The organism is Gloeocapsa sp. DLM2.Bin57 (assembly GCA_007693955.1).
Taxonomy (GTDB): domain Bacteria; phylum Cyanobacteriota; class Cyanobacteriia; order Cyanobacteriales; family Gloeocapsaceae; genus Gloeocapsa.
This window is the reverse complement of record RECR01000085.1, coordinates 1-49,330: the sequence shown is the minus strand read 5'-3', so window position 1 is coordinate 49,330 and position 49,330 is coordinate 1. Positions and strand designations below refer to the sequence as shown.

General features: G+C 39.8%; 59 protein-coding genes and 2 pseudogenes. 42 read left to right on the top strand and 19 right to left on the bottom strand.

Annotated features, from left to right (window positions below; all coding sequences use genetic code 11):
• The first annotated feature begins 107 nt into the window (after positions 1-107).
• Positions 108-422 carry a PEP-CTERM sorting domain-containing protein gene (locus EA365_11470; GenBank protein ID TVQ43949.1) on the top strand — a complete coding sequence of 105 codons (315 nt, stop codon included), beginning with the start codon at positions 108-110 and terminating at the stop codon, positions 420-422.
• A 117-nt stretch (positions 423-539) separates the two neighbouring features.
• The gene (locus EA365_11465) at positions 540-1,271 is read left to right on the top strand and encodes a triose-phosphate isomerase (protein ID TVQ43948.1); all 732 of its coding nucleotides are present in this window, start codon (positions 540-542) and stop codon (positions 1,269-1,271) included.
• Between the two features lie 365 nt (positions 1,272-1,636).
• On the opposite strand, the gene EA365_11460 is transcribed toward EA365_11465, so the two are convergent.
• From EA365_11460 to EA365_11430, 7 genes and pseudogenes are all read right to left on the bottom strand, one after another.
• On the bottom strand, positions 1,637-2,320 hold the full coding sequence (locus tag EA365_11460; protein ID TVQ43947.1) for a YdcF family protein: 684 nt from the start codon (positions 2,318-2,320) through the stop codon (positions 1,637-1,639).
• Positions 2,265-3,572 carry a glutamate-1-semialdehyde-2,1-aminomutase gene (gene hemL, locus EA365_11455; protein TVQ43946.1) on the bottom strand — a complete coding sequence of 436 codons (1,308 nt, stop codon included), beginning with the start codon at positions 3,570-3,572 and terminating at the stop codon, positions 2,265-2,267. The genes EA365_11460 and hemL overlap by 56 nt, the downstream gene beginning before the upstream one ends.
• Positions 3,573-3,623: 51 nt before the next feature.
• Entirely contained in the window at positions 3,624-4,052 is a 429-nt protein-coding gene (locus tag EA365_11450) for a hypothetical protein (GenBank protein ID TVQ43945.1), read from the bottom strand.
• Between the two features lie 216 nt (positions 4,053-4,268).
• Positions 4,269-4,676, bottom strand: a complete 408-nt coding sequence (locus EA365_11445; protein TVQ43944.1) for a DUF4332 domain-containing protein — start codon at positions 4,674-4,676, stop codon at positions 4,269-4,271.
• Positions 4,673-5,884 (bottom strand): molybdopterin molybdenumtransferase MoeA, encoded by a 1,212-nt coding sequence (locus EA365_11440; protein TVQ43943.1) that lies wholly within the window; start codon positions 5,882-5,884, stop codon positions 4,673-4,675. The genes EA365_11445 and EA365_11440 overlap by 4 nt, the downstream gene beginning before the upstream one ends.
• A 142-nt stretch (positions 5,885-6,026) precedes the next feature.
• Positions 6,027-6,467 (bottom strand): annotated as a pseudogene (locus EA365_11435) (hypothetical protein).
• A 2-nt stretch (positions 6,468-6,469) separates the two neighbouring features.
• The gene (locus tag EA365_11430; protein TVQ43942.1) at positions 6,470-7,036 is read right to left on the bottom strand and encodes a Uma2 family endonuclease; all 567 of its coding nucleotides are present in this window, start codon (positions 7,034-7,036) and stop codon (positions 6,470-6,472) included.
• A 70-nt stretch (positions 7,037-7,106) separates the two neighbouring features.
• Here EA365_11430 and EA365_11425 point away from each other — a divergent pair, with 70 nt between their 5' ends.
• Genes EA365_11425 through EA365_11415 form a run of 3 tightly spaced genes read left to right on the top strand, consistent with a single transcriptional unit; the run spans position 7,107 to position 9,865 of the window.
• Positions 7,107-8,282, top strand: coding sequence for a DegT/DnrJ/EryC1/StrS family aminotransferase (locus EA365_11425; protein TVQ43941.1), 1,176 nt, complete (start codon positions 7,107-7,109; stop codon positions 8,280-8,282).
• Between the two features lie 21 nt (positions 8,283-8,303).
• On the top strand, positions 8,304-8,762 hold the full coding sequence (gene psbQ, locus EA365_11420) for a photosystem II protein PsbQ (GenBank protein ID TVQ43940.1): 459 nt from the start codon (positions 8,304-8,306) through the stop codon (positions 8,760-8,762).
• Between the two features lie 2 nt (positions 8,763-8,764).
• A complete protein-coding gene (locus EA365_11415; protein ID TVQ43939.1) occupies positions 8,765-9,865 on the top strand; it encodes an FAD-binding oxidoreductase in 1,101 nt (366 codons plus the stop codon).
• 230 nt (positions 9,866-10,095) lie between these two features.
• Here EA365_11415 and EA365_11410 read toward each other — a convergent pair whose 3' ends face one another.
• Positions 10,096-10,803, bottom strand: coding sequence for a hypothetical protein (locus EA365_11410; GenBank protein TVQ43938.1), 708 nt, complete (start codon positions 10,801-10,803; stop codon positions 10,096-10,098).
• Between the two features lie 14 nt (positions 10,804-10,817).
• Here EA365_11410 and EA365_11405 point away from each other — a divergent pair, with 14 nt between their 5' ends.
• Positions 10,818-11,567 carry an MOSC domain-containing protein gene (locus tag EA365_11405; GenBank protein ID TVQ43937.1) on the top strand — a complete coding sequence of 250 codons (750 nt, stop codon included), beginning with the start codon at positions 10,818-10,820 and terminating at the stop codon, positions 11,565-11,567.
• Here the strand turns inward: EA365_11405 and EA365_11400 are convergent.
• The 6 genes from EA365_11400 to priA all read right to left on the bottom strand — a co-directional run bounded on the left by EA365_11400 (position 11,562) and on the right by priA (position 21,241).
• Positions 11,562-13,145 carry an MFS transporter gene (locus tag EA365_11400; protein TVQ43936.1) on the bottom strand — a complete coding sequence of 528 codons (1,584 nt, stop codon included), beginning with the start codon at positions 13,143-13,145 and terminating at the stop codon, positions 11,562-11,564. The two genes, EA365_11405 and EA365_11400, sit on opposite strands and share 6 nt — an antisense overlap.
• Positions 13,142-14,137 (bottom strand): radical SAM/Cys-rich domain protein, encoded by a 996-nt coding sequence (locus EA365_11395; protein TVQ43935.1) that lies wholly within the window; start codon positions 14,135-14,137, stop codon positions 13,142-13,144. The genes EA365_11400 and EA365_11395 overlap by 4 nt, the downstream gene beginning before the upstream one ends.
• A 12-nt stretch (positions 14,138-14,149) precedes the next feature.
• Positions 14,150-15,214 carry a methyltransferase domain-containing protein gene (locus tag EA365_11390; GenBank protein TVQ43934.1) on the bottom strand — a complete coding sequence of 355 codons (1,065 nt, stop codon included), beginning with the start codon at positions 15,212-15,214 and terminating at the stop codon, positions 14,150-14,152.
• Between the two features lie 71 nt (positions 15,215-15,285).
• Positions 15,286-17,133, bottom strand: coding sequence for an ATP-dependent metallopeptidase FtsH/Yme1/Tma family protein (locus tag EA365_11385; GenBank protein TVQ43933.1), 1,848 nt, complete (start codon positions 17,131-17,133; stop codon positions 15,286-15,288).
• Between the two features lie 81 nt (positions 17,134-17,214).
• Positions 17,215-18,750 (bottom strand): adenylyl-sulfate kinase, encoded by a 1,536-nt coding sequence (locus EA365_11380; GenBank protein TVQ43932.1) that lies wholly within the window; start codon positions 18,748-18,750, stop codon positions 17,215-17,217.
• A gap of 10 nt (positions 18,751-18,760) precedes the next feature.
• Positions 18,761-21,241 (bottom strand): primosomal protein N', encoded by a 2,481-nt coding sequence (gene priA / locus EA365_11375; GenBank protein TVQ43950.1) that lies wholly within the window; start codon positions 21,239-21,241, stop codon positions 18,761-18,763.
• Positions 21,242-21,365: 124 nt separating this feature from the next.
• Between priA and EA365_11370 the strand changes: the two genes are divergently transcribed.
• The gene (locus EA365_11370) at positions 21,366-22,421 is read left to right on the top strand and encodes an RNA polymerase sigma factor, RpoD/SigA family (GenBank protein ID TVQ43931.1); all 1,056 of its coding nucleotides are present in this window, start codon (positions 21,366-21,368) and stop codon (positions 22,419-22,421) included.
• Between the two features lie 52 nt (positions 22,422-22,473).
• On the opposite strand, the gene EA365_11365 is transcribed toward EA365_11370, so the two are convergent.
• Entirely contained in the window at positions 22,474-23,295 is an 822-nt protein-coding gene (locus EA365_11365; protein ID TVQ43930.1) for a Uma2 family endonuclease, read from the bottom strand.
• 48 nt (positions 23,296-23,343) lie between these two features.
• Positions 23,344-23,499: pseudogene (locus EA365_11360) on the bottom strand (Uma2 family endonuclease).
• A 514-nt stretch (positions 23,500-24,013) separates the two neighbouring features.
• Here EA365_11360 and EA365_11355 point away from each other — a divergent pair.
• The 33 genes from EA365_11355 to EA365_11195 all read left to right on the top strand — a co-directional run bounded on the left by EA365_11355 (position 24,014) and on the right by EA365_11195 (position 43,000).
• Positions 24,014-24,652: a 50S ribosomal protein L3 gene (locus EA365_11355; protein ID TVQ43929.1), complete on the top strand. Its 639-nt coding sequence runs from the start codon at positions 24,014-24,016 to the stop codon at positions 24,650-24,652.
• Positions 24,653-24,657: 5 nt separating this feature from the next.
• Positions 24,658-25,287, top strand: coding sequence for a 50S ribosomal protein L4 (locus EA365_11350; GenBank protein TVQ43928.1), 630 nt, complete (start codon positions 24,658-24,660; stop codon positions 25,285-25,287).
• Complete coding sequence (locus tag EA365_11345) at positions 25,284-25,586, top strand: 50S ribosomal protein L23 (protein ID TVQ43927.1); 303 nt, start codon at positions 25,284-25,286, stop codon at positions 25,584-25,586. Before EA365_11350 ends, EA365_11345 begins: the two co-directional genes overlap by 4 nt.
• A gap of 20 nt (positions 25,587-25,606) precedes the next feature.
• On the top strand, positions 25,607-26,446 hold the full coding sequence (gene rplB / locus EA365_11340) for a 50S ribosomal protein L2 (protein TVQ43926.1): 840 nt from the start codon (positions 25,607-25,609) through the stop codon (positions 26,444-26,446).
• Between the two features lie 18 nt (positions 26,447-26,464).
• The gene (locus EA365_11335; GenBank protein TVQ43925.1) at positions 26,465-26,746 is read left to right on the top strand and encodes a 30S ribosomal protein S19; all 282 of its coding nucleotides are present in this window, start codon (positions 26,465-26,467) and stop codon (positions 26,744-26,746) included.
• A 7-nt stretch (positions 26,747-26,753) separates the two neighbouring features.
• Positions 26,754-27,119: a 50S ribosomal protein L22 gene (locus EA365_11330; GenBank protein ID TVQ43924.1), complete on the top strand. Its 366-nt coding sequence runs from the start codon at positions 26,754-26,756 to the stop codon at positions 27,117-27,119.
• Positions 27,120-27,144: 25 nt separating this feature from the next.
• Entirely contained in the window at positions 27,145-27,888 is a 744-nt protein-coding gene (rpsC, locus tag EA365_11325; GenBank protein ID TVQ43923.1) for a 30S ribosomal protein S3, read from the top strand.
• Positions 27,889-27,893: 5 nt separating this feature from the next.
• Positions 27,894-28,313 (top strand): 50S ribosomal protein L16, encoded by a 420-nt coding sequence (locus tag EA365_11320; protein ID TVQ43922.1) that lies wholly within the window; start codon positions 27,894-27,896, stop codon positions 28,311-28,313.
• A gap of 3 nt (positions 28,314-28,316) precedes the next feature.
• Complete coding sequence (locus EA365_11315; GenBank protein ID TVQ43921.1) at positions 28,317-28,541, top strand: 50S ribosomal protein L29; 225 nt, start codon at positions 28,317-28,319, stop codon at positions 28,539-28,541.
• 6 nt (positions 28,542-28,547) lie between these two features.
• The gene (locus EA365_11310) at positions 28,548-28,796 is read left to right on the top strand and encodes a 30S ribosomal protein S17 (protein ID TVQ43920.1); all 249 of its coding nucleotides are present in this window, start codon (positions 28,548-28,550) and stop codon (positions 28,794-28,796) included.
• Positions 28,797-28,801: 5 nt separating this feature from the next.
• On the top strand, positions 28,802-29,170 hold the full coding sequence (locus EA365_11305; protein ID TVQ43919.1) for a 50S ribosomal protein L14: 369 nt from the start codon (positions 28,802-28,804) through the stop codon (positions 29,168-29,170).
• The gene (locus EA365_11300; protein TVQ43918.1) at positions 29,170-29,514 is read left to right on the top strand and encodes a 50S ribosomal protein L24; all 345 of its coding nucleotides are present in this window, start codon (positions 29,170-29,172) and stop codon (positions 29,512-29,514) included. The genes EA365_11305 and EA365_11300 overlap by 1 nt, the downstream gene beginning before the upstream one ends.
• Before the next feature lie 38 nt (positions 29,515-29,552).
• Positions 29,553-30,098, top strand: coding sequence for a 50S ribosomal protein L5 (locus tag EA365_11295; GenBank protein TVQ43917.1), 546 nt, complete (start codon positions 29,553-29,555; stop codon positions 30,096-30,098).
• A 31-nt stretch (positions 30,099-30,129) separates the two neighbouring features.
• A complete protein-coding gene (locus EA365_11290) occupies positions 30,130-30,531 on the top strand; it encodes a 30S ribosomal protein S8 (protein ID TVQ43916.1) in 402 nt (133 codons plus the stop codon).
• A gap of 27 nt (positions 30,532-30,558) precedes the next feature.
• Positions 30,559-31,104, top strand: coding sequence for a 50S ribosomal protein L6 (locus tag EA365_11285; GenBank protein ID TVQ43915.1), 546 nt, complete (start codon positions 30,559-30,561; stop codon positions 31,102-31,104).
• A 2-nt stretch (positions 31,105-31,106) separates the two neighbouring features.
• Positions 31,107-31,469, top strand: a complete 363-nt coding sequence (locus EA365_11280; GenBank protein ID TVQ43914.1) for a 50S ribosomal protein L18 — start codon at positions 31,107-31,109, stop codon at positions 31,467-31,469.
• Positions 31,470-31,484: 15 nt separating this feature from the next.
• Positions 31,485-32,006, top strand: a complete 522-nt coding sequence (gene rpsE, locus EA365_11275) for a 30S ribosomal protein S5 (GenBank protein ID TVQ43913.1) — start codon at positions 31,485-31,487, stop codon at positions 32,004-32,006.
• Positions 32,007-32,021: 15 nt separating this feature from the next.
• Positions 32,022-32,522 (top strand): 50S ribosomal protein L15, encoded by a 501-nt coding sequence (locus EA365_11270; GenBank protein ID TVQ43912.1) that lies wholly within the window; start codon positions 32,022-32,024, stop codon positions 32,520-32,522.
• Complete coding sequence (secY, locus tag EA365_11265; protein TVQ43911.1) at positions 32,512-33,828, top strand: preprotein translocase subunit SecY; 1,317 nt, start codon at positions 32,512-32,514, stop codon at positions 33,826-33,828. The genes EA365_11270 and secY overlap by 11 nt, the downstream gene beginning before the upstream one ends.
• Positions 33,829-33,859: 31 nt before the next feature.
• Entirely contained in the window at positions 33,860-34,438 is a 579-nt protein-coding gene (locus EA365_11260) for an adenylate kinase (protein ID TVQ43910.1), read from the top strand.
• 82 nt (positions 34,439-34,520) lie between these two features.
• Positions 34,521-34,745 (top strand): translation initiation factor IF-1, encoded by a 225-nt coding sequence (locus tag EA365_11255; GenBank protein TVQ43909.1) that lies wholly within the window; start codon positions 34,521-34,523, stop codon positions 34,743-34,745.
• 72 nt (positions 34,746-34,817) lie between these two features.
• Complete coding sequence (locus EA365_11250) at positions 34,818-34,931, top strand: 50S ribosomal protein L36 (protein ID TVQ43908.1); 114 nt, start codon at positions 34,818-34,820, stop codon at positions 34,929-34,931.
• A gap of 47 nt (positions 34,932-34,978) precedes the next feature.
• Positions 34,979-35,362, top strand: a complete 384-nt coding sequence (locus EA365_11245) for a 30S ribosomal protein S13 (protein TVQ43907.1) — start codon at positions 34,979-34,981, stop codon at positions 35,360-35,362.
• Positions 35,363-35,410: 48 nt separating this feature from the next.
• Positions 35,411-35,803 carry a 30S ribosomal protein S11 gene (locus EA365_11240; GenBank protein TVQ43906.1) on the top strand — a complete coding sequence of 131 codons (393 nt, stop codon included), beginning with the start codon at positions 35,411-35,413 and terminating at the stop codon, positions 35,801-35,803.
• 137 nt (positions 35,804-35,940) lie between these two features.
• Entirely contained in the window at positions 35,941-36,885 is a 945-nt protein-coding gene (locus tag EA365_11235) for a DNA-directed RNA polymerase subunit alpha (protein ID TVQ43905.1), read from the top strand.
• A gap of 15 nt (positions 36,886-36,900) precedes the next feature.
• The gene (gene rplQ, locus EA365_11230; GenBank protein ID TVQ43904.1) at positions 36,901-37,254 is read left to right on the top strand and encodes a 50S ribosomal protein L17; all 354 of its coding nucleotides are present in this window, start codon (positions 36,901-36,903) and stop codon (positions 37,252-37,254) included.
• On the top strand, positions 37,247-38,068 hold the full coding sequence (gene truA / locus EA365_11225; protein TVQ43903.1) for a tRNA pseudouridine(38-40) synthase TruA: 822 nt from the start codon (positions 37,247-37,249) through the stop codon (positions 38,066-38,068). Before rplQ ends, truA begins: the two co-directional genes overlap by 8 nt.
• 1 nt (position 38,069) lies before the next feature.
• Positions 38,070-38,525: a 50S ribosomal protein L13 gene (locus tag EA365_11220; GenBank protein TVQ43902.1), complete on the top strand. Its 456-nt coding sequence runs from the start codon at positions 38,070-38,072 to the stop codon at positions 38,523-38,525.
• Positions 38,525-38,932 (top strand): 30S ribosomal protein S9, encoded by a 408-nt coding sequence (locus EA365_11215; protein TVQ43901.1) that lies wholly within the window; start codon positions 38,525-38,527, stop codon positions 38,930-38,932. Before EA365_11220 ends, EA365_11215 begins: the two co-directional genes overlap by 1 nt.
• A gap of 18 nt (positions 38,933-38,950) precedes the next feature.
• A complete protein-coding gene (locus EA365_11210) occupies positions 38,951-39,211 on the top strand; it encodes a 50S ribosomal protein L31 (protein TVQ43900.1) in 261 nt (86 codons plus the stop codon).
• A gap of 76 nt (positions 39,212-39,287) precedes the next feature.
• Positions 39,288-40,391 carry a peptide chain release factor 1 gene (gene prfA, locus EA365_11205; protein TVQ43899.1) on the top strand — a complete coding sequence of 368 codons (1,104 nt, stop codon included), beginning with the start codon at positions 39,288-39,290 and terminating at the stop codon, positions 40,389-40,391.
• Between the two features lie 97 nt (positions 40,392-40,488).
• Complete coding sequence (locus EA365_11200; protein ID TVQ43898.1) at positions 40,489-41,421, top strand: PEP-CTERM sorting domain-containing protein; 933 nt, start codon at positions 40,489-40,491, stop codon at positions 41,419-41,421.
• 52 nt (positions 41,422-41,473) lie between these two features.
• The gene (locus tag EA365_11195) at positions 41,474-43,000 is read left to right on the top strand and encodes a PEP-CTERM sorting domain-containing protein (protein ID TVQ43897.1); all 1,527 of its coding nucleotides are present in this window, start codon (positions 41,474-41,476) and stop codon (positions 42,998-43,000) included.
• 126 nt (positions 43,001-43,126) lie between these two features.
• On the opposite strand, the gene EA365_11190 is transcribed toward EA365_11195, so the two are convergent.
• The 3 genes from EA365_11190 to hpnH form a co-directional block, all read right to left on the bottom strand.
• Complete coding sequence (locus EA365_11190; protein TVQ43896.1) at positions 43,127-44,473, bottom strand: WD40 repeat domain-containing protein; 1,347 nt, start codon at positions 44,471-44,473, stop codon at positions 43,127-43,129.
• 9 nt (positions 44,474-44,482) lie between these two features.
• Complete coding sequence (gene mgtE / locus EA365_11185) at positions 44,483-45,862, bottom strand: magnesium transporter (GenBank protein ID TVQ43895.1); 1,380 nt, start codon at positions 45,860-45,862, stop codon at positions 44,483-44,485.
• Between the two features lie 212 nt (positions 45,863-46,074).
• Positions 46,075-47,088, bottom strand: coding sequence for an adenosyl-hopene transferase HpnH (hpnH, locus tag EA365_11180; protein ID TVQ43894.1), 1,014 nt, complete (start codon positions 47,086-47,088; stop codon positions 46,075-46,077).
• Between the two features lie 62 nt (positions 47,089-47,150).
• Between hpnH and EA365_11175 the strand changes: the two genes are divergently transcribed.
• Together EA365_11175 and EA365_11170 are read left to right on the top strand one after the other, a co-directional pair.
• Positions 47,151-48,272: a quinone-dependent dihydroorotate dehydrogenase gene (locus tag EA365_11175; protein ID TVQ43893.1), complete on the top strand. Its 1,122-nt coding sequence runs from the start codon at positions 47,151-47,153 to the stop codon at positions 48,270-48,272.
• A 62-nt stretch (positions 48,273-48,334) separates the two neighbouring features.
• Positions 48,335-49,213: a beta-carotene hydroxylase gene (locus tag EA365_11170; GenBank protein TVQ43892.1), complete on the top strand. Its 879-nt coding sequence runs from the start codon at positions 48,335-48,337 to the stop codon at positions 49,211-49,213.
• Positions 49,214-49,330 lie beyond the last annotated feature (117 nt).

Here is a 49,330-nt window from a genome sequence, read left to right as displayed (position 1 = left end):
TAATTAAAAAAGTGGGGATGGGCATCGCCTCACTCAAAAACGGTCAATCATCTCTGAAGGTGAAAGACAAGAAGCCTACAGCGTAATCTTTGATTCGGTGTAGGAGTATGTCACTTTCGGTTACCTATAGTCAACTTCTAGGTTCTGCAAACGCTCGTAGCCTTGGTATTTCCGTCAATGGTGGTCCTACCTTCCCTACCACTCCTGGTGATTCTGGTACAGTCACAGTTAACTATTCTAATGACAACCTAGTGGGCACTTCCTTTGATTTTTTCGCTCTTAACGATGACGACACCGTTAGATTTAGACTTGTAGATGCTACTTTTGAAGCTATTCCCGAGCCTCTAACTATTTTAGGTACTGGGTTTGCTGTAGCGGCTCTTCCTGCTTTGAAAAAAGCCCATAAAAAAGCCCAAAAATAATCATTAATAATCAGTTCATGTTAGATGGGGTTCTCTTCAGAGGAGAACTTTTTTTATTTTTACTTAGTTAAGCTATAATATTATATTTTATGTCTAAAAGTAAATAGAATAGAAACAGTGCGTAAAATTATCATTGCAGGTAACTGGAAAATGTACAAAACCCAGTCAGAAGCCCTGGAGTTTTGGCAAGTATTTAAATCTAAAATCACAGAGTGTAGCGCCAATAAAGAGGTAGTCTTGTGTGTGCCTTTTACCTGTCTAAGCTTTCTTAGTAAATATGTAGATAACTCAGGGGTGCAAATAGGAGCACAGAATATCCACTGGGAGGATATGGGAGCATATACTGGGGAAATATCAGGAGGAATGCTCAAGGAAATAGGGGTTAAATACGTTATCGTTGGTCACAGCGAGCGTCGTCAATATTTTGCAGATACCAATGAAACGGTTAATTTTCGTCTGTTAGCAGCCCAAAGACATGGTTTAACTCCTATTCTCTGTATTGGAGAAACTAAAGCCCAGCGAGACGCGGGCGAAACAGAAAACATCATTATTAATCAAATCAAAAAAGGTTTAGTCGATACAGATCAAGATAACCTCGTCATAGCTTATGAGCCTATTTGGGCGATTGGTACAGGTGATACCTGTGAAACAGAAGAAGCCAATCGCATTATTGGTTTAATTCGTTCACAGTTAAGTAATAAAGATGTGACTATTCAATATGGTGGATCAGTTAAACCGAGTAACATCGATGAAATCATGGCTCAGTCTGAAATAGACGGTGTTTTAGTTGGTGGTGCTAGTTTAGATCCTGTGGGATTTGCGCGCATAGTTAACTATACTAATCCTTAAAGTAGTCATAGGGAGTGAAATTAAGCTCTGCAATCAGGCTCTGCGTAGCTTCATTCCGATTCTGAGAACCAGCGCCTTAAAAAGGCGCTAGGGAACACCCATCAGCATCAGTGCTCTAGTAAGAAACTACTCTAAACTCCAAATACAACAGATATTTACACGTTTAGGGGTATCTTTGAGTCCCTCTCTGGATTTTCCCCTAATCCTAAGAGTAGGGTGTTCACTGCTTCAATCATTTCTGCTTCCGTCACAACAGGCTGGGCTTCTGTAATTAATCGAGGGTTCGATGGGGTTAAGGTCATGAGATTAGATAAGGAATCTTAATATGATAATGATTCTTATTATCATATATTACCCCAGTTTAGTCAAATTAAATTATGCTTGGTAAAACTTTCACAGACAAAACCTCTAGTTTCCCATCTTTGCCAATCTATAATAGTTAAAGGTGTAACGCGATGGCAGGAAGGTTTAATCACTTGAGATAACAAAGCCCAGACAAGGCTTCTGGTGATATCTAGACTAGTTTTTAACCACGTTTCTTGATTACCGGGAGTACCATAGGTAGGAGCAATATCTAATTCTAGAGCGATTCCTTGGGAATAAAAGAGAATTTTAGCCAACCAGAGAGCGCGAGGTAGATGACTACTAGAGGTGATCAATTTAACCTTATGTACTCCCCAATCTTGTAGAATAGGAATACTAGAGAAAAAATTACCAAAAGTAGAATCAGCGCATCTTTCTAAGACTACATTATTTTTGGGTGCTTGTTTAGCCTCAAAGATTAACCAAATACAAGGATCATCTGAACCAGTAGAGATAAGAATAGGTATTTCTGGTTGAGTTATAGCTAAGTCTGCTACATAGATTTCTCGATAAATACTCCCTCCTAATACCAAGATTCCATCAACAGGATGATTAAGATTGGTAGGTAAGTAAAAAATTAGCTTACTTAACAAACTCAGACAGAGAATACCTAAACCCACCCCTACTAGCTTAAGCAGGAATATCTTTGAGTACTTCTTTAGCAACAGCGATAGTTTGTTTAACATCTTCCTCGGTATGAGCTAAGGAAGTAAAACCAGCTTCAAACTGTGAAGGTGCTAGATAAACCCCTTTTTCTAACATACCTCGATGAAAACGACCGAATTTAGAGGCATCAGAAGTTTTAGCATCTTCGTAGTTATGTACTATTTGATTAGTAAAAAACATCCCAAACATACCGCTAATATTACCACCTGTGACCGCGTGACCTGTTTCTTGCGCTACTGTGAGTAACCCCTCGATTAATTGTTTAGTGATTGCTTCTAAATAAGCATAAGTTCCAGGTTTTTGTAGAAGTTCGAGGGTTTTAATTCCCGCAGTCATAGCTAAAGGATTACCAGAGAGAGTGCCAGCTTGATACATTGGTCCAGCCGGAGATACTAAAGACATAATCTCAGCTTTACCACCGTAGGCACCTACTGGTAAACCACCTCCAATAACTTTACCGAGAGTAGTTAGATCTGGAGTTACGTTAAATTTTTCTTGTGCTCCACCGTAGGCGATCCGAAAACCCGTCATTACCTCATCAAAAACCAATAAAGCACCACTTTCTCTAGTTAGCACTCGTAATCCTTCTAAAAAGCCCGCTTCTGGTGGAATAAAACCAGCATTACCTACTACTGGTTCGAGGATAACTCCCGCTATTTCCCCTGGATTTTGGGCAAAAAGTGCTTTTACCGCTTCTAAATCGTTGTAGGGAGCTGTGAGAGTGTTATTAGTGGTGGTTTTAGGGACACCTGGTGAGTCGGGTAAACCGAGAGTTGCTACTCCTGAGCCTGCTTTGACAAGGAACATATCAGCGTGACCGTGGTAACATCCCTCGAATTTAATGATTTTATCTCTGCCTGTATAAGCTCGCATTAAACGTAAAACCGACATACAAGCTTCTGTACCAGAGTTGACAAAACGTACCATTTCAATACTAGGTACTGCGTCAATCACCATTTCGGCGAGAATATTTTCTTGTACACAAGGTGCACCAAAACTTGTACCTTTGTCTAAAGCTTCTTTAAGGGCGTTAATTACTTCAGGATGAGTATGACCACAGATAGCAGGTCCCCATGTGCCTATATAATCGATATACTGGTTACCATCTATATCCCAGATATAAGCTCCTTTGACGCGATCGAAGACTATGGGTTGTCCTCCTACGGATTTAAAAGCTCTCACTGGAGAGCTTACTCCACCTGGCATTAATTTTTGTGCAGCGGTGAAAATTTCTTCTGATTTAGTGGTGTTGAAGGAGTTTGTTGAAACCAATTGCTTTTCCTCTACTGTACTTTTTTTAGGGTAAGATAATTTCGCAACACTTTAAAAATTTCTTTCGCTAGTTTGATCTAATCGTAACTGATTGAATAGTTGAGATGGGGGTTGTCTGTTACTGTTGTTTAGCCTTTGTTCCTCAGTAACTAGCTGGGTTTGGGGATTAGTTAGACTACTCAGGGTTTTTAAGTTTAATTCTTGTACTTCGCTAGCTAAATTAATACCTTCAACTAAAGCTGGTGTAGCTAGAGATTCTGGGGGTTGTAGGTTTGATTTTAGTTGTACTGGTTTGGTTAAGTTGATACCTAGTAAGCCACTACTAATTATAGTGATGATTAACGAGGCTATCCCCAAAGGTTTTTTGAATATAGCAAGAGCTTGAGTTACTGGTTGCTCTGATATGGTAGTAACAACTTGATGATGCCAGATTTCTATTTCTTCTGAATTGTAACTATTGTCTTGAGGGATAATCGCCATATTTTGCCTTGAAAAACTGTTTTTAGGCGGTTGAGATGGCTTTTGACACTGATATCTGTTTATTTCTGCTTCAATTTCTAGGTCTAGACTACTTAAAGCTATTTTGACCCTGGGATGAATTGGCGATCGCTTGGTCATCAGAAAAATAATTTTAAAACCCTGTTCTTAACGATAGCATAGAAAGGGTTTACACTGAAAGCGCTAGTAATAGTAACCTTAAATGAGGGATTTTGCTTCTATTAACCATTGTTGTACTAATTCTACAGGAGGACATAAATCTTTACGCTGCATAGTTGCCACTTGCATTCTCAGAATTTGTTGACGTAAGCGATTAACTGGTGTTTGACTTAATTGTGAAACAGAAATAATACCACTGTGTAATAATAATCCTGCGTAAGTACATCCTACGCTAGGAATTCGGGCTAAATCGGCTAATGCTATCCATTTGCGTAGATAACGATATTCTATTTTTAATTCCCTAGCTAAAGCTTCTTGATGTTGTTGATTTCTGGTTTTGCTTAATAAGTCTTGGGTTGTTTCGATTCCTTGAGTTTGTAAAAGATTTACTTCTGTTGGTTTTATTCCTGGAATAGTTGCAATTGACCAAAAAGTTGCTTTACTCATTTAGTTATCAAGGTCATAATCTTGTCTCCCTCTACTATAGTATTGTTACCTCTAGGGATAACTGCTATAGCGTTGGTTTGTGCTAGGTTAATTAGGTTACCCGAGTTTTGACTACCTGAAGCTAGTTTAAATTGATAAACTCCCTGATGGATATTTAATCTACCCCAAACATAGGTTTCACGATCGCTTGTACTTTTAAGGGTTTGTAAATTTTCTGCTGCTAACCATTGGGGTATCCAGGGTTGTTGCTTTCCTGAAAGTTTAGCGATCGCCGGTTGGACAAAACGCCAACAACTTACCAAAGCTGAGACGGGATTTCCTGGTATGCCAAAATAGACACAACCTTGAGGAAATTTAGCTACGGTTAGGGGTTTACCTGGTTTAACCGCAACGCTACTGATTGCTATTTTTGCTCCTAATTCTTTGAGGATTTGTTCTACATAATCATAACTCCCTACTGAAACTCCTCCTGTGGATAAGACTATGTCTGCTACTTCAATAGCTTGACTAATTTTATCGCGCAATTCCTCGGGGTTATCTGGTACTATACCTAGGGGTATGGGAATTGCTCCTTGACTCAAGACAAAAGCGTAGAGAGCATATTGATTAGAGTCGATGATTTTTCCTGGTTGTAATGGTTGACTGGGGTTGACTAACTCGTCTCCTGTAGAGAGAATAGCTACTTTAGGACGTCTTTTTACGGGGATGTCTATAACTTGTATTGTTGCTAACACAGCTATTTCGGCTGCAGAAAGAGTTATTCCTTCTTTGAGTAGGGGGTTTCCTGGTTGATAATATTCTCCTTTTTTTCTAACGAAGGCTTGAGGTGCTTTTGGTGCTTTTAGAATTACTAAGCGATCGCCTTGACGTTGAGTATATTCTTGCATTATAATAGTATCTGCTCCTGGTGGAAGCATTCCCCCGGTGTATATTCTAGCTGCTTCTCCTTGAGAGATAGTTTTTTGAGGTACTTTTCCCGCGGGGATTTCTGCAACTATGGTTAAGTTAAGGGGTGGGTTAGTTACGTCTTCGTAACGCACCGCATAACCATCCATCGCTGAGTTATCCCAATAGGGGAAGTCTAGATCACTTTTAATTGCTGTGGCGAGAATTCGCGTAACAGCGTTATGTAAATCTACTGTTTCGGTATCAGTGACGGGTTGAATTAAGTCTAAAATTATTGTTTCGGCTTGATTTACTGAAATCATGTTCTATTATGCTATAATCACGCTCACGGTTTAATTCCTCAACAATTTTAATAATTTCTGTATTATCGGTGGGTTGAATTATTTTAGGTTGGGTTGGCATTGTGGGGTTTTGAACATAGATAGATTCTGCTTTCTTGTCAGGAAAAAGATGCTCAATGAAGAAGTCAACGGTAGTTTGTTTGAGCCAACCTTTTAAAACAGCGATCGCGCCAAATTTTAACCAATGAATCTTTTGTTCTTGTAGAATTATGGCGATTTGTTCTTCAGTTAACAATCTAGCTTCTTTTAAATAATATCCTATAGGCAGCTTTTGAGATTCGCTCATTTGTTCACACCAAGTTTGGGCGAAGAAATCGGCTGTTTCTTGTTTAATCCAACCTCGTAGAGCTAAAATTTCTCCTAAATGTAGATTATATTCTTGTTGGTCTTGTAAAGCTATTTCTATTTGAGCAGATGAGACTAAATCAGCTTCTAGGAGTATTTCTCCTATGCGTTTACGTTTAACAGTGGTGATAGCAAAATGAAAATAATCATCAGGTATAACTATATGGGGTTCGGAAGCTATAATTTCATATTTAGACATTGTCAGAGTATTCCTTCTAAATCTAGGACAAAATCAATTAATAAGTTTTCACCAGATAGCTGACTAGGATAATTTAAAAGTTCAGGAGACTCACCTTGACGGTAAATTTCTACTGTTTTACTAGTAGGATCAATTAACCAACCTAAAACTGCTCCATTATCTTGAGATTCTTTCATTTTATCCCGTAATTCTTTAAGACTATCAGAAGGAGAACGTAACTCTATCACCAAATCAGGACAAATCGGGGGAAAAGTTCGTTTTTGTGCTTCTGATAATAAATTCCAACGGGTTAAACTAATCCAAGCTGCATCAGGTGAACGAAAAGAACCACCAGGAAGCTGAAACATTGTCGAAGAATAAAAAACCACACCTGTACCATTTTGTCTAGCCCAAAGGGTTAATTGAGTGGTCAGCCAACTATTTCTGATACCACTTTCTCCACCTGTCGGTGTCATTACAACCAAGTTTCCTGTAGCAGTAAGTTCTAATTTCAAACTAGGGTTATTGTAACATAATTGCTGAAAATCTTCTGTATTTAATTTAATAGGTCCTAGATTAAGAGTAACCATACTTAGAGATATAATGACTAGAACAATTTATGGGATGATTGACTAAATTAACTAAAACTATAGCTAGATAATGAGTCAAGATCGTATTCCTATATTAGACCTCACCCAACAGTATCAGCAATTGCAGTCAGAAATAGATACAGCGATCGCCAAGGTCTTAGCTTCGGGACAATTTATTCTCGGTCCTGAAGTTAAGGAGTTTGAAACCGAAATCGCCCAATATCTCGGAGTAAAATACGCCATTGGGGTAAATTCGGGAACGGATGCTTTAATGATTGGGATGCGATCCCTAGGAATAGGTCCAGGAGATGAAGTAATTACTACTCCTTTTTCTTTTGTAGCTACTGCAGAATCAATCAGTAACATTGGGGCTAAACCTGTTTTTGTAGATATTAACCCAGAGACATTTAACATCAATCCTCAAGCCATTAAAGAGCAAATTACCCCAAAAACTAAAGCAATTATGCCCGTACATTTGTACGGTCGTCCTGTTGCTATGGCTGAGATTGTGGACTTAGCTAAAGAATATAATTTAAAAATAATCGAAGATTGTGCACAAGCTTTTGGCGCTAGATATCAGGGTAAATGTTTAGAATGTCAACAACAATGTACAACAACAACTAGAGAGCCGCTCGCTGGTCAGTATGTAGGTACAATAGGAGATGTAGGGGCGTTTTCTTTTTTCCCAACTAAAAATCTGGGCGCTTATGGAGATGGAGGGTTAATCGTTACTAATGATCCTGAGGTGGCAGAATTAGCCTCAATGTTACGCACCCATGGTAGCAAACATAGATATCATAACGAACTCTTGGGTTATAACTCTCGACTAGATAGTTTACAAGCAACTATTCTCAGAGTCAAATTACCCCACGTCCAAACCTGGAATCAACAAAGATATCAAGTCGCGCAAACCTATAATAATTTATTACAAGAGATACCAGAGATTATCACTCCTCAATTAATCGATGGTCACGTTTTCCATCAATATACAATTCGCATTACCAACGGAAAAAGAGACCAAGTACAAGCAGAATTAGCAGCGAAAGGGATTAGTTCAGTAGTTTATTATCCCATCCCCCAAAATAGGTTACCAGTTTACGCCGGACAATACCCTGACTATTCTGTGAGTGATTTATCAGCTAGTCAAGTTCTCAGTTTACCAATTTGGCCCGAAATTAGCACAGAAAAGATCGAGACTATCGTTAAAGCGTTATGTGAGATAATCTTGTCAGAAAAACTCAACTGACGGTTAAACAATAAAAGAAAAATGTTCAATAAACGTTCTGTATTAGCTTTAATCTTAGTGGTAGTCACAACTCTGTTAGTGAGTTGCAGTAGTGGTCAAGTCAATACCCCACCACCTACCTATACCCTAGAGAAAATAGAAAGTATCCAAAAATTTGTTACACCGATTGAATCAGCGCGTCAAGATTTGAGTAAATTAAAACGACTCATCGATGAACAAGACTGGATAGACACCAGAAGCTTTATTCATGGACCTTTAGGTCAATTGCGTCGTGATCTGAGTTATTTAAGTCGGGAATTACTCCCCCAAGATCAAAAACAAGCTACTCAGTTAATTAAAGACTTGTTTAGTGATTTTGAAGAATTAGACGCAGAAGCAAAAGCCAAAAATCCTAGTCTCGCTTTACAGAGGTATAATGATGCAGTAGGTCATTTTGACGCTTTCTTGCGCTTAATACCTAAATCTGAACCAATTAGTTAATCATGAGTAGTGTTGCAGTAATTGGATGTGGAGTAATTGGCGCGGCGATCGCCTACGAATTGAGTAAACATGATTATCAAGTTACTCTCATTGACCAAAAACAACCTGGCGCTGGTGCAACTGGTGCCGCTTTGGGTATAATGATGGGGATAATTAGTCATAAGTTCAAGGGTAGAGCTTGGCAATTACGTTACTCCAGTCTGCAACTCTATGATACTTGGATACCAGAATTAGAGTCTCTTACTGGTTTAAAGATTCCCTATCATCGTCAAGGTATTCTTAAACTAACTAGTAATGAGTCAGAGTTAGCTAAATGGCAACAATTAGTCAAAATTAGACAAGAACAGGGTTTAAATCTGGAAATCTGGGATTTAGACCAAATTAAGCGACGTTGTCCTCAAATAGATATAAACAGAAATGAGATACTCGCGTCTCTTTATTCTCCCGACGATCGACAGGTTAACCCCTCTATCCTTACCCAAGCTTTAGTTAACGCTGCAATCTCTCGTGGTGTTCATTGTCTATTTGAGGTTAAAGTAGATGAGTTAATCACTACTAGTCCTTCTCACTGTGGACAGATTCGCACCTCTAGAGGTATTTTAGATGTAGATTGGGTGATTGTGGCTGCGGGAATTGGTTCAACACCTTTGGTTAAATCTCTGACTATTCGTCCAGTGTTAGGACAAGCAATACAACTCAAGTTACCCCACAGTCTAGGAGACTTTGAACCGATTATAACAGGAGATGATGTTCATATCGTTCCCCTAGGAAATGGTGAATATTGGTTAGGGGCTACGGTAGAATTTAGCTTAGGAGAAAATCAAGAAATTATCCCTGATTCTAGTCTCTTAGAGATGGTTAAAAATAAGGCGATCGCCTTTTGTCCTAATTTAGCCCCAGGAGAAATACAAAATATTTGGTATGGATTACGTCCTCGTCCTGAAAATCAACCTGCTCCTGTGATTGAAAACCTTACGGGTTATAATAATGTCTTATTAGCCACAGGACATTATCGTAATGGAGTTATGTTAGCACCGGCTACAGCTAAAGCGGTTTTAGAGAGTTTAGAGAACAAAAATATCCCTCCTCAATTTGAAAAGTAGAGTTCGGTGTTCGGAGTTTAGAGTTATCATGCTACATTTCTTTCCCTCTTCCCTATATAGGGCTTGCTGAATAAATCTCAAACTTTGATTTGCTATGGGTTTAAAGTAGTTTTCTGTTCAAAAAAGTGAAAGATTTTCTAATGTATTATGCCAAAAAAGTTTATTTATGTCTTTTACTTACTTAAGTAGTATAAATATTGGCTTCCTCTTACCTTATCTCATTTTTATTGTCAATGACCTGAAATTGAGGGAAGTTTTGGAAGTTGTTGTACAGTTTTTCTACCCAAGCGCCAATTTTCCACAACACCATTACTAAAAACTAAACGCAGAGTCAGAGTTTGTTCGGGAAGTTGTGCAATTACATCTTTAAATTCAGTTAAATCAAAGCGATTACCACCAAAGCTACACTCAACAGGTGATGGAATAGTAGCGGGAGTAGAAGATTGTTCAAGATAAAAAGGATTAAAAAAAGGATCATCAAAAGGATTATTGAGAAAAGTTGGGATACGTTGGGATGGACTAATTCTGCGGGGATTAGCCAATGTTCTCGCAATTTCGTGGTTTAAAGTCAATAAAACCTCATCACCATCAAGTATAATTAACTCACTTAAATAAGCTTCCTCAGTACCTAAAGTCAGATTAGGTAAACAATAACGTACAATCACCTGTAAGATATTTTGCTCAGGAATATCACCCCAAAGGGTAATCACGCTAAAGTTATTATTACTAGGGAGAAAATCTCTATCTTTGATAAGATAAGCCCTATCGCCATTAATATCTTCTATAGTAAAAATCTCACTAAAAGGAGCATCTCTAATCTCTGTGAGTACAAAAGGGTCTAAAGGTGCTACCTGATCTTGAGTGTTTTGAGCTAAAACTGGTATAGTAATAGGAATTAAGCTAAAAGCTAGTAAGCATAGTTGCTGAAAATTATTCATTAGTAAAATTGTCAATGATTGCGTCAGTTGATCGATTATTAATATATCCCATTAAATCCTTAGATAGCGTTAAGGTTGATAAAGTTAAGGTTTTATCTAGTGGAGCATTAGCAGGCGATCGCCAATTAGCTATTTTTGACCAAGAGGGTAACTTTGTCAATGGGAAACGTCAACCAAAGATTCATCAATTACGTACCAGATTTACTCTCAATAATCAAACTATCTATTTAGGAGAAGAACAATCTTTTCACCTAGATAGAGACAGAGATAAACTAGAATCTTGTTTAAGTGAATACTTTGGGTTTACTGTACAAATAAGAGAAAATCCAGATACAGGTTTCCCCGATGATACCATCTCACCAGGACCAACGATTATCAGTAAGGCTACTTTAGAAACAATAGCTTCATGGTATGAAAATCTTTCTGTAGAAGAAGTCCGCGCTAGATTTCGCGCTAATATTGAAATTACTGGAGTTCCTCCTTTTTGGGAAGATACCCTGATTGGAAAATCATTTCTGATTGGATTGGTAGAAGTAAGTGGAATCAATCCCTGTCAACGTTGTGTTGTGGTTACTAGGGATTCACAGACAGGAGAAGTTTACAGTAATTTTCAGAAGATTTTTACAACCAACAGAAAAAATAATTTACCAGCATACGTAGATACAACACACTTTAACCACTTTTTCCGACTAGCAATCAATACCCGTATAGCAGAGAATCAAGTAAATAAAACCATTGCTTTAGGTGATTTAGTTAAATTATAATATCCTATTTTTTTCCTGTAACTGTAAACGGATTTGATTATGGAAATCTCGAGTAATAGGGTAAAAGCGCGCTAAAATTAAACCGCAAACTAAAAATATTGCAGGTAAAATAGAAACAACTATTCTAATCGCTAATAACGCGCTAGGAGGTTGTATTGGTATATCTCCTCCTGGTGTTTGTTCGATAAATCCCGCTAATTCTAACATTACTCCTACTAAAAATAAGGCTAAAGCTAAACAGACTTTTTGCGTAAGCACCATAAAACTATAATAAATCCCTTCTCGTCTTTTTCCTGTTCTTAATTCGTCTAACTCAATCACGTCTGGTAACATTGACCAAGGTACTAAAGAAGCTACAGATACACCGCAACCAGCGAGAATAGCTAAGATATAGAGTAGGTTATATTGTTCAGGTTGAATTAACCATAACCCCGATTGGGCGATAATCCAGATACTAACTCCTAGATAATAAACCATTTTTTTACCATAGCGATCGCTTACTTGTTTCCAGACAAACAGCATTAATAACGCTGTACCCTGTACTTCTAGTGCAACTCTAGGAAAATCCGCAGAAGGTAACCCCATCCAACTAACCACAAAATAAATCAAAATCGAACCAGTTAACTGTACACTTAACCAAGAAAAAAGATATATTCCGATCACGTATAAAAAAGGTCGATTTTCTAAAACTGTTTTAACTTGTTGAGCAAAACTTAAACTCGCTTCAGTTGTATGTAAAGGGTTATTTTCTAGACGTAAATGAGACTCTAAAGGTGCAAAAATCATCGTTACCCCAAACAGGGTTAATTCTAAGGTAACAATCCCAATGATAAGCATAATTAATCTAGGTTGTTGAGTAATTAAACCAACGGCGATCGCCCCTATTCCCAGTATAATTACACCTATCCCCACTATCTTTTTTTGTTGTTGGTTTAAAATAGGTCTTTTTGCTCTTTCGGGTACTCTTAAACCACACCACAATATAGCTATAATCGAGATTATGCCACAGATTAAGCCCAAGGCTGAATATTGTTGTTGAGGATCATCAGGGTATTGTTGAAAGATTAACCCTGCTAGAATCAGAGAGAATATCCCCCCACCAAGAGAAAAACTCATCCGAAAACTATTAAGACTGGTACGTTCGTTATAATCTCTAGTTAGATCAGGAGTTAATGCGCCATAGGGGAGATTAACTACAGTATAGAAGGTATTAAATAATAAAGCAATAACCACATAGTACCAAAATAACTGCATAATCTTGTCAAAATCAGGTACTATCCAATGGAAAAAAAACATTACCCCAAAAGGAATCGCACCCCCTAATATCCAGGGTAAACGACGTCCCCATCTTGAGGTAGTGCGATCGCTTAAGATACCAATTACAGGATCATTAATAGCATCATAGATTTTCCCAATTGCTAAAATCATCCCCGCTAATCCCGCGGGTATTCCTGCTACATTAGTAAAAAAGAATAACAGAAAAAATATTAATAAATTAGCTGCAATAGCTGGACCAAAATCACCAGCACCAAAGGCTAATTTTGTGGTAAAATATAGCCTTTCTTTAGAGTCATTCATGCAATTAAAGCACCACCACAACTAGATCCACTTCCTGCTGTACAACCATAACAGTATTTAGCGGTTTTGATTTCGTCAATTATATCTAAGTTTCCCGCGGTTAGCAAATCTTTTACTGTTAATTTTTGACCATTTTTACTCACAGCTGGGATATTTTCCATTTGATTAAAATCACAGTCATAAATATTGCCCAAGTAATCTACTGACAACTGATTACGACACATAAGATTACCAACTGTATCCTGGTTATGGTGGGTTTCTAAAAACTGGAGATATTCTTGATAAATTTCTTGTTTTTCTAGTTGTATTTTAACTCTTCCTATTGGTAAATTAGTTATGGTAAATAAGTTATTAAAGCTCAGATTATACTCTTGTTTTAGATAGTTTTGATAATCTTCTTGCAACTTTAATTGATTAGGAGTCAAACTAAAATTATTATCTCTAGGAATTGGGGGATTATAGACTAAATCCAAGATTAAATCTGGTTTGATTCCATAACCTAACTCATTTAAAATAGTTATAGCTTGAATTGATTGTTGATAGACACCTTTACCCCTTTGTTTATCTACATTATCTTCTAAATAACAGGGTAGAGAAGCAATTACTCTTAGTTTATTTGCAGCGAAATAATTAGGTAAATATTCCCATCCCGACTCAAAGAAAATAGTTAAATTAGACCTTACTATTACTTCTTTGTTAGCTTGAACAGCGCTTTCTACTAAGTCATGAAACCCATAGTTGATTTCTGGTGCTCCTCCCGTTAAATCGACAGTTTTAATCTGAGGAAATCTAGTAATTAATTGCTGTAATTCTTGACATATTTCTGGTGATAATTCTTCTGTTCTCAAAGGACTAGATTCTACATGACAATGATTACAAGCAAGGTTACATTTTTTTCCTAAATTGATTTGTAAAGTAGTTATTTTCTTCTTAGTTAAAGGTTGACCTATTTTTTGAACAAAAGGAGTAATATCTGTTGAAAAATTAACCATCATTAAATTTATTTAACCACAACATTGAGACGATTGAACATCAGATACCTTGATGATATTTTGATGATAGGGACTATCGGAATGAGTTAAGGTTTGATAGGTTGCATCAGAAACAGTGATACGTTGTCCTCGTGGTAAAATGTTACCTTGATCATCTTGTACCTGTTGCCACGGTCCAGAATAGATAATAGTATGTTCTTTACTGGAGTTAGTTGCTGTAATTGCTTTAAAAGCACGAATTGTCAGGGATCTAAATTCGATACCTTCGATAACTTGCCAGGGTTCGCTTTGACGTTGTAAAATTTCTAGACCCACAAATCCCGCTGCTTGAAACATTTCTAAAAAAATATCTTCACGAAACGCACCTGCAATACAACCACTCCACAGTTCAGGATCATTGAGAATAGTTGCCGTAGGATCGCGATCGCAGACTATATCAGCAATAACCGCACGTCCACCAGGTTTGAGAATACGAAAAATTTCAGCAAATAACTGCTGTTTATCTTGAGGACGTACCAAATTTAGGACACAATTAGAGACAACCACATTAACGCTAGCTGTAGCAATCAGTGGGTTTTCTTGACGTAAGCGATCGCAAATACTCTCCAATTGGGCTAACTTATCTAGAGAGTCAACAGGGTGATCATTTAACCAATTAGCTACCGCGTTTAAATCTAAACTCAAATCCTGGATTTTACCTTTGACAAACTCGGTATTAGCATATCCTAGCTTATTACTAATCTCAGCTTGGTACTTTCTGGCTAGAGATAACATATCCTCGTTAAAATCCACCCCAATAACTTTACCAGTAGCTCCCACTTTTTGAGCTATGATATAACAGTTTTTACCCGCACCAGATCCTAGATCAACTACTGTTTCACCCGTGTTAACGTAACGAGTCGGATCACCACAACCATAGTCTTTAGCGATAATCTCTTCGGGAATAATGTTAAGATAATCCTGTTGATACTCTGTAGGACAACATAGAGATGGTTGTCTTTCTTGTGCTCCTTGTTGATATCTAGTGAGAACTTCTTGTTCTACGTCGTAGTTAGTTATTGAGTTAATTGATTCCATGGTTATAGTTTGCCAAAAAATAAGCCCTACCTAGATTAGGTGGGCTAAAAACAAATACTTAGATAAGAAAGTTAGGAAATAGTAGCCATTTTCACGTCACTATTAGCGAGTAAATCCTGTAACTCATCAGCGTCAACGGTTTCTTTTTCGATCAGCATTTCAGCTAAGCGATCGAGAATGTGACGGTTGTTAACCAGAACCTCTTTAGCGCGACGATAGGCTTGTTCAACGAGATTACGTACTTCTTCATCAATCGCTGCTGCAGTTTCATCAGAGAAGTCACGGTCTGAGGCTATTTCCCGCCCTAAGAATATATTACCATTTTGACGACCTAAAGCAACAGGTCCAAGACGTTCACTCATACCAAAACGAGTAACCATTTGACGAGCACGGCTAGCTACTTGTTGTAGGTCATTAGATGCCCCAGTGGTGACTTCATCTTCACCGAAAATAATCTCTTCAGCGATACGACCACCTAAAGCTACCGCCATCATATTCTGTAGGTAGGAGCGAGAAAATAGCCCAGATTCGACGCGATCCTCACTAGGAGTGAACCAGGTTAATCCTCCTGCGCGTCCACGGGGAATAATGCTGATTTTCTGTACGGGATCGTAATCGGGCATTAAAGCACCTACTAAAGCGTGACCTGCTTCGTGATAAGCTACTACTGCTTTACGTTTTTCGCTCATAATCCGTTCTTTTTTCTCAGGACCTGCTAAAACGCGATCGATGGCGTCGTTGACTTCGTCCATAGAAATTTCGGTTAAGTTACGACGGGCTGCTAGTATAGCTGCTTCGTTGAGCAGGTTAGAGAGATCAGCTCCTGTAAATCCAGGGGTACGACGAGCGATTTTATCTAAATCTACGTCTTTACCTAGGGTTTTACCGCGAGCGTGAACACGGAGAATTTCTTGACGACCTGCGTAGTCGGGGCGATCTACTACCACTTGACGGTCAAAACGACCGGGTCTGAGTAAAGCTGCATCTAGTACATCAGGACGGTTGGTAGCTGCGATGACGATGATTCCTGTGTTACCTTCAAAACCATCCATCTCTGTGAGTAACTGGTTGAGGGTTTGTTCTCTTTCGTCGTTACCTCCCCCTAATCCTGCTCCACGTTGACGACCTACCGCGTCAATTTCATCAATAAAAACAATACAGGGTGCGTTGGCTTTAGCTTGTTCAAATAAGTCTCTGACTCGGGATGCACCTACACCTACGAACATCTCTACGAATTCTGAACCTGAGATAGAGAAAAAGGGTACTCCAGCTTCTCCTGCTACTGCTCGCGCTAAGAGGGTTTTACCTGTTCCTGGAGGTCCTACTAAGAGTACTCCTTTGGGAATTTTTGCACCTATAGCGGTAAAGCGATCGGCGTTTTTGAGGAAATCTACTACTTCGTTTAGTTCTAATTTGGCTTGTTCGATTCCCGCTACGTCTCCAAAGGTTACCTGTGTTTGAGGTTCCATTTGCACTCTGGCTTTGGATTTACCAAAGTTCATCGCTTGTGATCCTGGTCCATTTTGGGCTCGACGTAAGAGGAAAAATAGACCTACTAGTAACAAAAATGGTAAAAATAGGCTGCTTAATGCTCTTAAAACAAAACTGTCATCTCTTTGGGTATCTACTGAGATATCTACGTTGTTGTTGATTAACAGTTCTAGTAACCCAGGATCGTTGGGTAGATTAACTACTACTTGAGAGCCATCTTGTTCTGTTACTCTGGCTTGAGACCGATCTGGTGTTAGTTGAACTTTTTCAACGCGATTAGCTTGTACCTCTTCAATAAATTGACTATACTTCCAGGTCTCTAGAGCTGGTGGTTGTTGATCCACAAAGATTGTCCCTAGGGCTACTACTACTAGCGCTAATAGTGCGTATAATCCCGCATTGCGCCATCTTTTATTATTTTTGTTCACTCTGTACTCTCCTAGTGAGATGTTGTTTAGCTAGTTTTAACAACTGGATGCTAATTGTTATTTTACTATTATTAACTTATGTTAACCTTTCTCAGGAAATATTGACACCCCCCAATTATTTTGGTTAGTATCGATGACGGTTAGGTAGTGTTTCTCCCTTTCTGTGAATTCTTCTTGACTGGCTAGTTGTTGAGTGAGAAGTTCTGAGGTAGCGTCGGAAATATCTCCTTGACGTTGCTCGATTCTCTCTCTCAAAACTTCCAGTGGTGCTGTACAGTAATAAATCTCTAAGGGTATATTCTCTGTCTTGGCTGCATCCGCTGCGGTTAATCTTCTGTACAAGCGATCGTATTTAGCGTCAAGAATCACCGTAAATCCCTGTTTGGCTAGTTTTATCCCTAATTCTAACAACCTTTGATAAGTTTTGTTACTCATCTCGGCGGTGTATATCTCCTCTCCACCTCTACTGTCTAAAGATATACCCGCTAAGTGTTTACGTACCGCATCGGAACGAATTAAAATGGCTTTAATCAAAGGTGCTATTTTTTGGGCTACGGTAGTTTTTCCTGATCCCGATAATCCTGACATGAGTATGATTTTACCTGGTTGGGGTTGACTATATTGCCACGCTAGTTGATAATATCTTTCTGCTTCTAGTCTCAGACTGTCTCTTTCGGTTGAATCTAGTTGTGGATTGTCTTGAGTTAGAGAGTTTACTTTAGCTCTGACATAAGCTTGACGACTCAGATACAGTGGTAAGATTGCTACTCCTTCCCAATCTCCTGTTTTTTCTAGATAAGTATTTAAAAAGATATTCCCTAAATCAGACGCTTGATTAAAGTCTAAATCCATCATCGTAAAAGCAACGTCATAGATAACATCTACATAACGGAATTCTTCGTTAAATTCAATGCGATCGAATAGTTGGATTTTATCTTGATATAAACAAATATTTTTTAAGTGTAAATCTCCATGACATTCTCTGATTTTTCCTTGTGTTTGTCTTCTTAACAATAAGTCTGTATTGGTCTTAATAAAGTTATCAGTAAATGCTTGAGTTTCTAAGTATTGTTGTTCAGTTTGAATTGAACCTACATATTTAGCTGTATGCTGATAATTTTCCAAAATTGCTTTAGCGATATTTTCGGGAGTACCAAAACTAGTTATATATTCATTAGTTGGAGTATTTTGATGGAATGTTGCTAAGACTTCTCCTAATTCTTGACAATGTTTGGGTAATAAAGTTTGATTTTTAACTAAGTTAATTAACAAGTTTTCTTGAGGAAATTGTCTCATTTTTAAGACGTATTCTTGAACTTCTCCTACTCCAGTTAAGATGGATTGATAATTAATAGGTAAAACCTCTAGATAAATATCGGGTGCTAGGGGTTGATTTAATCTTAATTCTTCTTGAGTAAAATGATGACGTTTAGCAGGAGTAGAAAAGTCCAGAAAACCAAAATCAACAGGTTTTTTCAGTTTATACACATAATCACCAGTTAGGAAAATGTAAGAAATATGAGTTTGAATTAATTCTATGGGAGATTGAACAGGATGTGGATAAAAATCATCCCGTAACATATTCTGAACTAGTAAAGAAAAATTGGTAGAATTCATATTGTTTTTACTAATCTATATCTAAAGGATCAATACTAATAGAGAGATTAACCGAAGTAGGACAAATTTGTTTTAACTGGGCAAAATCAATCAATTGTTCTCGTTGTGGATTAGGAAACTTTAGTAAAATTTGCCAACGATAATTACGCGCTACCCGCATAATATTAGCTGGTGCAGGTCCGAGAATCTCTACTTCTGGGGGTAAAATTTCTCGACAAGTATCACTCATTAATTGTGCTGTTTGTTGGACTTCTATTTGATTGATTCCTGTCAAACGCAACAAGATTAAACTACCATAAGGAGGGTATAATAATTGGGCGCGCTGTTGTAATTCTGTCTCGATAAATTCACCATAGTTATGAGTTTCTACCGCGGTTAAAACGGGATGTTCTGGGGAATAGGTTTGTATAATCACCTTTCCTGGTTCTGTACCACGTCCCGCGCGTCCTGCTACTTGAGTTAAGATTTGAAAAGCTTGTTCTGCAGTACGATAATTAGAACGGTGTAATAAACCATCGGCTGCTACTACTCCTACTAGGGTTACTTGGGCGATATCTATGCCCTTGGTTAACATTTGAGTACCTATTAAAACATCCGCTTCTCCTTGGGCGAAACGTTCGAGTAATTCACGGTGTGCACCTTTAGTACGAGTGGTATCACTATCAAAGCGAATTAGTCTTAAATCAGGTAAGAGACGGTTTAATTCTAAATAGACTTTTTGTGTTCCACTGCCAAAGAATTTGAGATAGGGTGAACCACATTCAGGACAATTAGAGGGGTGTAAACTGGTATGGTTGCAATAGTGACAACGCAATAATTGAGTACCTCCCTCTTGGGTATAGTGATAAGAGAGAGAAACGTCACAATGGGGACATTCAATCACATAACCACAAGAACGACAAGATACAAATGTACTATGACCACGACGGGGAATAAACAGAATGGCTTGTTGTTGTTTTGCTCGCAATTCTGCTAAAGCGTTAGTTAAAGCAGTACTGAAGATGGAACGATTACCCCTTTGTAGTTCTTGTCGCATATCGACTATTGCCACCGAAGGTAACTGACTATCCCTGATTCTCTCAGGTAACTCTAGATAACGATAATTGGGGTTTAAAGGCTGTTGTTTAAATAAATACCAAGTCTCACTAGCAGGAGTCGCAGAGCCTAAAATGAGAGGACATTGGGCTAATTGTGCGCGCCATTGGGCGACTAAACGTGCGTGATAAGTAGGCGATCGCTGACTCTCTTTAAAGCTAGAATCGTGTTCTTCATCTAAAACGAGCAACCCTAAATTGACTAAAGGTAAAAATACCGCTGAACGAGTACCAATGATTACTTGGGGTTCTCCTCTGAGTAGTTGTCTCCAGGTGTCGTAACGCTCTCCATCAGCTAAAGCACTATGATATACATAGACTTTATCCCCAAAACGCGCCCGAAAGCGATCGGTTAGTTGGGGAGTTAAACCAATTTCGGGAACTAAGACTAAGGCTGATTTTCCCTGCTCTAAAAGAGGGGCGATCGCCTGTAGATAGACTTCTGTTTTACCAGATCCTGTGACTCCATGTAATAATACCTCTGCGTATCCCTCTAGGTTATTAATTACTGCTAAAGCTTGTTGTTGAGCTTGATTGAGTTGTTTTACCCTATCTGCAGTGATTTTACCCTCTACTAATAAACGCAAAGTCTCTCTTTTTTCGATCACAACACAGCCTTTTTCGGCTAACCTTTCAATCGTTGCAGTAGTGGTTTGGGCTATTTGTACCAATTCATTGAGCCATAATTCACCCCCCTTGAGATTTAGTACTTCTAAGACTTCTTTCTGTCTTTCGGTTAAATCACTAGGAGGAGTATCTACTACCTTAGTGACTGCTTTTTGCCATTTCGGGGTGATGGGTTTAGGAGGCTCAAGATAACTACTAATCCATCCTTTTTTGCTTAATTCCCTTAATCCTCTTTCTGCTCCCCTAATTTGACGTTGTAGATATCTAACGCTATAGTCTCCTGCTTCTTGTTGCTGTAAGAGGTTTAAAATAGCGATCGCCACTGGACTACAAAAAGCCTCAGCCCCAGGAGGAATGAATTCAGCGTTGAGACGTACACGACGCTGCGATCGCTCCAATAATCCTGGTGGTAAGGCTAAACGCAACACTTTGGCTAATTCTACCCCATAATATTGCGCTACTTTTTCCATTAATTGCCAATAACCCCTAGGAAATAATCCTCTAGCGGTGACCGCGGTTATTGCTTTAATCTGTTGGGGATGTAATCCTTCAGGAAGAGATTCTCGGTAACGAATCACAATCCCTCCCACTAATCTAGCTCCAAAAGGAATGGTTACTACATCTCCTAACTCAATTGTTTGGTTTTCTGGTGCGCGATAAGTAAATAAACCCCCAACCTCGGGACAATCTACTAATACTTCTAACCAAACCGTAGGATTACAAGTAATGTCATAGGATGATGATGGTTCAGCAACTGTATTAATAGTCATTTTGTGATTAGGTAAACAAATAATATTTTTTTTTCTGGTAATCTGATCAAAAACCAACTCATTTTTTCTGAATTTAACCTTTTTTCCTAAACAGAAAAAATGAAAATTTCCTTAAGAATTTTAGATGATCTTAAATTATATGCACAGTGAATCTTTAGTTGAAATTCCCTTCTCTCAATTAGAAAACGAGATAGAAACAGAAAAAACCAAGTCTTCTGCTAAGGTTAAGTTAGACGACACTATCGGTACTTTTTTCCAGGAAATGTCTCGTTATCCTTTATTAAAGAGTGATGAAGAACTGATCCTAGCACATCAAATTAAGTTTTTAGTACAAGTAGAAGAAAAGAGTCGGGAATTAGAAAAACAACTAAAACACACTCCAACTAAAGCAGAATTAGTGACGGCTTTAGGATTAAATGGTATCACACAATTAGATAAATTAATGTATCAAGGTCGCGTCGCTAAACGTAAAATGATTCGTTCTAATTTACGCTTAGTGGTGTCCATTGCTAAACGTTATCTTAATCGTGGTGTACCTTTTTTAGATTTGATTCAAGAAGGTGCAATGGGGTTAAATCGCGCTACCGAAAAATTTGACCCCAATAAAGGTTATAAATTCTCTACCTACGCTTATTGGTGGATACGTCAAGGGATTACTAGGGCGATCGCCAATGACGCGCGGACGATTCGTCTTCCTATTCACGTAGTCGAAAAATTAAATAGACTCAAAAAAGCGCAACGCGTTCTCAAACAAACACTACATCGTACCCCTACTGAACAAGAAGTAGCCACAGAAATGGGTATTTCTCTTGATCAGTTGCGTTATTTATTAGAATTAAAGCGTCAATCCCTCTCCCTTAATCATCGTATCGGTAAAGCTGAAGATACCGAGTTAGTAGATTTAGTCCAAGATACAGACTTACAATTACCCGAAGAAAAAATCAATGAGAATATGTTACGTCAAGAAATCGCTGAAGTCTTAACAGAAGTTTTGACAGAAAGGGAAAGAGACGTAATTAATTTACGCTATGGACTTACCACTAATCAAGCCTATACTTTGGAAGAAGTTGGCGGAATCTTTAATCTCTCTCGTGAGAGAGTCCGTCAAATCCAAACTAAAGCCATGCGCAAACTACGACGTCCTCAAGTAGCGCGTCGTCTCAAAGGTTGGTTAGACTAAGACTATATATGGACCTTACCTAATCAGGTAAGGTTTTAAATATTTTAAATCTTTAGTCTTGGGGTGGAGTTAGAAAAGACTCGATTTCCCCTAAGCTAAGGTTTAATGTACTGGCTATTTGTTCAAGACTTAAACCTAAAGCCTGTAAACGTGGTATCGCTTCTTTAATCCTTTCTTCGGCTTGTTGACGAGCTATTCTCTCCTGTTGAGATTCTAATTCGGCTTGTTGACGAGCTATTCTCTCCTGTTGGGATTCTAACTCGGCTTGTTGACGAGCTAACTCTATTTCTTGATAACTCCTGAGATATTCTCCTGTGCTTGAATCAAAAAAGCGCAGTTTTCCCTTTCTTAAATGTAATTCCAATCCCAATACCTCTGAGACTATTTTATAATCTCTCTCGTCTATTTTAGTGGCTATCTTGCTCTTATATTTTCCCTCACTCAGAGTAGCTCCTTTTAATTGAGGGTTGAGATAGTCTCCTGTGGGGTCATACTGGAAATATTCCCTTACTCCTAAACGCGCGTATTTGATGGGTTTATCTTCTTCATCTTGAATTTGGGTAGTTTTAGAAGTTATTTCCAGAATAAATTGGGGTATTTGGTTATTCTCTTCCCAGGTTTTGTAACTCATTCTCAGTTTTTTTTCCACCCCGAAAATCACAAAAACATCTGGTGCAATCACCGCCGATGGTGTACCCTGTTGATAGTAGATAAACAGATTACCTGAGACATAAACGTTTTCTCTGTCTTGAAAATAAAGCTGTAAAGCCTCCACACTATAGGTAAGATAATCTCTAGCGCTATCACTTTCCGCCATGGGTGCACCATCACTATCAGGGTAAACTATAGCTGTTTTTAAAGGGGTTGAAGACATAATTAAACCCTATTCTTATTCTTAGCTACATTATACAACTATCACTATTTACTCTTGGGGTGGAGTTAAAAAAGACTCGATTTCCCCTAGAGTAAGGTTTAATGTACTGGCTATTTGTTCAAGACTCAAACCTAAAGCCTGTAAACGTGGTATCGCTTCTCTAATCCTTTCTTCGACTTGTTGACTGGCTAACTCAGCTTGTTTAAGTCAAGGTTAGAAAATTTTTTTTCAGAGGGGTTAGAGCGGAAATCTCAAAACCTTGATCTTTATCCCACTAGAAAACGCTAAAACGCTATAGTATCGAAAGGATAATCAAGCAAAGAAATACTATATGATGATTATGGAAGGAGCTTTTCAAAGTAGGGTGGGTTAAGCTAGCTGTAACCCACCCGAAAGAGAATGGAGAATTGAGAATTATTTGAAAATCCCCTCACTAAAGAATGATAAATCTCAATATTTAGTTAGCCTAAAAAATTTCTCTCTTTAAAGCTTGCATTTTTTAACCTTAAGCATATATAATGGATATTTGTGACCAAAGTTGGCTAACAACCTCAATGGTCAATTAATTTGGTGCGAGTCTCCGAGAGATACTGAAATAAATCTATTTTAAGTCTTAGCGGAATAAACGACTCCTGGATCAAACAAGGTTTGTCTAAACTTTGTCATCCTGTCTTTATAGTAACCAAAACCGTTGTGTAGCAAATAGAAGGATAAACTCGTGTCTATTGGCATCCTAGGCACTAAGCTTGGCATGACTCAAATCTTTGATCAAGAAACAGGGATAGCTATTCCTGTAACGATTGTTCAAGCCGGGCCATGCACCGTAACCCAAATCAAAACCAAAGCCAGCGATGGCTACGATTCGATTCAAATTGGCTATAAAGAAGTCAAAGAGAAAGCCCTAACCAAACCAGAGTTAGGACACCTAGCTAAATCAGAAGCAGTTCCCTTAAGACACCTGAAAGAATATAGAGTGTCCAATACCTCAGACTACCAACTCGGACAACCCCTAAAAGCTGACATATTCCAAGTAGGAGATATTGTTGACGTAGCGGGTAATAGTATAGGTAGAGGTTTTGCGGGATATCAGAAACGTCACAACTTTAAACGTGGCTCAATGACTCACGGGTCAAAAAACCATCGCCTACCCGGTTCTACCGGAGCAGGTACAACCCCTGGTAGGGTTTATCCAGGTAAAAGAATGGCAGGACGCTACGGAGGAAAACAAGTAACCATCCGCAAACTAGAGATAGTGATTGTTGATCCCGAGAAAAACGTTCTCGCTATCAAAGGAGCAATCCCAGGAAAACCAGGAAATCTACTCAGTATCACCCCTGCCAAAAAAGTAGGTAAATAGTCAACATGATTAACTGTGTCGTCAAAAACTGGCAAGGAGAAAACGTAGGGGAACAAACCCTAGAGTTAAAAGTAGCTAAAGCCGAAAACGCTTCTCACGTAGTCCATCGTGCTTTAGTTAGACAACTTGCCCATGCCCGTCAAGGAACAGCATCCACCAAAACCAGATCAGAAGTAAGAGGTGGAGGACGTAAACCTTGGCGTCAAAAAGGAACAGGACGCGCTCGCGCCGGTTCGATCCGCTCACCCCTATGGCGTGGAGGTGGTGTAATCTTTGGACCAAAACCAAGAGATTACGATCTGAAAATGAATCGCAAAGAACGTAGGCTCGCTCTGAGAACAGCGTTCGATAGTCGTAACGAAGACATCATTCTCGTAGAAGATTTTAGCCAACAAATCTCACAACCAAAAACCAAAGAATTAGTCGCCGCTTTAAAACGTTGGGGTATTGACCAAGAAAAGAAAGTACTGATGATCCTACCAGAAATCAGCGATAACGTCGCTCTCTCAGGTAGAAATATCAGTTACCTCAAAATCATCAAAACCAGCAACTTGAATATTCAAGACTTGTTAACAGCACATAAGATCGTGGCTACACCAGAAGCTCTCAATCACATTCAGGAGCTATACCAATGATTAAAAGTGAAGTTCGGGATTTACCCGATTTAATTGTTAGACCCATTGTGACGGAAAAAGCGATCCGACTGCTAGAACAAAATAAATACGTCTTTGACGTAGTCATTAAAGCAACTAAACCTGAGATTAAAGCAGCTATAGAAGCTTTGTTCGATGTGGAAATAACCAAAATTAACACCCATCGTCCACCGCGGAAAAAACGTCGCGTTGGTAGATTTATGGGATATAAACCACATTACAAGCGAGCTATAGTCACACTCAAAGAAGGGGATACCATTCCTCTATTCCCAGACGTTTAAACTTGAGAGAAACATAAATCATGGGTATTCGTTCCTATAGACCATACACTCCGGGAAGACGTCAGGCGATCTCCTCTGATTTCTCGGAAATTACCAAAACAAAACCCGAAAAATCCCTTACTAAGCACAAACACAATAAAAAAGGGCGTAATAATCGCGGTGTGATTACATCTCGTCATCGTGGCGGAGGCCATAAACGTTTATATCGTGTTATTGACTTTCGTCGTGATAAAAGAGACATTCCCGCTAAAGTAGCAGCCATAGAATACGACCCCAATCGTAACGCTCGTATCGCTTTGTTATTCTATAAAGACGGCGAGAAACGTTATATCATCGCTCCTCTTGGCTTAAACGTAGGACAAGAAGTAATTTCAGGTGCTGATGTTCCCTTCGAGATTGGTAACGCTCTACCCCTAGAGAAAATACCCCTAGGTACAGAAATACACAATATCGAGCTAATCCCAGGGCGTGGAGGACAAATCGTACGTGCAGCTGGAGCATCAGCTCAATTAGTGGCCAAAGAAGGGGATTATGTCACCCTGAAACTGCCATCTAAAGAAGTAAGGATGGTCAGAAAAGAATGTTACGCCACCATTGGTAGAGTAGGTAACATTGAAGTAAGAAACCTCAAACTAGGTAAAGCAGGAAAAACCAGACACCTAGGACGTCGTCCTCATGTACGCGGTAGCGCTATGAATCCAGTAGATCACCCTCATGGTGGTGGAGAAGGTAAAGCACCTATCGGTAGAAGTGGACCTGTTTCACCTTGGGGTAAACCTGCTTTAGGTAAGAAAACTCGTAAGAAGAAAAAACCAAGTAGCTCCCTGATCGTGCGTCGTCGCAATCCAGGTAAAGGTTAACTAAAGGAGTAAAAACATATGGGTCGTTCCCTCAAAAAAGGTCCTTACATCGACCATAAGTTAATGGTCAAAGTTGAAAAACTCAACGAAAAAAACAAAAAAGAAGTTATTAAAACTTGGGCAAGAGCCTGTACAATCATCCCTGATATGATAGGTCATACTATTGCAGTACACGATGGACGTAAACACGTACCCGTATATGTGTCAGAACAAATGGTAGGACATAAATTGGGAGAATTTGCCCCAACACGTAGCTTCAGAAGTCATGCCAAAAGCGATAAAAAAGCAGGTCGAAGATAAATAAATCATGACTAAAGCACAACTAGGAATAGAAACCAAAGCGATCGCCCGCTTCGTGAGAATGTCACCTCATAAAGTAAGGCGAGTCTTAGACCAAATTCGAGGACGTAGTTACGCAGAAGCTCTAATTATCCTCGAATTCATGCCCTATAAAGCTTGCGAACCAATTCGTAAAGTGCTGCGCTCAGCAGCTGCTAACGCAGAAAATAACAACGGCTTAGAACCATCAACCCTAATCGTATCCCAAGCATACGCCGACGGAGGACCAAGCTTAAAACGCTTCCGCCCTCGCGCCCAAGGAAGAGCCTACCAAATTCGTAAGCCAACTTGTCATATAACCGTCGCTGTTGCTCCTGTACTAACAGAAGCATAGCCTATTCTAGACAGAGGAAATATTTGTGGGACAAAAAATACATCCAATAGGTTTTCGTCTTGGCTATACCAAGGAACATCAATCCCGATGGTACGCCAATGCAAAACAATATCCAGAACTTCTAGAAGAAGATAGAGATATCAGGGAATTTATTTATCAAAAATTTAAAAAATCAGGTAATTATCCCGGCATTTCTTTAATTAAGATCGAACGCAAAGCCGATCAAATCGACCTAGAAATACATACAGCTCGCCCAGGTGTAGTTGTAGGTAAAGGAGGCTCAGGAATCGAAGAATTAAGAACCTCCCTCCAAGCCAAATTAGGTAATCAACGCCAAATTCGCATTAACGTCATCGAAGTCACCAAAGTTGACGCAGACGCCGTTTTAATCGCCGAAGAAATCGCTAGACAACTAGAGCGTCGTGTCTCCTTCCGTAGAGTGGTACGCCAAGCGATTCAAAGAGCCCAAAAAGCCGAAGTCAAAGGCATCAAAGTCTCCATCAGCGGTCGTCTCAATGGCGCAGAAATCGCCCGTACCGAATGGGTTAGAGAAGGCAGAGTGCCCCTTCATACCCTTAGAGCTGATATCGACTACGCCTATCGTACCGCATCCACCATCTACGGCATCCTAGGTATTAAAGTCTGGATCTTCAAAGGAGAAATTATTCCAGGACAAGAGGAGTTTTTAAACGCCATTAATACCGCACAACCCAAACGAAAAAAACGCCGTCAGCAGTTTGAAGATCGTTCTCAAGACAATCAAGAATAACTATTATGTTAAGCCCAAGAAGAACAAAATACCGCAAACAGCAACGCGGACGCATGAAAGGTTTGGCTTACAGAGGAAGCACAATTAACTTCGGAGAGTTCGCCCTCCAAGCAATCGAACCCTGTTGGATTACCTCTCGTCAAATCGAGGCAGCACGTCGTGCTATGACTCGCTACATTAGAAGAGGTGGTAAAATCTGGATTCGGATTTTCCCAGATAAACCAGTCACCATGCGAGCAGCAGAAACTCGTATGGGTTCAGGGAAAGGCTCACCAGAATACTGGGTAGCAGTAGTTAAACCAGGTCGGATACTCTTTGAAATAGGTGGAGTATCTGAACCCGTCGCCGCCGAAGCTATGCGTCTAGCAGCCCAAAAACTCCCCATCAAAGTTAAATTTATCTCTCGTGAACAGGAGGAAGGCTAAATCATGGCACTATCAAAAATAGCCGACGTCAGGAAAATGTCAGATGCAGAAGTAGCCGAAGCTATAGTTCAAGTTAAACGAGAATTATTTAATCTGCGTCTAGAACAAGCAACAGGACGTTTAGAAAAAACCCACCTGTTTAAACATAAGCGTCACTATCTCGGTCAACTATTGACTATAGAAAGAGAACGCCAACTTAATATCAATACCTCTGTAGCAGAACAATAAACTCCTATGGCAGTCAAAGAAAGAGTAGGTACAGTAGTTAGCAACAAAATGGATAAAACCGTAGTCGTTGCCGTAGAAAACCGCTCACCCCATCCTAAATACGGGAAAACAATCGTTAAAACCCGTCGTTTCAAAGCCCACGACGAAGAAAATCGCTGTCAAGAAGGCGATCGCGTGCGCATACTCGAAACACGCCCCCTCAGTAAAACCAAACGTTGGATAGTTAGTGAAATTATCAACAACCCAAGCAGTTAACTACCATGATTCAACAACAATCCTATCTCAATGTAGCCGATAACAGTGGCGCTCGTAAACTCATGTGTCTGAGGGTACTAAGTACAGGTAACACCACCTATGGTGGTATCGGTGATGTAATTATCGCCGTTGTCAAAGACGCCCTCCCCAACATGGCAGTTAAAAAATCCGACGTAGTTAGAGCCGTAATCGTACGTACCAAACAATCCCTACGCAGGGACAGTGGTATGAGTATTCGCTTTGACGATAACGCAGCAGTAATTATCAACGCCGACGGGAACCCCCGTGGTACTCGCGTTTTTGGACCTGTAGCCAGAGAACTACGGGATAAAAACTTTACCAAAATCATCTCTCTCGCTCCAGAGGTGCTCTAATGCCCAAAAAAACACAACCAAGATTCCAAAAAATGCACGTCAAAAAAGGCGATACAGTACAGGTAATCTCAGGGAAAGATAAAGGCAAAGTAGGCGAAATAGTCCAAGCCTTCCCCCAAACTAGTACCGTAATCGTTAAAGGGGTTAACATCAGAACAAAACACGTTAAACCTAGACAAGAAGGAGAATCAGGACAAATTACCACCTATGAAGCCCCAATTCATAGCTGTAAGGTAATGCTCTACTCCCAAAAAGAAAAAGTAGCTAGCCGTATCTCCTATACCTTCACCGAAGACGGACGTAAAGTCCGTAAACTCAAAAAAACAGGCGAAATCATCGACTAAAACCCCTATTCCTGACCAAGCCCAGGGAAATAATAACTATGACAACACAATTAAAGGAACAATATAACACCATTATTGTCCCCAAACTCAAAGAACAATTTGGTTACACCAATATCCACCAAATCCCCAAAGTCAGCAAGGTAACCGTTAATAGAGGTCTCGGCGAAGCATCCCAAAACTCTAAAGCCCTAGAATCCTCCCTCAAAGAATTAGCCGTAATCACAGGACAAAAACCCGTAGTGACAAGAGCTAAAAAAGCGATCGCCGGCTTCAAAATCCGTCAAGGAATGCCCGTAGGAGTCATGGTCACCCTCAGATCTGATAAAATGTACTCCTTCCTAGAACGTCTAATTAACCTAGCCTTACCACGTATTCGCGACTTTCGCGGTATCAGCCCCAAAAGCTTTGACGGACACGGTAACTATAGCCTAGGCGTCAAAGAACAACTCATCTTCCCCGAAATTGACTACGACAGCATTGACCAAATTCGGGGTATGGATATCTCCATCATTACCACAGCCAACACCGACGAAGAAGGTCGCGCCCTCCTCGCAGCCATGGGAATGCCCTTCCGTAATAACTAAAAGCTCGTTCCAGGAGAGAAACAACGCAATAATGGCAACCAACGACACTATCTCGGATATGTTAACCCGTATTCGTAATGCTACCTTAGTCAAACAATCAACCACCTGCGTACCTACGACCAGAATGACTCGTAGTATCGCTCAAGTACTCAAAGAAGAAGGTTTCATTAACGACTACGAAGAAGCAGGAGAAGGCATCAAAAAACACCTAGTCATCTCCCTCCGCTACATCAAAAAAACAGGTAAACCCACCATCAGAAAAATTAAGCGCGTCAGTAAACCCGGACTACGAGTTTATAGCAACCGCAAAGAAATGCCTAGAGTTCTTGGCGGCATCGGTATCGCCATTATCTCCACTTCTAACGGCATCATGACAGACAGAGAAGCACGACGTCAAGGTATTGGCGGTGAAGTGCTCTGTTATGTTTGGTAAACCAAGACATCATCGGAGTAAAATCTTATGTCCCGTATCGGTAAACGTCCCATCCCTCTACCTAACAAGGTAACAGTGGCAATTAACGGACAACATATCAGCGTCAAAGGAGCAAAAGGCTCTCTAGAAAGAGTCATACCCTCAGGTGTTAAAGTCGAACAACAAGAAGATAATACCCTTAAAGTCACTCCCGAAAACGATTCCCGCACCTCTCGCGAACGTCACGGCTTAGTACGTACCCTTGTGGCTAACATGGTAGAAGGCGTATCTACTGGCTTTCAAAAACGTTTACAAATTCAAGGGGTAGGTTATCGTGCTCAATCTCAAGGCAGTCAACTAACCCTTAACGTTGGCTACAGCAAACCAGTAGAAATGACCATGCCCGAAGGCATTAAAGTAGCCGTAGAAGAAAAAAATACAGAAATAGTCATTGACGGCATCGACAAAGAATTAGTAGGCAACGTAGCCGCTAAAATCCGCGCCGTACGTCCACCTGAAGTATATAAAGGTAAAGGTATTCGCTACAAAGGTGAATTTGTCAGACGTAAAGCAGGTAAAACTGGTAAGAAATAACTATGAAACTATCTCGCAAACAACAAACTCATCGTCGTCATCGACGTATCCGCAAAAAAGTACAAGGAACTTCGGACTGCCCTCGTCTAGCTGTTTTTCGTTCCAACCTCCATATCTACGCTCAGCTGATCGACGATGTAGATCAACATACTCTAGTGGCAGCATCCACCCTAGAATCCCCCATCAAAGAGCAATTTTCCTACGGTAGCAATTGCGAAGCCTCCGCGGCAGTAGGTAAGTTAATCGCTGAAAAAGCTCTAGCTAAAGGTATTGAACAGGTCGTTTTTGACCGCGGTGGTAATCTCTATCATGGTCGCGTGCGTGCACTAGCTGAAGCTGCCCGCGAAGCAGGTTTACAATTCTAAATAGGAAGATTTAATATGCCCAAGGGTCGCAGTAAAACAGGTAAAAAAGAAAAAGAAGTCACTCTACAAGAACGCGTTATTCAAATTCGCCGCGTCAGTAAAGTGGTTAAAGGTGGTAAAAAATTAAGCTTCCGCGCCGTTGTCGTGGTTGGTAACGAAAAAGGTCAAGTAGGCGTCGGTGTCGGTAAGGCTAGCGATGTCATCGGCGCAGTTCGTAAAGGCGTTGCTGATGGTCGTAAACAGTTAATCGAAGTACCCTTGACTAAAAATGACTCCATTACCCACATTTCTCAAGGGATATCAGGTGGAGCTAAAGTACTTATCCGCCCTGCAGCTCCAGGGACTGGGGTAATCGCAGGTGGCGCAGTCAGAACAGTCCTAGAATTGGCAGGTGTTAAAAATATCCTCGCTAAACAACTAGGCTCTAATAACCCACTTAATAACGCTAGAGCAGCGATCGACGCTCTCGAACAAATTCGTACTTTTGGTGAAGTGGCTCAAGAAAGAGGCATTCCTATCCAACAAATCTACTCATAGGAGAATAACAAGATCATGCGCTTATCCGATTTAGCTCCTAAAAAAGGCTCGAAAAAACGCCCTCGTCGTCTAGGTAGAGGTATTGCCGCAGGACAAGGTGCTAGTTGTGGCTTCGGTATGCGAGGACAAAAATCCCGCTCAGGCTCGGGCACTAGACCAGGCTTTGAAGGTGGACAAACCCCCCTCTATCGCCGTATTCCTAAACTAAAACATTTCCCCATTATTAACCCTCGCAACTATACCATTATTAATGTGGGTAAATTAGCCGAGTTGCCCCCTAATACCCTGGTTAACCTCGACTTCCTCCTCTGTGAAGGTATCTTGACCGCTAAAAACGGCCCTCTTAAAGTACTTGGGGATGGAGAGTTAAATATACCTCTACAGGTTCAAGCTGTAGCTTTTACCGCTAAAGCTCAAGAGAAAATAACCGCAGCAGGCGGTAGTTGCGAAGTTATCTCCCGTTCTCAAGCTACAATTAAATCAGAATCTGTACAGGAAACTGCTGATGGTCGTTAGTCGAGATAAAAATCCTACCGCTCAAGAAACTTTTATGCAAATGGCTCAAGCCGCAGGCTTGCGTGGCCGTTTGCTGATTACAATTGGTTTACTTATTTTAGTCCGCTTCGGCATCTTTATTCCTATACCAGGAATCGATCGCGTTAAATTCGCTGATGCTGTTGAAAATGTACCAGGTTTGGGCTTCTTGGATATCTTTACCGGTGGTGGTCTCTCTGCTTTAGGTATTTTTGCTCTGGGTATTCTTCCCTATATCAATGCCTCCATTATTATTCAATTACTCACCGGTGCTATTAAACCTCTCGAAGATCTCCAAAAAAACGAGGGAGAAGTAGGCAGACGGAAAATAGCTCAAATTACTCGTTATGTTGCTCTATTTTGGTGCATAGCTCAAACTACGGCTCTAACCGTCAGTCTCCTTAACCCCTATGCCCTTAATCCTGGTCCATGGTTTATCATCGAAACAGTGATCGCCCTAACCGCAGGCTCGATGTTTGTTATGTGGATCTCAGAAGTGATTACTGAAAGAGGTATCGGTAATGGCGCTTCTCTACTAATTTTTGTCAACATCGTCGCTATTTTACCTACTACTCTAGGACAAACTATCCAATTTGCCCAAAAAGGTGGTCAGGAAACTATCGCTCAAGTGGTACTTCTCCTCCTCGTCTTTTTGGTGATGATTGTCGGTATCGTCTTTATTCAAGAAGGTACTCGTCGTATTCCGATTATTTCGGCTAAACGACAGGTAGGTAAAAGGTTATACAGGGAAAGAACTAGTTATCTTCCTTTGCGTCTGAATCAAAGCGGTGTAATGCCGATTATTTTTGCCTCGGCTTTGTTGATTTTACCTAGCTTTTTGGCAGGTTTTGCCCCAACAGAAGGTCCTGGTGCTCAAATATTCCAACAATTCCTCAATTTTATGCGACCTGGTAGCATAACAGCAACTGTAGTCTATTTAGCTTTGATTATCTTCTTTAGCTATTTTTACACCTCCTTGATTACTAATCCCGCTGATATCTCCCAAAATCTTAAAAAAATGGGAAGTAGTATTCCAGGGATACGCCCAGGAAAAGCCACTACCGCTTATATCGAAGGTATAGTTAATCGCTTGACTCTCTTAGGTGCTCTCTTTTTGGGTATCGTTGCTACTGTACCTACTTTGGTAGAAAATCTCACAGGAGTTACTACTTTTCGAGGATTTGGTGCTACATCTCTACTCATTCTAGTTGGTGTGGCAATCGATACCGCTAAACAAATCCAAACTTACGTGATTTCTCAACGTTATGAGGGTATGGTCAAAGACTAAATGTTCATTCAGGAAAAAATAATAATAATTAATGACTAATTCGGGATTAATTTTTTTAGGACCACCAGGAGCAGGTAAAGGAACTCAAGCCGCTATTATAGCAGAAAAGTTCCAGATACCTCATATATCCACTGGGGAAATGTTAAGACAGGCGATCGCCTCGGGAACTAGTTTAGGTCAAAAAGCTCAAAGTTATGTAGATAAGGGAGAATTGGTCCCCGATGAATTACTACTAGACTTAATCCGCGATCGCCTCTCACAAGATGACGCTCAACAAGGTTGGATTTTAGATGGTTTTCCTCGTAATCTCCCTCAAGCTGAGTTTTTAGACCGATTATTAAAGGAAATATCCCAAACTTGTGATTGTGTCCTCAATCTTCAAGTTAGTGACGAATTCTTAGTAAGCCGTCTTCTGTCTAGAGGTAGAAAAGATGATAACGAAGAAATCATCAGACGTCGTTTAAAGGTTTATCAAGAACAAACAGCTCCAGTCATCGGTTATTATCAAGCTAAAGGCAATCTTTACAGCGTAGATGGTAGTCCAAGCTTAGCAGAAGTTACAACTTCCCTAGCACAAGTAATTGAACCTTTTTTTGTATCCCATAATTAACCACAATCACATTCTACCTCAACTATAATAGGACGGGAAGACCTTCCGTCCTTAAACCTTTAGAAAATCTTAATCAATCATTATGGCTAAAAAAGACCTCATCGAAATGGAAGGGACAGTAACCGAATCCCTACCTAACGCAATGTTTCGCGTAGATTTAGACAACGGTTTTAACGTACTCGCTCATATCGCAGGCAAAATTAGGCGTAACTATATCAAAATTTTACCAGGAGATAGAGTCAAAGTAGAATTAACTCCCTATGATTTAACCAAAGGGAGAATTACTTATCGTTTAAGACAAAAATAAGTTATAATAATAATTTGACTAAAACCTAAAAAAACGCTATAATAAATAGCTTGCAGAGTAGCCAAAAAAGGCATGAAAGTAAGACCATCAGTAAAAAAAATGTGTGAGAAGTGCCGTGTCATCAAAAGACACGGTAAAGTTATGGTGATTTGTACCAATCCGAAGCACAAACAGCGACAAGGATAAAAAGTCACTAGGAGTAAACAAGTTAGAGAGAAACAGGGAGAAAAAGAGTGGCAAGAATTGCAGGTATAGACCTACCGCGAGATAAGCGCGTAGAGATTGGCCTGACATATATCTATGGTATAGGGTTGTCCAGAGCACAAGAAATCCTAGCAGCAACTGGAGTCAACCCAGACACCAGAGTTAGAGATTTAGCAGACGAAGACGTAACCGCATTACGAGCCTATATAGAAGCTAACTATCAAATAGAAGGTGACCTGAGACGTTGGGAAGCAATGAATATCAAACGTCTAGGGGATATAGGCACATATAGAGGCAGACGTCATCGTCAAGGGTTACCAGTGCGAGGACAGAGAACACGTACCAACGCCAGAACCAGAAGAGGCAGACGCCTAACCGTAGCAGGTAAGAAAAAAGCCCCAGGTAAGAAATAACCCAAAATCAACTATTAGGCAATTTTCGGGAGATTTAAACAAGAAAAAATGGCTCGACCAAGTAAAAAAACTGGAAGCAAAAAAACCAAAAAGAATATACCTAATGGTGTAGCTCATATCCAGTCAACATTTAATAATACAATCGTCAGTATCTCTGACGCCAACGGAGAAGTAATCTCTTGGGCATCAGCAGGATCTAGCGGCTTCAAAGGAGCAAAAAAAGGGACACCCTTTGCAGCTCAAACAGCAGCAGATAATGCCGCCAAAAGAGCGATGGAACAGGGAATGCGTCAAATAGAAGTAATGGTCAGTGGACCAGGAGCAGGTAGAGAAACAGCCATTAGGGCTTTACAAGGATCAGGGCTAGAAATAACCCTGATTAGAGACGTAACCCCAATACCCCATAATGGCTGTCGTCCACCCAAAAGACGAAGAGTCTAAAAATCACAAAGCGAGAGTATCACTTGATACTCTTGCCCTAGGGTGAAATCAATATTGAAAATAACAGGGAAACACCTAGTTTACCAGCTTCTGTCTATCTTAATTCTTTAGTTTAAACCCTCAAGGAAGGTTATTCTATGACGCAGTTTCAGATTGAATGTGTAGAATCAAAAACTCTGAAAAACCAAAACCAGTATAGCAAATTTGTTCTAGAACCGCTAGAAAGAGGTCAAGGAACAACAGTAGGCAACGCCTTAAGAAGGGTTTTACTGTCAAATCTGGAAGGTACAGCAGTAACAGCGCTCAGAATAGCAGGGGTGAATCACGAATTCGCCACCATCAAAGGGATAAGAGAAGACGTGCTAGAACTGATGCTGAACATGAAAGAAATAGTATTCAGAAGTTATAGCAAAGAACCTCAAATTGGTAGGCTATTAGCAATAGGACCTGGAACAGTAACCGCGGGTAAATTTGAACTACCTTCAGAAATAGAAGTAGTTGACCCCAATCAATACGTAGCCACTCTAGCAGAAGATTCTAAACTAGAAATGGAATTTCACGTAGAAAGAGGAACAGGTTATAGGGCGATCGATAAAACTAAAGACGACCGCAGCTCCATCGATTTTCTGCAAATAGATAGCGTCTTCATGCCAGTAACTAAAGTTAATTATACCGTGGATGACAGTCGTCTAGATGGTCATTTTGGTAAAGATAAACTAACTATAGAAATCTGGACAAACGGTAGTGTCAAACCAGAAGAAGCCCTATCTCAAGCAGCAACCATCATGGTAGAGCTGTTTAGCCCACTCAAAGATCTAACCCTGATAGATCAACCTAGCGAATACACACCAGAAGAAAACCCGAATAGTCAGATTCCTATTGAAGAACTACAACTATCAGTAAGAGCCTATAACTGTCTCAAACGCGCCCAAATCAACTCCGTAGCCGACCTCATCGACTATTCCCAAGAAGACCTGCTCGAAATCAAAAACTTTGGACAAAAATCAGCCGAAGAAGTAGTAGAAGCCCTACAAAAACGCCTAGGTATAACTTTACCACTAGAAAGAACCAATAAAGCCTAAACAAGAGAGGAAAAAATGCGTCACCAATGTCGTGTACCCCAACTAGGACTACCAGCTGACCAACGTAAGGCTCTGTTAAGAAGTCTAACCACAGAACTACTACGTCACGGTCAAATCAAAATCACCCATACCAGAGCTAAAGCAGTACGTCAGGAAGCAGAAAGAATCATTACCTTAGCTAAAGACGGCTCTTTAGCAGCTAGACGTCAAGCCCTAAGCTACGTCTATGATAAAAAACTAGTACACGCTCTGTTTGAGCAAGTACCTAGTCGCTACGGCAATCGCAATGGCGGCTATACTCGCATCACCAGAACGGTAAATCGTCGCGGTGATAATGCAAAAATGGCTATTATTGAGCTAGTTGACTAATCAAACTCAACGCGTGGCTCTGCTGATACAATATCTGGGAACATCCTTCCACGGTTGGCAAAGACAAGCCAAACACAGAAGCGTACAAGCAGAAATTGAAGAGGCGATCGCCTCTATTCTTAAACATCCTGTAGTAGTTCATGGAGCAGGTAGAACCGACTCAGGAGTACACGCAGCAGCTCAAGTAGCCCATTTTGACCAAGCTAGCCCTATACCAGCTCAACGGTGGGCAACAGTACTCAACGGTATTTTACCCAAAGATATCTTAATTCGAGGCTCAGCTCCCGTTCCCCCTACTTGGCACGCTCGTTTTAGCGCCCTGTGGCGAAGATATCGCTATACTATCTACACAGATAAACAGCCGAATCTCTTCCTCGCTCCCTTTGTCTGGCACTATTATCGAGCACCCCTAGAAGCAGAGCTAATTAACCAAGCTCTCCAACCTCTAATCGGTAAACATGACTTAGCCGCCTTTGAGCGCGCAGGCTCATCTCGCCCCCATTCTTGGGTAGATATCCATACCGCTTACTGTAACAGAAGCGGACCGATTATCTCCCTAGAGATTCAAGCCCAAGGCTTTTTATACGGAATGGTGCGACTACTAGTCGGAATGCTCGTAGAAGTAGGTAGTGGTCAACGCTCCCTCCCTAACTTCTCTAGCATCTGGCAAAATCAACAGCGAGAAGCGGTTAAGTATGCAGCCCCACCTCAAGGACTCTGTCTCTTGCGAGTAGGTTACCGAGATTTGCCCTTTCCTGAGTCTCTCTGGTTTGATACTCAGCCTTCTTTTATGTTCAATAACCCTAATAGTTAAAATGAATAAAACCCCTTTACCCAATCAAGAAACCCTAGAGCGTAAGTGGTACGTTGTTGACGCTTCAGGACAACGATTAGGACGCCTAGCTACCGAAATCGCCATGATCCTCAGAGGTAAAAATAAACCTACCTTTACTCCTCACATGGACACAGGAGACTTCGTCATTGTGATCAACGCCGAAAAAGTAGTTGTCACAGGTAACAAAGCCGAACAAAAAATCTACGCTCGTCACTCAGGCAGACCAGGTGGTAGAAAAGAAGAAACCTTCGCTAAACTACAAAAACGCATACCTGAAAGAATCGTTGAACACGCAGTCAAAGGAATGCTACCCAAAAACTCCCTCGGGCGCAGACTTTTTACTAAACTGAAAGTCTATACAGGTGAACAACACCCCCACTCTGCCCAAAAACCTGAAATCCTAACTATCCAAACAATCCCTAATGGAGGTAACTAATGCAAAGTAATCAAGATAGAGTAGTTTACTGGGGTACAGGAAGACGTAAATCATCCATCGCTCGCGTTCGTCTCGTCCCAGGTACAGGAGAAGTTACCGTTAACGGTAGAACAGCTACTGATTACTTTAACCGTATCCCTAATTATCTACAAACCCTTAAAGCACCCCTAGAAACCCTTGGTTTAGAAAGTCAATACGATATTCTTGTTAAAGCCCACGGCGGTGGTTTGACGGGACAATCCGACGCGGTTAAACTAGGAGTAGCTAGGGCTTTATGTCAGTTAGATCCCGAAAATCGTCAACCTCTCAAAGTCGAAGGTTATTTAACCCGCGACCCCCGCGCGAAAGAACGCAAAAAATACGGACTACATAAAGCTCGTAAAGCACCTCAATACTCCAAACGTTAAGATAACCCTGAACAAACTATGCCTAAATCAGATATTCACCCCACTTGGTATCCCGAAGCTAAAGTCATCTGCAATGGTGAAGTAGTTATGACCACAGGCTCTACTCAACCTGAAATTCACGTTGAAGTCTGGTCTGGTAATCATCCCTTTTACACAGGAACTCAGAAAATTATTGACACAGAAGGACGGGTTGACCGCTTTAATCGTAAGTACGAAGGCTTATTTGGTGGCTCTAAAGGTAAAAATAAACCTACTCAACCCGATTCATCAGCTCAATAAGCTTATCCAACCCAAGGACTCGCCCAGCTTCTTGCTGGGTTATTTATTAAATTTTTTTATTTAGGAAAACTTAACCATGGCTGAAACATATTTATTAGATAAACTTAAATCTGTTGAACAAACCTATCAAGAATTAACTAAACGTCTAGCTGATCCCGATATCGCTACTAATCCTGACGAATTGCAACAAGTAGCTAAAGCTCGCTCTTCTATGGAAGAAACCGTTAATACTTATTACGAGTGGCAAAACGTCCAAACCGAACTCCAAGGGGCTAAACAAGTCCTCAAAGAAGCAGCAGGAGACCAAGAGTTACGAGAAATGGCTCAATTAGAGGTAGCCGAGTTGGAAGCTAAAAGTAAACAGCTAGAAACTCGTCTCAAAATCCTCCTCTTACCCCGAGATCCTAATGATGATAAGAATATTATGTTAGAAATTCGGGCTGGTACAGGAGGAGATGAGGCTAGTATCTGGGCTGGTGATTTGTTGAGAATGTATTCTCGTTACGCTGAAACCCAAAACTGGAACGTACAATTGGTTAGTGAATCTCTCGCTGATATGGGAGGTTTTAAAGAAGTTATCCTGGAAATTAAAGGGGAAAGCGTCTATAGTAAACTAAAGTATGAAGCAGGTGTACATCGTGTCCAACGTGTACCAGTTACTGAAGCAGGTGGAAGAGTTCATACTTCCACTGCTACCATCGCCATTATGCCCGAAGTAGATGAGGTAGAGGTCAAAATTGACCCCAAAGATATTGAAATGACTACCGCTAGATCAGGTGGTGCGGGTGGTCAAAACGTCAATAAGGTAGAAACAGCGGTGGATCTCTTCCACAAACCCACGGGAATTAGGGTATTTTGTACCGAAGAACGTAGTCAGCTAAAAAACCGTGAACGCGCTATGCAAATTCTGCGCGCTAAACTCTACGAAATAAGTTTACAAGAACAACAAGCAGAAGTTACCTCTTTACGGCGATCGCAAGTTGGGACTGGTTCTCGTTCTGAAAAAATTCGTACCTATAACTATAAGGATAACCGCGTTACTGATCATCGTCTCGGGGTTAATTTCAGTTTAGATCGCTTCCTTGAAGGAGATCTCGAAGAAGCGATTCAATCCTGTATCACTCAAGATCAACAACAACGTTTAGAAGCTTTAGCCGCTTCTCCCTCTAGTTCTGATTAGCTTAATCAATAATATCAAAGTTATTTTTTCTCTAATACCTGAAAAAAGGGTTCGTTTTTGTTCTATTATAAAAATGATTATCATTTTTACATAAATCATGAGCAATATTTTCAGACCTCTAACTCTAGGTATCACCTTACTCATCTCAAGTGTGAACTCAGTTCAAGCAGCTACTATCTACGCTTCAGGACAGCGTTTTATTCCTGCTGTACCTGGTGAGCACGATGATATTAGGGAAAACTTCATCTATGAAATTAATACTCAAACAGGAGTAGCAATACCTATCTCACCAGAAACATCTGGACTTCCTTCAGCTTTAGGGGGAACATCAGATCAAAGATTATTAGGGTTTCAATCTGGAGAATTAGTAGAGTTAAACCCTAATACAGCACAGAAAACAACTATAGCTACTTTTCCTGGTTTAAGTTCTACTGGTTTGGATATTCTCGAAAATGGGAACACTTTTATACTTCCTTTTAATAATTCTCAAACACAACAACTCCATCGTTTAGATATAGATACCCAGACAGCTATTCCTTTAGGGAGTGATACTTCTGTAGGAGACGCGATCGATACTGCTAGAGGGACTTCAACTGGTACAGCAGAGCCTTTTATTATTAGTCTAGGCTCGGTAAATGGTACAATCTACGGGGTTGATTTAGATACTGATTCTTTGATTAGTTTGAATCCGAATACTGGTGACGCTTCTATAGTAGGAAATGTTGGGGTGGTATCATCTGGAGCAAGATCAGGTTATAGTGGTTTTTCAGCCTTAACTGGAGTTGATACTAATAATGATGGTAGTTTTGATGCTTTATTCGGAAGTGTGAACTTTCAAGGAGGTGAAAGACTAGGTGGAGTTGCTCGTTATGATCTCACTAATGGAACATGGGATTTAGTAGGAACTAACGAAGGGGTTATCTTTTTCGGTTTTGGGAGTTCTCCAGTCATTCCCGAACCTAGTTCAATGATGGCGGTTTTATTTAGTGCTGCTGTAGTGGGATGGAAACGCCAGTTTAAGCATAAATAAATAGTTATAAAGAGATATTATGATGAGCTAATATCTCTTTTTTTAAATAATCATGAAGAAAATTATCAGTCTATCTTTATTATTAACAATATCTTATAGTCCTTCAGTCCAAGCAACAACAGTAGTTAGAGATTGGGTACAACAAGCTTTAAACGCTGTTAAGCGTAACCCGAGTACAACAGGACCAACGATCGCTTCTCGGGCTTATGGTATATTATCAACAGCTATGTATGACGCTTGGTCAGCTTATGAAGAAGTTCCGATTAGTACCACTCTAGGAGATGATTTACAACGTCCTCAGAGTGAGAATAACCCAGAAAATAAAGCTAAAACCATGAGTTTTGCTGCTTATCGGGTATTAACAGCATTATTTCCCAGCGAACAAGCAGAATTTGCTAACCTGATGACTCAATATGGATATAATCCCCATGATTTAACTAAAGATATCACGACTCCTGAAGGTATCGGTAATGTCGTTGCAGAAACCCTAATGGAATTTAGACGTAATGATGCTTCTAATCAATTGTCTAATTATGTACCTGTTAATACCCCTAATCATCCCGTAGATATAACCCGTTGGACACCTGAACACGTACCTATTGATAATTTTGAGAGTAGTTTACAGGAGTATCTAACTCCCCATTGGGGGGAAGTAATTCCTTTTGGGTTAGAGAATGGTTCTCAATTTCGCCCTAATCCTCCCGAGCCTTTTTTACTAGATAATCAAGCTAGTGCAGATTTAATTAACCAGACAATTACTCGTAGAGATGGAACTGTAGTAGAAATTAGTCCAGATTTAGTGGGAATAGATATTAATCCTAACTTTATCGCACAAGCAGAACAGGTAGTAGAAATTAGTCAAAATTTAACCGATGAACAAAAAGCGATCGCCGAATTTTGGGAAGATGGGGGAGGTACTTACTATCCTCCAGGTCATTGGTTAGAATTTGGTTTAGAAATTGCCCAGAGAAATAACCATAGTCTAGATCAAGATATTTTACTCTTTTTTCCTTTGAGTAACGCGCTTTTTGATACGGGTATTGCTACTTGGGAAGCAAAGCTCTATTATGATTATGCACGTCCTGTAAGAGTGATTAGAGACTTAGCCAGATTGGGTTTAATCGACGAATCACAGATAGATTTTGTAACTTATCAAGATCCTTTTGGAGATCCTTCTCCCCCTTTTCCTGAATATACCTCTGGTCATAGTGGTTTTAGTGCAGCAGGAGCTCAAGTATTACGATTATTTACAGGCAGTGACTATTTAGGTGTTGGAGTAACCATCGAGGATTCAAGATTTTTTCCAGGTTCATTTAGACAACCAGTATCTCTCTATTGGGAGACATTTACTGATGCAGAAATTGAAGCGGGAATATCGAGATTATATGGGGGTATTCATTTTGAACAGGGTAATCTAGATGGAGGTGTTTTAGGGAGACAAGTAGGAGAAACAGTGTGGTCTAAAAGTCGGTTTTATATCAACGGTGGTGAAGTTATTCCCGAACCAAGTACGATAGGGGGTTCGGTTTTATTGATTAATGGGTTGTTAGTCTTAAGAAGATATCAGCAGAGTTGCTAATATCGAATGGAAAATAAAACGTTCTTGTTGAGTTAGGTATTAGGTGGAACGGTTTTAGGTATTAGGTGTTATTCCGAATTAAGAATTAAGAATTAATTATTTTTTCGCGCACTCTCCCCTCTCCCCTTACTTTAAATTAACCGACCAGATCCTAATCATTCCTTCAAGAGTTCCCGACACCAGTAAATCTCCCGACTCATTTAAGGCTAAACTAAAAATCCTTTGTTGTAAGTCGGGAAAAACAGCTAGGGCTTTTTCACTATTTTTGTGCCAAATCTTAATACTTCCTTCAGCACCACCACTGAAGAGTAAGTTATCAGGATGAAAGACTAAAGACATTACTTGTCCATCGTGAGCATTAAGAATACTTAGAGGTTGTTCTGGCTTACTTAATTGCCATAATTTAATCGTACCATCTACACAACCCACTGCTACTAGTTCTCCATCTTGACTAATAGCTATCGATTGTACAGAAGAGATATTACCATATAATATTCCTTGATGTTTTCCTGTTGCTAATTCCCATAAATTTACTGTACCATCTCCACTTCCACTAACTATAATTTTCTTAGCTTCGTAAACATCAACAGCATAAATAGCACCTGATTCATCTAGGGAACTAGCTATCTTGTCACCGTTTTTTAAATCCCATTGTTTGATAGTTTGATCATAGCTACCACTAATTAATATATCTCTTTGGTTAGCTATGGCTAAATCATGAATTGAACCTGAATGATGGGTTAAAGTTCTTTCGGTTTTTAAAGGTTCTTTTTCTTGACTATTAATAATTGACCAGATTTTAATCTCTTGGTCAAAGCCCCCTGTAATTACTTGTTGTTGGTTGCAAGTAACTGCTAATATCCCTTGATTATGTGCTTCGAGACTATCAATTAGTTCTCCCGTTTTTAAGTTCCACATCTTCAAGGTTTTATCCCAACTGACACTAAATAACCAGTTTTCTTGATTATTAATCACTAAACTAGTCACAGCATCTTCATGACCTTGTATGCTGTTGATTAGTTCATAATTACAATTTATTTTTGTATGAGAGTTGTTTAAGATAGTTGCTTTAGTTTCTTTGCTATTCTTTTCTGATTTTAAGACAGTTTGTTGTTGATTTTCTAGACTACTTATTCTTTCTATTAAACGATTATCTTCTAGATATTTAATGATTTTATTCAGCCCTTGTTCAATTAAGTTTATCTGTTCTAAACTGTCTTCTGTTTGATTAATTTTGTTGATATTTATATCTAAACTATCTTGATTTAATCTTTTTAGAGAACTAGCTATTTTTTGGTTAGTTTTATATCGGTATCTTAACCGGTTAACTAGATTTAACGTCAGACTTAATACAGTCAAAACTAAAAACCAGATTAATCTGTCAAAAAACAAATAAATTATTAACCCAATCACAGTCGAAAGAAGAATTAGATATTCAGCAAGATCTAACCAATGTAACTTTACTGCTTTCATAATTAATCTTTAACCTAAATGTAAAATAGTTTTCGCAATTTGAAAATAGATTAGCACACCTAAAACATCTACAGCAGTAGTAATAAAAGGAGCAGACATCAAAGCGGGATCAAAACCAAAGGTACGAAATAAAAATGGTAAACATGAACCAGATACAGAAGCTAAAATAGCGATCGCCACTAAACTTATTCCCACAGAAAAAGCGACCATCAAGTTTCCTTGTAAAAAATAAGCCCATACTGTAGCCACACTCCCCAAAACCAAACCTAGTAAAGCACCTGCTAAAGCTTCACGCAAAATAACTTGAGTAGTACCGAGCGCTTTAATTTGTTCGGTATTTAACCCCCTAATTACCACCGTCGAAGATTGTGCACCCACACTACCCCCTGTACCAATTAATAAGGGTATAAAGGCTGTTAAAGCTACTGCTTGTTGTAAAAAATCTTGTTGAGAATTAATTATAGTTGCCGTAATCGTATTAATCAGTAACAAAACGAACAACAAAGTTACCCGTTTACGAGCTACTGTCAGTAAATTAAGTTGAAAGTAATTATCTTTATCAGATTGTAAACCACCGAGTGCGTAAATATCTTCGGTAGCTTCTTGTTGGAGGATATCGAGAATGTCATCTACGGTTACTACCCCCACTAAACGTTTTTCGTGATCCACTACGGGAAGAGCTAATAAATCGTAACGTTGAATTAGTCTTCCTACCTCCTCTTGATCCGTATCTGTTTCTACTGAGACTAAATCTGTGGTCATAATCTCATTTAATCTCTGCTCAGGTAAAGCGATGACTAAATCTCGCAAAGACAATGTTCCCACCAAATGACGAGAAACATCAATAACATAAATATAATAAACTACTTCAGAAGTACTAGCTAAGCCCCGAATCCTTTCTATCGCTTGTGCTGCGGTTAAGTTTTCCTTAAGAGAGATATACTCAGGTGTCATAATTCGACCCGCTGTATGCTCATCATATCCTAACAAGAGAGCGGTAGCTTCCCTTTCTCTAGGACTAAGTTGAGTATAGAGACGACCTACAACCTTCGCGGGTAATTCATCGAATAATTTAGCGCGATCGTCAGGAGACATCTGATCAACGATATCGAGGACTTCCTGATGTTTAAACTTTTGTAAAAGAGAGAATTGTACGCTAGAATCTAGATGTTCATAAACATCGATCGCTACGATTTTAGGTAATAAGCGAAAAGCGATCGCCTGCATGGATTCTGGTAAACCTTCGATTGCTTCAGCTATATCTACGGGTTGAACAGGTATCAGAAGAGACTTAGCACCTTGGTAATTATTTTTTTCCAGTAGAATCTGTAACTGCTCTCTAACTATTTCTCTTAATTCCTGGCGATCGCCTCTATTACTCTCTGTCAAGATTCACCTCCTCTTTTTTACCAGTGAGTTCGTAGGAAGGTGTTAGGTATTAGGTTTTAGGTGTGGGGTGTTAGGATTTCGGATTTATTTTTTATATATAAAATACTACTCTTACCTTTTCCCTCTTACCTTTTCCCTTTTCCCTCTTACCTGAATGCCTTTTTGTTTTTTAAAAATAAGGTGGTATAAATACCACCGTTGACTAGTAAAAATTAGCTAAACAGACTAGAAATTGCTCTCCCCATATTAGTAGGTTGGAGTGCATCTACAGCTGCTGTAGGTTCATAACCACAGTGTACCATACAATTAGCGCATTTAGGGTTACCCGAAGCTTGTCCATAGTTATCCCAATTAGTTTCCTCTAGTAACTCTTTAAAAGTGCGATAATATCCTTCATTGAGTAGATAACAGGGTTTTTGCCAACCCAAGACGCTATAACTAGGACTACCCCAAGGTGTACAATCATATTCTTTTTCACCGAGAAGAAAATCTAGAAAGAGGGGATTGTGGTTAAAATTCCAATTTTTTTGCCCACTTTTCCAGGGTTGGAGAATTTGTCTGAATAAAGCTCTAGTTTGCTCACGATTTAAGAAATGTTCTTGATCAGGTGCCCATTCGTAACTATACCCAGGAGAGATCATCATACCATCGACTCCTAAACCTTGGACAAAATCAAAAAACTCCTGCATTTGTTGAGGATCTACACCATCAAATACGGTAGTATTAGTAGTAACACGAAAACCCTTAGCTTTAGCAGTGCGAATCGCTTTTACCGCAACGTCAAAAACGCCTTGGCGATCGACGCATCGATCGTGCCATTCTTGCAAACCATCAAGATGTACACTAAAGGTGAGATAGGGTGAAGGTTCAAATTTAGAGAGACTCTTTTCTAAGAGAATACCATTAGTGCATAAATAAACAAATTTTTTGCGCGCTACCAAACCTTCAACGATTTCATCTATTTGGGGGTGTAAGAGAGGCTCACCTCCAGGAATAGACACTACAGGCGCGCCACACTCTTCTACTGCGTTAAAACACTCCTCTGGTGTTAAATTTTTTCTGAGTATCTCTGTGGGATGTTGAATTTTACCACAACCAGAACAAGCCAAATTACAACGGAAAAGAGGCTCTAACATTAAAACCAGGGGAAAACGTTTACGACCTTGCAGACGTTGTTTTAAGATATATGTACCTACTCCAAGAGCTTGTTCCCATTGTATAGCCATAGAATCTCCTCACACAAAAATTTATACTTAGTTTAACAGAATGTCAAGTTAGGAGTAATTACTTGTTAAATTTAACTAAACCAATTTACCCTTTGTTTTTTTCCTTGTTAAAGCATAACCCAGAAGCTGCGCATCAACGGTTACTAGAGTTACTAGTTAAAGTAGATCATAATCGCGATCGCTCTTGGGGAAAATGGTTAGAAACACAACTGAGGGAATCCTTTTGTTATCAAGATAGTCGTTTAGAGCAACAATTATGGGGTTTACAATTTAGCAACCCCTTTGGGTTAGCTCCAGGTTTTGATAAAGATGGAGTAGTAGCGCGAATGTGGTCAAATTTTGGCTTTGGTTTCGCTGAATTAGGTGCGGTAACTCTTCATCCTCAACCAGGAAACCCCCCACCGCGGATGTTTCGTTTACCCCTAGATAAGGCTACTCTCAATCGTATGGGTGCTAATAATCAAGGTGCGCAAGTAATAGCCCAAAGATTAACCCAAGTCTCGCCGAGTATTCCTATCGGGATTAACTTGTGTAAATCTAAGATCACCCCTTTAGAAGATGCAGCAGAAGATTATTTAGGGAGTTTCCGTTATTTTCGTGACTGTGCTAATTATTTTGTGGTCAATGTGAGTTCTCCTAATACTCCTGGACTGCGATCGCTCCAAGCTACAGCACAATTAGAGGGGATTATTGCTACTCTTGTCGAGGAAAACCAAGGAAGACACCCTATTTTAGTGAAAATTTCCCCAGATTTAGAATTAGAAGAGATTAGCGCTATTATTAATCTAGCTCAACAATACCAATTAGCGGGCTTAGTGGCTACTAATACTACGATTAACAAAAGTGGTTTAAAGACTCAAATAATTAACGGTAATCCCATCACAGAAGAAGCGGGGGGTATCAGTGGTTTACCATTAAAAGAACGTTCTACAGAGATTATCCGCTTTATTTGGCAACAAACCCAAGGAAAATTACCCATTATTGGTGTAGGAGGGATTTTTACCCCTGAGGATGCTTGGGCAAAAATTAGCGCCGGAGCAAGTTTATTACAAGTTTATACGGGTTGGATTTATCAAGGTCCTTGGCTGGTAAAAGAGATTCTGCAAGGATTGGTACAGCGTATGGAAGCCAAAGGGTTTAGCCATCTTAATCAAGCAATTGGACACGAAAACCACCCAATATGAGATAATAACCTTTACAAATCTTTATGTTAAGCTAATTAAGTTAAAAAGGAGATTATAAAACGATGCAATTGGCGCAACCGTTGCCAAGCGTCCCCAGAGAGCTACTTAAGCCCCACGGGGGAATGAATATCAACGTCTTAATGTTTATCAGCGCGATCGCCCTAATTATCTTTTCTGTTTGTGGTTATTGGCTGTGGAATTGGTATCACTGGTGCTGTTTTTTCTGTACTGTACTAGCTTTACACCTAGCAGGAACAATTATTCACGACGCTTCCCACAATAGTGCTCATCGCAACCGCACTCTTAATGCTATTCTTGGACATGGCAGCGCTTTAATGTTGGGGTTTGCTTTTCCTGTCTTTACTCGTGTTCATCTCCAACACCACGCACACGTCAATGATCCTAAAAATGACCCTGATCATTTCGTCTCCACTGGTGGTCCTCTCTGGTTAATCGCCGCGCGTTTTTTCTATCATGAGATTTATTTCTTTAAAAGACGTCTCTGGCAAAAAAATGAGTTATGGGAATGGTTTTTTAGTCGGTTATTCTTATTTACCGTGGTGTTTTTGAGTGTTCAATATGGTTTTCTCGGTTATGTTTTAAATTATTGGTTTTCCCCCGCTTTGGTGGTAGGATTGGCTTTAGGTCTATTTTTTGATTATCTACCTCATCGTCCTTTTCAAGAACGCGATCGCTGGAAAAATTCCCGAGTTTATCCTGGTAGATTGCTCAATATTCTGATTTGTGGACAAAATTATCATTTAATCCATCACCTTTGGCCCTCCATTCCTTGGTATAAATATCAAACAGCTTATTATGCGACTAAACCACTCCTAGACGCTAAAGGTTGTGATCAATCTCTAGGGTTACTTCAAGCTAAAAACTTCTGGGGTTTTCTTTATGATATTTTTCTAGGAATTCGTTTTCATCATTCTCAATAAATTACGCGATCGCTTTCATCAATGGATAAGATGTGAGCGATCGCGTTTTAGCTTAACCGCGAGAAGCCTCAAGCTTTATTTTCTCAAATAAGCGTGAGATGAATCGCGTCCTTATTT

Excerpts from the sequence above, each read along its gene's own strand:
- EA365_11345 (TVQ43927.1), top strand. The coding sequence starts at position 25,284 with ATGATTAAAAGTGAAGTTCGGGATTTACCCGATTTAATTGTTAGACCC.
- hpnH (TVQ43894.1), bottom strand. The coding sequence starts at position 47,088 with ATGGCTATACAATGGGAACAAGCTCTTGGAGTAGGTACATATATCTTA.
- EA365_11370 (TVQ43931.1), top strand. The coding sequence starts at position 21,366 with ATGATCTTAAATTATATGCACAGTGAATCTTTAGTTGAAATTCCCTTC.
- EA365_11310 (TVQ43920.1), top strand. The coding sequence starts at position 28,548 with ATGGCAGTCAAAGAAAGAGTAGGTACAGTAGTTAGCAACAAAATGGAT.
- EA365_11415 (TVQ43939.1), top strand. The coding sequence starts at position 8,765 with ATGAGTAGTGTTGCAGTAATTGGATGTGGAGTAATTGGCGCGGCGATC.
- EA365_11470 (TVQ43949.1), top strand. The coding sequence starts at position 108 with ATGTCACTTTCGGTTACCTATAGTCAACTTCTAGGTTCTGCAAACGCT.
- EA365_11255 (TVQ43909.1), top strand. The coding sequence starts at position 34,521 with ATGGCTAAAAAAGACCTCATCGAAATGGAAGGGACAGTAACCGAATCC.
- EA365_11250 (TVQ43908.1), top strand. The coding sequence starts at position 34,818 with ATGAAAGTAAGACCATCAGTAAAAAAAATGTGTGAGAAGTGCCGTGTC.
- EA365_11200 (TVQ43898.1), top strand. The coding sequence starts at position 40,489 with ATGAGCAATATTTTCAGACCTCTAACTCTAGGTATCACCTTACTCATC.
- EA365_11290 (TVQ43916.1), top strand. The coding sequence starts at position 30,130 with ATGGCAACCAACGACACTATCTCGGATATGTTAACCCGTATTCGTAAT.
- EA365_11430 (TVQ43942.1), bottom strand. The coding sequence starts at position 7,036 with ATGGTTACTCTTAATCTAGGACCTATTAAATTAAATACAGAAGATTTT.
- EA365_11395 (TVQ43935.1), bottom strand. The coding sequence starts at position 14,137 with ATGGTTAATTTTTCAACAGATATTACTCCTTTTGTTCAAAAAATAGGT.
- EA365_11320 (TVQ43922.1), top strand. The coding sequence starts at position 27,894 with ATGTTAAGCCCAAGAAGAACAAAATACCGCAAACAGCAACGCGGACGC.
- EA365_11270 (TVQ43912.1), top strand. The coding sequence starts at position 32,022 with ATGCGCTTATCCGATTTAGCTCCTAAAAAAGGCTCGAAAAAACGCCCT.
- secY (TVQ43911.1), top strand. The coding sequence starts at position 32,512 with ATGGTCGTTAGTCGAGATAAAAATCCTACCGCTCAAGAAACTTTTATG.
- EA365_11460 (TVQ43947.1), bottom strand. The coding sequence starts at position 2,320 with ATGTTAAACAAACTATCGCTGTTGCTAAAGAAGTACTCAAAGATATTC.
- EA365_11305 (TVQ43919.1), top strand. The coding sequence starts at position 28,802 with ATGATTCAACAACAATCCTATCTCAATGTAGCCGATAACAGTGGCGCT.
- EA365_11425 (TVQ43941.1), top strand. The coding sequence starts at position 7,107 with ATGAGTCAAGATCGTATTCCTATATTAGACCTCACCCAACAGTATCAG.
- EA365_11440 (TVQ43943.1), bottom strand. The coding sequence starts at position 5,884 with ATGATTTCAGTAAATCAAGCCGAAACAATAATTTTAGACTTAATTCAA.
- EA365_11195 (TVQ43897.1), top strand. The coding sequence starts at position 41,474 with ATGAAGAAAATTATCAGTCTATCTTTATTATTAACAATATCTTATAGT.
- EA365_11280 (TVQ43914.1), top strand. The coding sequence starts at position 31,107 with ATGAAACTATCTCGCAAACAACAAACTCATCGTCGTCATCGACGTATC.
- EA365_11365 (TVQ43930.1), bottom strand. The coding sequence starts at position 23,295 with ATGTCTTCAACCCCTTTAAAAACAGCTATAGTTTACCCTGATAGTGAT.
- EA365_11330 (TVQ43924.1), top strand. The coding sequence starts at position 26,754 with ATGACTAAAGCACAACTAGGAATAGAAACCAAAGCGATCGCCCGCTTC.
- EA365_11300 (TVQ43918.1), top strand. The coding sequence starts at position 29,170 with ATGCCCAAAAAAACACAACCAAGATTCCAAAAAATGCACGTCAAAAAA.
- EA365_11240 (TVQ43906.1), top strand. The coding sequence starts at position 35,411 with ATGGCTCGACCAAGTAAAAAAACTGGAAGCAAAAAAACCAAAAAGAAT.
- prfA (TVQ43899.1), top strand. The coding sequence starts at position 39,288 with ATGGCTGAAACATATTTATTAGATAAACTTAAATCTGTTGAACAAACC.
- EA365_11210 (TVQ43900.1), top strand. The coding sequence starts at position 38,951 with ATGCCTAAATCAGATATTCACCCCACTTGGTATCCCGAAGCTAAAGTC.
- EA365_11295 (TVQ43917.1), top strand. The coding sequence starts at position 29,553 with ATGACAACACAATTAAAGGAACAATATAACACCATTATTGTCCCCAAA.
- EA365_11410 (TVQ43938.1), bottom strand. The coding sequence starts at position 10,803 with ATGAATAATTTTCAGCAACTATGCTTACTAGCTTTTAGCTTAATTCCT.
- EA365_11335 (TVQ43925.1), top strand. The coding sequence starts at position 26,465 with ATGGGTCGTTCCCTCAAAAAAGGTCCTTACATCGACCATAAGTTAATG.
- EA365_11170 (TVQ43892.1), top strand. The coding sequence starts at position 48,335 with ATGCAATTGGCGCAACCGTTGCCAAGCGTCCCCAGAGAGCTACTTAAG.
- rplQ (TVQ43904.1), top strand. The coding sequence starts at position 36,901 with ATGCGTCACCAATGTCGTGTACCCCAACTAGGACTACCAGCTGACCAA.
- EA365_11390 (TVQ43934.1), bottom strand. The coding sequence starts at position 15,214 with ATGGAATCAATTAACTCAATAACTAACTACGACGTAGAACAAGAAGTT.
- EA365_11350 (TVQ43928.1), top strand. The coding sequence starts at position 24,658 with ATGATTAACTGTGTCGTCAAAAACTGGCAAGGAGAAAACGTAGGGGAA.
- EA365_11450 (TVQ43945.1), bottom strand. The coding sequence starts at position 4,052 with ATGGCGATTATCCCTCAAGACAATAGTTACAATTCAGAAGAAATAGAA.
- psbQ (TVQ43940.1), top strand. The coding sequence starts at position 8,304 with ATGTTCAATAAACGTTCTGTATTAGCTTTAATCTTAGTGGTAGTCACA.
- rplB (TVQ43926.1), top strand. The coding sequence starts at position 25,607 with ATGGGTATTCGTTCCTATAGACCATACACTCCGGGAAGACGTCAGGCG.
- EA365_11285 (TVQ43915.1), top strand. The coding sequence starts at position 30,559 with ATGTCCCGTATCGGTAAACGTCCCATCCCTCTACCTAACAAGGTAACA.
- EA365_11445 (TVQ43944.1), bottom strand. The coding sequence starts at position 4,676 with ATGAGTAAAGCAACTTTTTGGTCAATTGCAACTATTCCAGGAATAAAA.
- priA (TVQ43950.1), bottom strand. The coding sequence starts at position 21,241 with ATGACTATTAATACAGTTGCTGAACCATCATCATCCTATGACATTACT.
- EA365_11220 (TVQ43902.1), top strand. The coding sequence starts at position 38,070 with ATGAATAAAACCCCTTTACCCAATCAAGAAACCCTAGAGCGTAAGTGG.
- EA365_11315 (TVQ43921.1), top strand. The coding sequence starts at position 28,317 with ATGGCACTATCAAAAATAGCCGACGTCAGGAAAATGTCAGATGCAGAA.
- EA365_11215 (TVQ43901.1), top strand. The coding sequence starts at position 38,525 with ATGCAAAGTAATCAAGATAGAGTAGTTTACTGGGGTACAGGAAGACGT.
- EA365_11400 (TVQ43936.1), bottom strand. The coding sequence starts at position 13,145 with ATGAATGACTCTAAAGAAAGGCTATATTTTACCACAAAATTAGCCTTT.
- EA365_11260 (TVQ43910.1), top strand. The coding sequence starts at position 33,860 with ATGACTAATTCGGGATTAATTTTTTTAGGACCACCAGGAGCAGGTAAA.
- EA365_11235 (TVQ43905.1), top strand. The coding sequence starts at position 35,941 with ATGACGCAGTTTCAGATTGAATGTGTAGAATCAAAAACTCTGAAAAAC.
- EA365_11190 (TVQ43896.1), bottom strand. The coding sequence starts at position 44,473 with ATGAAAGCAGTAAAGTTACATTGGTTAGATCTTGCTGAATATCTAATT.
- EA365_11380 (TVQ43932.1), bottom strand. The coding sequence starts at position 18,750 with ATGAATTCTACCAATTTTTCTTTACTAGTTCAGAATATGTTACGGGAT.
- rpsE (TVQ43913.1), top strand. The coding sequence starts at position 31,485 with ATGCCCAAGGGTCGCAGTAAAACAGGTAAAAAAGAAAAAGAAGTCACT.
- EA365_11405 (TVQ43937.1), top strand. The coding sequence starts at position 10,818 with ATGATTGCGTCAGTTGATCGATTATTAATATATCCCATTAAATCCTTA.